At 72.4% G+C, this 57,671-nt stretch carries 45 protein-coding genes and 1 pseudogene (1 of these 46 running past the window's edge); 25 read left to right on the top strand and 21 right to left on the bottom strand.

Translation table 11 applies throughout. The annotated features are described in order from the left end of the window. On the top strand, positions 1-925 hold the 3' portion of the coding sequence (locus ACZ5K7_RS29195; protein WP_468917856.1) for an Rv3169 family protein. 176 nt of this gene lie to the left of the window's left edge; the window shows 925 of its 1,101 coding nt (coding positions 177-1,101); its start codon lies off the left edge, out of view; its stop codon occupies positions 923-925. A 14-nt stretch (positions 926-939) separates the two neighbouring features. Next, complete coding sequence (locus ACZ5K7_RS29190) at positions 940-2,043, top strand: phosphotransferase family protein (RefSeq protein WP_468917854.1); 1,104 nt, start codon at positions 940-942, stop codon at positions 2,041-2,043. 1 nt (position 2,044) lies between these two features. On the opposite strand, the gene ACZ5K7_RS29185 is transcribed toward ACZ5K7_RS29190, so the two are convergent. Continuing rightward, on the bottom strand, positions 2,045-2,503 hold the full coding sequence (locus ACZ5K7_RS29185; RefSeq protein WP_351706984.1) for a uroporphyrinogen-III synthase: 459 nt from the start codon (positions 2,501-2,503) through the stop codon (positions 2,045-2,047). Between the two features lie 267 nt (positions 2,504-2,770). On the opposite strand from ACZ5K7_RS29185, the gene ACZ5K7_RS29180 reads away from it, so the two are divergent. From ACZ5K7_RS29180 to fxsA, 4 genes are all read left to right on the top strand, one after another. After that, positions 2,771-3,211: an Lrp/AsnC family transcriptional regulator gene (locus ACZ5K7_RS29180; RefSeq protein WP_004002750.1), complete on the top strand. Its 441-nt coding sequence runs from the start codon at positions 2,771-2,773 to the stop codon at positions 3,209-3,211. A 229-nt stretch (positions 3,212-3,440) separates the two neighbouring features. Further along, a complete protein-coding gene (locus ACZ5K7_RS29175; protein ID WP_468917851.1) occupies positions 3,441-5,060 on the top strand; it encodes an amidohydrolase in 1,620 nt (539 codons plus the stop codon). Between the two features lie 588 nt (positions 5,061-5,648). Then, a complete protein-coding gene (locus ACZ5K7_RS29170) occupies positions 5,649-6,443 on the top strand; it encodes a polyprenol monophosphomannose synthase (RefSeq protein ID WP_450972886.1) in 795 nt (264 codons plus the stop codon). A gap of 114 nt (positions 6,444-6,557) precedes the next feature. Then, positions 6,558-7,124: an FxsA family membrane protein gene (gene fxsA / locus ACZ5K7_RS29165; RefSeq protein WP_468917848.1), complete on the top strand. Its 567-nt coding sequence runs from the start codon at positions 6,558-6,560 to the stop codon at positions 7,122-7,124. Between the two features lie 106 nt (positions 7,125-7,230). On the opposite strand, the gene ACZ5K7_RS29160 is transcribed toward fxsA, so the two are convergent. The 4 genes from ACZ5K7_RS29160 to yczE all read right to left on the bottom strand — a co-directional run bounded on the left by ACZ5K7_RS29160 (position 7,231) and on the right by yczE (position 10,726). Next, positions 7,231-7,605, bottom strand: a complete 375-nt coding sequence (locus tag ACZ5K7_RS29160; protein ID WP_010046329.1) for an RNA polymerase-binding protein RbpA — start codon at positions 7,603-7,605, stop codon at positions 7,231-7,233. 280 nt (positions 7,606-7,885) lie between these two features. Continuing rightward, positions 7,886-9,232: an MFS transporter gene (locus ACZ5K7_RS29155; protein WP_351706972.1), complete on the bottom strand. Its 1,347-nt coding sequence runs from the start codon at positions 9,230-9,232 to the stop codon at positions 7,886-7,888. A 40-nt stretch (positions 9,233-9,272) separates the two neighbouring features. After that, positions 9,273-10,040: a glycerophosphodiester phosphodiesterase gene (locus ACZ5K7_RS29150; protein ID WP_468917845.1), complete on the bottom strand. Its 768-nt coding sequence runs from the start codon at positions 10,038-10,040 to the stop codon at positions 9,273-9,275. Then, positions 10,037-10,726 (bottom strand): membrane protein YczE, encoded by a 690-nt coding sequence (yczE, locus tag ACZ5K7_RS29145; protein WP_468917842.1) that lies wholly within the window; start codon positions 10,724-10,726, stop codon positions 10,037-10,039. The genes ACZ5K7_RS29150 and yczE overlap by 4 nt, the downstream gene beginning before the upstream one ends. Before the next feature lie 64 nt (positions 10,727-10,790). Here yczE and ACZ5K7_RS29140 point away from each other — a divergent pair, with 64 nt between their 5' ends. Beyond that, complete coding sequence (locus ACZ5K7_RS29140) at positions 10,791-12,290, top strand: SCO1417 family PLP biosynthesis transcription factor (protein ID WP_468917840.1); 1,500 nt, start codon at positions 10,791-10,793, stop codon at positions 12,288-12,290. A gap of 157 nt (positions 12,291-12,447) precedes the next feature. On the opposite strand, the gene ACZ5K7_RS29135 is transcribed toward ACZ5K7_RS29140, so the two are convergent. Both ACZ5K7_RS29135 and ACZ5K7_RS29130 read right to left on the bottom strand, forming a co-directional pair. Continuing rightward, positions 12,448-14,004 (bottom strand): ATP-binding cassette domain-containing protein, encoded by a 1,557-nt coding sequence (locus ACZ5K7_RS29135; RefSeq protein WP_351706960.1) that lies wholly within the window; start codon positions 14,002-14,004, stop codon positions 12,448-12,450. Between the two features lie 37 nt (positions 14,005-14,041). Further along, positions 14,042-14,236: a hypothetical protein gene (locus tag ACZ5K7_RS29130; protein WP_351706957.1), complete on the bottom strand. Its 195-nt coding sequence runs from the start codon at positions 14,234-14,236 to the stop codon at positions 14,042-14,044. Between the two features lie 342 nt (positions 14,237-14,578). On the opposite strand from ACZ5K7_RS29130, the gene ACZ5K7_RS29125 reads away from it, so the two are divergent. The 5 genes from ACZ5K7_RS29125 to ACZ5K7_RS29105 all read left to right on the top strand — a co-directional run bounded on the left by ACZ5K7_RS29125 (position 14,579) and on the right by ACZ5K7_RS29105 (position 20,100). Continuing rightward, the gene (locus ACZ5K7_RS29125) at positions 14,579-14,971 is read left to right on the top strand and encodes an ankyrin repeat domain-containing protein (protein ID WP_351706954.1); all 393 of its coding nucleotides are present in this window, start codon (positions 14,579-14,581) and stop codon (positions 14,969-14,971) included. 301 nt (positions 14,972-15,272) lie between these two features. Continuing rightward, positions 15,273-16,691, top strand: a complete 1,419-nt coding sequence (locus tag ACZ5K7_RS29120; RefSeq protein ID WP_351706951.1) for a HEAT repeat domain-containing protein — start codon at positions 15,273-15,275, stop codon at positions 16,689-16,691. 228 nt (positions 16,692-16,919) lie between these two features. Beyond that, positions 16,920-18,050, top strand: coding sequence for a glycosyltransferase family 4 protein (locus ACZ5K7_RS29115; protein WP_468917835.1), 1,131 nt, complete (start codon positions 16,920-16,922; stop codon positions 18,048-18,050). Next, positions 18,047-19,252, top strand: coding sequence for a glycosyltransferase (locus tag ACZ5K7_RS29110; protein ID WP_468917832.1), 1,206 nt, complete (start codon positions 18,047-18,049; stop codon positions 19,250-19,252). Before ACZ5K7_RS29115 ends, ACZ5K7_RS29110 begins: the two co-directional genes overlap by 4 nt. After that, entirely contained in the window at positions 19,249-20,100 is an 852-nt protein-coding gene (locus ACZ5K7_RS29105) for an SGNH/GDSL hydrolase family protein (RefSeq protein WP_468917829.1), read from the top strand. Before ACZ5K7_RS29110 ends, ACZ5K7_RS29105 begins: the two co-directional genes overlap by 4 nt. Positions 20,101-20,249: 149 nt before the next feature. Here ACZ5K7_RS29105 and ACZ5K7_RS29100 read toward each other — a convergent pair whose 3' ends face one another. The 5 genes from ACZ5K7_RS29100 to ACZ5K7_RS29080 form a co-directional block, all read right to left on the bottom strand. Beyond that, positions 20,250-21,119: a 5-oxoprolinase subunit C family protein gene (locus ACZ5K7_RS29100; protein WP_351706940.1), complete on the bottom strand. Its 870-nt coding sequence runs from the start codon at positions 21,117-21,119 to the stop codon at positions 20,250-20,252. Beyond that, entirely contained in the window at positions 21,116-21,733 is a 618-nt protein-coding gene (locus tag ACZ5K7_RS29095) for a 5-oxoprolinase subunit B family protein (protein ID WP_468918073.1), read from the bottom strand. The genes ACZ5K7_RS29100 and ACZ5K7_RS29095 overlap by 4 nt, the downstream gene beginning before the upstream one ends. A 134-nt stretch (positions 21,734-21,867) precedes the next feature. Further along, entirely contained in the window at positions 21,868-22,626 is a 759-nt protein-coding gene (locus tag ACZ5K7_RS29090; protein ID WP_468917827.1) for a LamB/YcsF family protein, read from the bottom strand. An 18-nt stretch (positions 22,627-22,644) separates the two neighbouring features. Then, positions 22,645-23,466 carry a putative hydro-lyase gene (locus tag ACZ5K7_RS29085; protein ID WP_468917824.1) on the bottom strand — a complete coding sequence of 274 codons (822 nt, stop codon included), beginning with the start codon at positions 23,464-23,466 and terminating at the stop codon, positions 22,645-22,647. Next, a complete protein-coding gene (locus ACZ5K7_RS29080) occupies positions 23,463-24,782 on the bottom strand; it encodes an MFS transporter (protein WP_468917822.1) in 1,320 nt (439 codons plus the stop codon). Before ACZ5K7_RS29080 ends, ACZ5K7_RS29085 begins: the two co-directional genes overlap by 4 nt. A 158-nt stretch (positions 24,783-24,940) precedes the next feature. Here ACZ5K7_RS29080 and ACZ5K7_RS29075 point away from each other — a divergent pair, with 158 nt between their 5' ends. The 4 genes from ACZ5K7_RS29075 (at position 24,941) to ACZ5K7_RS29060 (ending at position 32,985) form a co-directional block, all read left to right on the top strand. Continuing rightward, a complete protein-coding gene (locus ACZ5K7_RS29075) occupies positions 24,941-25,636 on the top strand; it encodes a GntR family transcriptional regulator (protein ID WP_351706929.1) in 696 nt (231 codons plus the stop codon). Positions 25,637-25,813: 177 nt separating this feature from the next. Further along, a complete protein-coding gene (locus ACZ5K7_RS29070; protein WP_351706926.1) occupies positions 25,814-27,343 on the top strand; it encodes a hypothetical protein in 1,530 nt (509 codons plus the stop codon). A gap of 133 nt (positions 27,344-27,476) precedes the next feature. Next, positions 27,477-28,343 (top strand): hypothetical protein, encoded by an 867-nt coding sequence (locus ACZ5K7_RS29065; protein WP_351706923.1) that lies wholly within the window; start codon positions 27,477-27,479, stop codon positions 28,341-28,343. A 46-nt stretch (positions 28,344-28,389) separates the two neighbouring features. Continuing rightward, positions 28,390-32,985: a coiled-coil domain-containing protein gene (locus ACZ5K7_RS29060; protein ID WP_468917817.1), complete on the top strand. Its 4,596-nt coding sequence runs from the start codon at positions 28,390-28,392 to the stop codon at positions 32,983-32,985. Between the two features lie 55 nt (positions 32,986-33,040). Here ACZ5K7_RS29060 and ACZ5K7_RS29055 read toward each other — a convergent pair whose 3' ends face one another. After that, complete coding sequence (locus tag ACZ5K7_RS29055) at positions 33,041-33,589, bottom strand: hypothetical protein (protein WP_468917815.1); 549 nt, start codon at positions 33,587-33,589, stop codon at positions 33,041-33,043. 436 nt (positions 33,590-34,025) lie between these two features. On the opposite strand from ACZ5K7_RS29055, the gene ACZ5K7_RS29050 reads away from it, so the two are divergent. The 5 genes and pseudogenes from ACZ5K7_RS29050 (at position 34,026) to ACZ5K7_RS29030 (ending at position 41,988) form a co-directional block, all read left to right on the top strand. After that, positions 34,026-36,860 (top strand): sensor histidine kinase, encoded by a 2,835-nt coding sequence (locus tag ACZ5K7_RS29050; RefSeq protein WP_468917812.1) that lies wholly within the window; start codon positions 34,026-34,028, stop codon positions 36,858-36,860. Further along, a complete protein-coding gene (locus ACZ5K7_RS29045; RefSeq protein ID WP_351706911.1) occupies positions 36,857-37,291 on the top strand; it encodes a roadblock/LC7 domain-containing protein in 435 nt (144 codons plus the stop codon). Before ACZ5K7_RS29050 ends, ACZ5K7_RS29045 begins: the two co-directional genes overlap by 4 nt. 9 nt (positions 37,292-37,300) lie before the next feature. After that, entirely contained in the window at positions 37,301-37,696 is a 396-nt protein-coding gene (locus ACZ5K7_RS29040) for a DUF742 domain-containing protein (protein WP_351706908.1), read from the top strand. Positions 37,697-37,720: 24 nt separating this feature from the next. After that, a pseudogene (locus ACZ5K7_RS29035) lies at positions 37,721-41,402 on the top strand (hydantoinase B/oxoprolinase family protein). After that, the gene (locus ACZ5K7_RS29030; RefSeq protein WP_468917809.1) at positions 41,383-41,988 is read left to right on the top strand and encodes a GTP-binding protein; all 606 of its coding nucleotides are present in this window, start codon (positions 41,383-41,385) and stop codon (positions 41,986-41,988) included. The pseudogene ACZ5K7_RS29035 and the gene ACZ5K7_RS29030 overlap by 20 nt, the downstream one beginning before the upstream one ends. A 62-nt stretch (positions 41,989-42,050) precedes the next feature. Here ACZ5K7_RS29030 and glpK read toward each other — a convergent pair whose 3' ends face one another. The 5 genes from glpK to ACZ5K7_RS29005 all read right to left on the bottom strand — a co-directional run bounded on the left by glpK (position 42,051) and on the right by ACZ5K7_RS29005 (position 48,057). Beyond that, positions 42,051-43,568 (bottom strand): glycerol kinase GlpK, encoded by a 1,518-nt coding sequence (glpK, locus tag ACZ5K7_RS29025; RefSeq protein WP_468917806.1) that lies wholly within the window; start codon positions 43,566-43,568, stop codon positions 42,051-42,053. A 54-nt stretch (positions 43,569-43,622) separates the two neighbouring features. After that, positions 43,623-44,360: an MIP/aquaporin family protein gene (locus ACZ5K7_RS29020; RefSeq protein WP_468917803.1), complete on the bottom strand. Its 738-nt coding sequence runs from the start codon at positions 44,358-44,360 to the stop codon at positions 43,623-43,625. Between the two features lie 307 nt (positions 44,361-44,667). After that, a complete protein-coding gene (locus ACZ5K7_RS29015) occupies positions 44,668-46,311 on the bottom strand; it encodes an EAL domain-containing protein (protein ID WP_468917801.1) in 1,644 nt (547 codons plus the stop codon). A 112-nt stretch (positions 46,312-46,423) separates the two neighbouring features. Continuing rightward, on the bottom strand, positions 46,424-47,614 hold the full coding sequence (locus ACZ5K7_RS29010; RefSeq protein ID WP_468917798.1) for a lipid-transfer protein: 1,191 nt from the start codon (positions 47,612-47,614) through the stop codon (positions 46,424-46,426). Further along, a complete protein-coding gene (locus ACZ5K7_RS29005; protein ID WP_351706890.1) occupies positions 47,611-48,057 on the bottom strand; it encodes a Zn-ribbon domain-containing OB-fold protein in 447 nt (148 codons plus the stop codon). The genes ACZ5K7_RS29010 and ACZ5K7_RS29005 overlap by 4 nt, the downstream gene beginning before the upstream one ends. 186 nt (positions 48,058-48,243) lie before the next feature. On the opposite strand from ACZ5K7_RS29005, the gene ACZ5K7_RS29000 reads away from it, so the two are divergent. Next, positions 48,244-48,777 carry an NUDIX domain-containing protein gene (locus tag ACZ5K7_RS29000; protein ID WP_351706887.1) on the top strand — a complete coding sequence of 178 codons (534 nt, stop codon included), beginning with the start codon at positions 48,244-48,246 and terminating at the stop codon, positions 48,775-48,777. A 10-nt stretch (positions 48,778-48,787) separates the two neighbouring features. Here the strand turns inward: ACZ5K7_RS29000 and ACZ5K7_RS28995 are convergent, their stop codons facing one another. Beyond that, entirely contained in the window at positions 48,788-51,148 is a 2,361-nt protein-coding gene (locus ACZ5K7_RS28995; protein ID WP_468917794.1) for a glycoside hydrolase family 31 protein, read from the bottom strand. A gap of 213 nt (positions 51,149-51,361) precedes the next feature. Between ACZ5K7_RS28995 and ACZ5K7_RS28990 the strand changes: the two genes are divergently transcribed. From ACZ5K7_RS28990 to ACZ5K7_RS28980, 3 genes are all read left to right on the top strand, one after another. Continuing rightward, positions 51,362-53,329, top strand: coding sequence for an acetoacetate--CoA ligase (locus ACZ5K7_RS28990; RefSeq protein WP_468917791.1), 1,968 nt, complete (start codon positions 51,362-51,364; stop codon positions 53,327-53,329). A 237-nt stretch (positions 53,330-53,566) separates the two neighbouring features. Next, positions 53,567-54,055: a hypothetical protein gene (locus tag ACZ5K7_RS28985; protein ID WP_468917789.1), complete on the top strand. Its 489-nt coding sequence runs from the start codon at positions 53,567-53,569 to the stop codon at positions 54,053-54,055. A 22-nt stretch (positions 54,056-54,077) separates the two neighbouring features. Next, the gene (locus ACZ5K7_RS28980; RefSeq protein WP_468917786.1) at positions 54,078-54,971 is read left to right on the top strand and encodes a hypothetical protein; all 894 of its coding nucleotides are present in this window, start codon (positions 54,078-54,080) and stop codon (positions 54,969-54,971) included. A gap of 71 nt (positions 54,972-55,042) precedes the next feature. Here the strand turns inward: ACZ5K7_RS28980 and ptsP are convergent, their stop codons facing one another. Together ptsP and ACZ5K7_RS28970 are read right to left on the bottom strand one after the other, a co-directional pair. Continuing rightward, on the bottom strand, positions 55,043-56,713 hold the full coding sequence (ptsP, locus tag ACZ5K7_RS28975) for a phosphoenolpyruvate--protein phosphotransferase (protein ID WP_468917783.1): 1,671 nt from the start codon (positions 56,711-56,713) through the stop codon (positions 55,043-55,045). Positions 56,714-56,808: 95 nt separating this feature from the next. Then, a complete protein-coding gene (locus tag ACZ5K7_RS28970) occupies positions 56,809-57,258 on the bottom strand; it encodes a PTS sugar transporter subunit IIA (RefSeq protein ID WP_393841806.1) in 450 nt (149 codons plus the stop codon). Positions 57,259-57,671 lie beyond the last annotated feature (413 nt).

Raw genomic sequence — 57,671 nt, 5'->3', positions numbered from 1 at the left:
AGTGATCGACGCCTACGCCACCCTGCGCGCCGGCGACACCCTGCACGCGGTCCGCGCCTCGGACGCCCTCGGCGACGACCGGATGCGGCTCGCGGTCGGCCCGCTGCGCATCGAGGTCGAGGAGCCGCTCCGGCGCTTCCGCCTGACCTGCGACGACGACGCCCTCTCCTGCGACCTCACCTGGACCGCCGGCTTCCCGGCCCTGTGGGAGCCGCACCACCTGCAACGCCGGGGCGACCGGCTGACCTTGGAGGGCCGCAGGTTCGTGCAGGCCGGGGGAGTGTCCGGGGTGATCCGGGCCGGCGGCGAGGAGTTCCGCGTCGACCCCGCCGGCTGGACCGGCACCCGGGACCGCAGCTGGGGCGTCCGCCCGATACCGGGGGAGGAGGGCGGGCGGCTCGCCGAGGAGAACCCGACCGAGGGCTTCCACTGGATCTGGTGCCCGGCCCGCTTCGAGGACCGCTTCCTGATGGTCGTCACCCAGGAGGACGCCGACGGCTACCGCACCCTGAACGACGCCACCCTGGTCCGCCCCGGCCGGCGCGACCGCCAACTCGGCTGGCCCCGGGCCGAGATCGGCTACCGCTCAGGCACCCGCCACCCCGAGCGCGCCGTCGTCCACCTCGGCGATGCGCGGGGGCCCCAGGAACTGGAGGTGGAGATCCTCGCCTCCTCACCGCTGGCGATCGGCGCCGGCTACCCGCCGGCGGACGACTGGCAGCACGGCACCTGGCAGGGCCACGCCTGGACGGACCGCCGTACCTACGACATGACCGTGCCCCATCCCCGCGCGGCCTACGGCGTCACCGACCACTCCGCCCGCTTCCGGCTGGACGGCCGGGTCGGCCACGGCATCTTCGAGCACGGCTCGTTCGGCAGACACGATCCGAGCGGCTTCACCGGCTTCGACTCGGTGGCGCCCTGAGGGAGGAGCCCGGGATGACGACGACACCGCGCCCACGCACCACCACCCGCGACCCGGAGGACCTCACCCGCCGGCTGACCGCCTGGCTGGACGCCCGGCTCCCCGGCGCCAAGGCCGTCGGCGTCACGGTCCCCGCCTCCAACGGCATGTCCAGCGAGACCCTGCTGTTCGAGGTCGAGCACCCCCACCCGCCGCTGCGCGCCTGCGCGTTGAGACTGGCGGCGGACCCCTCGGCGTACACCGTCTTCCCGTCGTACGACCTCACCCGCCAGTACCGCACCATGCGGCTGGTCGCCGAACACACGGATGTGCCGGTACCCCGCGTCCTGTGGCTGGAGGAGGATCCCGGACCGCTCGGCGCGCCCTTCTTCGTCATGGAACGGGCCGAGGGCCGCGTCCCACCCGACGTCATGCCCTATACGTACGAGGGGAATTGGCTGCACTCGGCGAGCGATGGCGAACGCGAACGACTCGAAGCGGCGTCCGTCGGCCTGTTGGCCCGGCTGCACGACCAGATCCCGCTCGCCGAGACGGAGTTCCTCACCCTCCCGGGGGAGGGTGACACCCTGCGCCGGCATGTCGAGTCCCAACGCGCCTACTACGAATGGGTGGTGGACGGACTCGCCCGCTCACCCCTGATCGAGGCCGCGTTCGACCGACTCGCGGAGCTGTGGCCGGGCGAGCCCGGCACGCCGGTCCTCAACTGGGGCGACGCGCGCATCGGGAACGTCGTCTACGACGGCTTCGACCCCGTCGCCGTCCTCGACTGGGAGATGGCGGCACCGGCCCCGCGCGAGGTGGACCTCGGCTGGACCGTCTATCTGCACCGCTTCTTCCAGGACCTCACGGCCGCCTCCGGACAGCCGGGACTGCCCGGGTTCCTGCGCCGCGACCGGGTCGAGGCCCGCTACGCCCGGCTGACCGGCCACACCCCGCGGGACATGGACTTCTACACCCTGTACGCCGCCCTGCGGCACGCGATCGTCATGCTGCGCATCGCCTATCGGCAGGTGTACTTCGGTGAGGTCGCCGTCCCGGCGGATCCGGACACACTGATCCTGCACCACGGCAGTCTGCGCGCCATGGTGCAGGGCAGCTACTGGGATGCGGTGCGGTGACTCAGGCGGCCTGACGGCCGACGTCACTGCCGCCGAGGCGCATCGCCGGTACGCGCATCGGGCGCGAGCCCGGGCCGCCGACGTGCGAGAAGGGCTGCGTCCGCCAGTCCAGACCCTGCGGGAGGGTGAGCAGGAGGGCGGTGTCCTGCTCCTGCGGCTCGACCGACTCGTCCGCGGACGGGGCCTCGGCCGCCGCCCGGCCCGTGCCGGCACAGACCGTCAGGCCGAACGGGTTCCACGGCGAGGCGCACAGCGCGTGCTCCGGCAGGAACTCCTCGTCCGCCAGCAGGGCGATGGGCTGCGCGCAGTCCGGGCAGATCACCCGGTACATCTCGAAGGTGTCGTACGCGTCCAGTTCCTCGGCCTCGTAGAGGTCGGGTTCGACGCCCTCCGGCTCGGGCTCGACGACCAACTGCGGGCGCTTGGGCGTGGTACGACCAGGGCGCTTAAGACTCTGCATGGGTAACTCCCCCTCGGGCTGGGCCGTGACGGCGCTGCGGCCTCGACCACAGCAAGCACTTCCCGTCCGGTCTCGGCGGTAATCACGAGAGCATCACGGAGCCTGTCCGGGGGCTGTGGCGTTCGTCACATGCCGCCCGCAGGTGCCCGGTGCGGTGGATTTGTCCCTCAGTAGGCTCACAACCTGCTCCCCGTGACATCACGAACCGGCCATGACCTGCGTCGCCGAGGTATCCCGGGAGATCAGCCGCACTGTAGCTTTTGCGCCATGGAGGAGCTGGACCGTCAAATCGTGCAGCTGCTCGTCAAGGACGGGCGGATGAGCTACACCGACCTGGGCAAGGCCACGGGCCTTTCCACGTCGGCCGTGCACCAGCGGGTGCGCCGGCTGGAACAGCGGGGCGTCATCCGCGGCTATGCCGCGGTCGTCGACCCGGAGGCCGTCGGGCTGCCCATGACGGCGTTCATCTCGGTCAAACCGTTCGACCCCAGCGCCCCCGACGACATCGCCGACCGCCTGGCCGGCGTCCCCGAGATCGAGGCGTGCCACAGTGTGGCGGGCGACGAGAACTACATCCTCAAGGTGCGGGTGGCGACCCCGCACGAACTGGAGGAACTGCTGGCCCGGCTGCGCAGCCTGGCGGGGGTCTCGACGCGGACGACGGTGGTGCTGTCCACGCCGTACGAGGCGCGGCCGCCGCGGATCTGAGCGCCGAGGCGGGGCCGCCGTGGGCCTGAGCGCCGAGGCGGGGCCGCCGTGGGCCTGAGCGCCGAGGCGGGGCCGCCGTGGGCCTGGCCCTCGTTCGCGGACCGCGGGTGGTTCGTGGCTGGTCGCGCCCACGCGGCGGAGCCGCATGTCGAATACAGCCTCGCGCCCCTCGGGGGTTGGCGTCGCCCCCTGTCGAGAGTGGTCGGAGTGACGCGGGAGACTGTTCCCCATGAGTGAGCGCACCGCCGACCAGCCCAAGACCGTCCTCCTCCGCCGAGGCGAGGTGCACAGTCCCGCCGATCCGTTCGCGACCGCGATGGTCGTGGAGCACGGGCAGGTCGCCTGGGTCGGGTCGGAAGGCGCCGCCGACGCCTTCGCGGACGGGGTCGACGAGGTCGTCGACCTGGACGGCGCCCTGGTGACCCCCGCCTTCACCGACGCCCACGTCCACACCACCTCGACGGGTCTCGCCCTGACCGGCCTCGACCTGTCCGGGGCCGGTTCCCTGGACGCGGCCCTCGCGCGGGTACGGGACTTCGCCGCCGCCCGGCCGGAGGACCGGGTGCTGCTCGGGCACGGCTGGGACGCCTCCCGCTGGTCCGACGGCCGCCCGCCGACCCGCGCCGAACTGGACGCGGCCACCGGCGGACGCCCGCTCTACCTCTCCCGTATCGACGTCCACTCGGCGGTCGTCAGCACGGCCCTGCTGGACCTGGTCCCCGGCGCGGTCTCCCGGGAGGACGCCCCGCTCACCAGCGACGCCCACCACGCCGTACGCGCCGCCGCGTTCGCGGCCGTGACGCCCGCACAGCGCGCCGAGGCCCAGCGCACCGCTCTCGCGCACGCGGCCTCCCTCGGCATCGGCACCGTCCATGAGTGCGGCGGGCCGAAGATCTCCTCCGAGGACGACTTCGCCGGCCTGCTGCGGCTCGCCGCGGAGGTGCGCGGACCCCGGGTCGTGGGTTACTGGGCGGAGGCGGCCGACGAAGGCGTCGACAAGGCGCGGGAGCTGGGCGCGCTCGGCGCCGCCGGTGACCTCTTCGTGGACGGCGCGCTCGGCTCGCACACCGCCTGCCTGCACGAGCCCTACGCCGACGCCGGCCACACCACCGGCTCCGCCTACCTGGACGCGGCCGCCGTCGCCGCCCATGTCACGTCCTGCACCGAGGCGGGCCTCCAGGCGGGCTTCCACGCCATCGGCGACGCCGCAGTGAGCGCCGTCGTCGAGGGCGTGCGCGCCGCCGCCGAGAAGGTCGGCCCGGCCCGCGTCCGCGCCGCCCGGCACCGCGTCGAGCACGCCGAGATGCTCACCCCGGAGCACATCGCCGCCTTCGCCGAGTTCGGTCTGATCGCCTCCGTGCAGCCCGCCTTCGACGCGCTGTGGGGCGGTACGGACGGCATGTACGCCCAGCGGCTCGGCGCCGAGCGGGCCCGCACCCTCAACCCCTACGCGGCCCTCCTCAAGGCCGGGGTCCCGCTCGCCTTCGGCTCGGACAGCCCGGTCACCCCGCTCGACCCCTGGGGGACCGTCCGTGCCGCCGCCTTCCATCACACGCCCGAACACCGGGTCTCCGTGCGCGCCGCCTTCACCGCGCACACGCGGGGTGGCTGGCGGGCCGTCGGCCGCGACGACGCGGGCGTCCTGGTGCCGGGCGCGCCCGCCGACTACGCGGTCTGGCGCACCGAGGAACTGGTGGTGCAGGCCCCGGACGACCGGGTCGCCCGCTGGTCCACCGACCCGCGTTCCGGCACTCCCGGCCTGCCCGATCTGACCCCCGGCCGTGAGCTGCCGGTCTGTCTGCGCACCGTGGTGGGTGGCCGGACGGTGTTCGTACGACCGGGCGAGTGACCGGGCCGCATTCGTACGGCCGGGCGAGTGATCTCCCGGGGTGGCGCGGCCGTGATCGACGGCCGCCGCCCCGTCGCGCGACCTGCGCATCCTCCGCGCTGACCAGCGGTTTGTGGCCGTTTTCGCAGGTCAAACGGCTGTTGACAGCCTGCGGCAGCGGGCCGGTAGGTTCGGCCGAGTCCACCACCGGACGCCCGACCGGGGAGCAGTTCGCGCACTCGTCGCAGCGCCGCTGGGTCAGGGACGGGGCCCCGCACCGGGGTACCGTCACTGGGAGCCAGGCTCAGCGCCCGCGCCGACGAGGGAACGTTCCGGCCGGTCGGGAGGTGTGACCCGGGTGGGGCCCGGACGCTCAGTAGACAACGGCTTTCGGTCGACCCGCAGCCAGCGGGTCCCAGGTCGGCCCGAAGGGCGCCGGGCCCCCATCCGTAGTCGAACGGGCGGGCGGAGTCACGGATGAATGCCATCCGAAACGGGCATTCTTACCCCGTTCTTTCGGAATCGACACCACCACACGAACGAGCTGTCACGTCAGTGCAGGCCGTGGCCACTATGGTGGTCCTCTGCGTACGACATGAAGGGGCAGCAGTGAACGACGGCGACGGGACCCGCGCGGCACAGGCCCAGGAGAGGCGGTTCGGTCCGCTCGGCACGGCCTTGGTGATCATTCCCACCTACAACGAGGCGGAGAACATCAAGTCCATCGTCGGCCGGGTGCGCCAAGCCGTCCCCGAGGCCCACGTTCTGGTGGCGGACGACAACAGCCCCGACGGCACCGGCAAGCTCGCCGACGAACTGGCCGCCGAGGACGACCACGTCCAGGTGCTGCACCGCAAGGGCAAGGAGGGCCTGGGCGCCGCCTACCTCGCGGGCTTCCGCTGGGGCATGGACAACGGCTACGGCGTGCTCATCGAGATGGACGCCGACGGCTCCCACCAGCCGGAGGAGCTGCCCCGCCTGCTGACCGCGCTGAAGGGCGCCGACCTGGTGCTCGGCTCCCGCTGGGTGCCCGGCGGCCGGGTGGTGAACTGGCCCAAGTCCCGCGAGTTCATCTCCCGGGGCGGTTCTCTCTACTCCCGCCTCGTGCTCGACCTCCCGCTGCGGGACATCACCGGGGGCTACCGCGCCTTCCGCCGCGAGACCCTGGAGGGCCTGGGGCTCGACGAGGTCGCGTCGCAGGGCTACTGCTTCCAGGTCGACCTGGCCCGCCGGGCGATCAAAGCCGGCTTCCATGTCGTCGAGGTGCCCATCACCTTCGTCGAGCGGGAGCTGGGCGACTCCAAGATGAGCCGCGACATCATGGTGGAGGCCCTGTGGCGGGTCACGTCGTGGGGTGTCACCGAGCGGATGGGCAAGATCACCGGCAAGGGCAAGCCGTCCTAGCCGTCCTGGCCGGGACAGCGGGCATCGCTGTCACAGCGGGGGCCCGGAAACCTCACAGTTCCGGTTGATCGTCCCCTTATCCCGCACTGAGCCGGGCCCAGGCACACTGGGAGCATGACGACTGGCGCGCAGACCCCTCCGCAGACCACCAGGCCCCGGCGCTCCCGGGTCGGCAGATATCTGCCGCTGGGCATCGCCGCCTGGCTGGTGCTGGAGATCTGGCTGCTGACGGTGGTCGCGGGCGCGACGAACGGCATGACCGTGCTCCTGCTCCTGGTGGCGGGCTTCGTCGCCGGGGCCGTGGTCATCAAGCGAGCCGGGCGCCGTGCCTTCCAGAGCCTCAACGAGGCGATCCAGCGCGGCGGCTCACCGGAGCGCGGCGGTGGCAACGGCCTGATGATGCTGGGCGGCTTGCTCCTCATGATCCCTGGCCTGGTCTCCGACGCCCTCGGTCTGCTGCTCCTGCTGCCGCCGGTCCAGAAGGCGGTCTCCCGCCTCACCGAACGCACCCTCGACCGCAAACTCCGCGAGGCCGCGCCCGGCACCCTGGGCAACGCCTTCCAGCAGGCCCGCATCCACCGCCCGGACGGGAGGGTGGTCCAGGGCGAGGTGATCATCCGGAACGACGGACCGGAGCCGGGCGACCAGCCGACGGGGCAGCGGCCGCCGCTGACGCGCTGACGGCACTCCGGGAGGGCCGGTCGCCTCACGCAGAACCGAGGGCGCCGTACGTTCACTGAACGTACGGCGCCCTCGGTTGGTTATGTCGGCTTCCCGTTATACGGAACTATGCGGACTTACGGCTGTCCCTGGGATGAATCGCGATGTTCATCGCGCCGGAACGCAGAACCGCCAGACGCTCCTCGAGGACCTCTTCGAGTTCCTCACGGGTGCGTCGCTCCATCAGCATGTCCCAGTGGGTACGCGCGGGCTTGGCCTTCTTCTCTTCAGGGCCGTCGCCGTCCACGAGGAGTGCCTGGGCCCCGCAGACCTTGCACTCCCACTCCGGCGGGATCTCCGCCTCGACCGAGAAGGGCATCTCGAACCGGTGCCCCTTCTCGCATGCGTACTCCACGGCCTGGCGCGGGGCCAGGTCGATACCGCGGTCCGTCTCGTAGCTGGTCACTACGAGGCGCGTACCGCGAAGAGCTCGCTCACTCATGAATCGTGCCTCCCGGGCTTGTCGCCCACAGGACAGGTGTCGCTGTCGTCGTCATCCGGTCAACGTCCGGTCGGCGGTAAAGATTCCCGTTCCGGGTTATGTGTCGCCGTCGTAGCCGCCCCTTGTTGTACCCACCAGCGCCCGGTTTGTCACATCTGCTAACAGATGTCACCCACCGTTTCTGTATCTTTGACGCGCAGTAACGGTACGCCTGGCAGGCCAAACGCGTACACTACCGCCCTTCCGCGTTGAACGCTAAATCTTCCCGCTGGATCTTCTGCTAGATCTTCTGCGGAACCGGGTTGCCGGCCTCACCGATCGCCCGCCGTACCGGGACCCGCGCCAGCAGCGCGAACCCGATGACGAAGAACGCCACCAGCGAGATGATCGCTGACCGGTAGCTTCCGGTCAGCTGGAAGGTGATCCCGAACAACAGAGGTCCCAGCCAGCTCATCCCCCGATCGCTCATCTCGTACGCCGCGAAGTACTCGGCTTCTTTGCCGGGCGGTACGAGATGCGAGAACAGGGAGCGCGACAGCGCCTGGCTGCCGCCCAGGACGAGACCGATGCCGGCCGCGAGGACGAAGAACCACACCGGCGCCCCGGCCGGCAGGAAGTACCCCGCCGCCAGCGTCACCGTCCACGCCACCAGCGACCCGAGGATCGTGCGCTTGGCCCCGTACGTCCGCGCCAGCCGTCCCATCGTCAGGGCGCCCGCCACCGCCAGCACCTGGACCAGCAGGACGGCCCCGATGAGCGTCGACTGGCCGAGGCCCAGCTCCTCGGAGCCGTAGACGGACGCCTGCGAGATCACGGTCTGGATGCCGTCGTTGTAGACGAGGTACGCCAGCAGGAAGGACAGCGTCAGCGGATGGCGCCGCATGTCCCGGACGGTCGCCGTGAGTTGACGCAGCCCCGGCGCCGTCGCCTCGGCGGCCCTGCCGCCCCGGTCGCGCAGCCGTCGTAGCGGTACGAGGGTGAAGGCCCCCCACCACAGACCAGCCGCGGCCAGGCAGATGCGGACCGCCTCCGTCTCGGAGAGGCCGAAGGAGTCGTGCGCGGAGTACAGGACCAGGTCGGCTATCAGCACCAGCGAACCGGCCGCGTAGCCGAACGCCCAGCCCCGGGAGGAGATCGTGTCGCGTTCCTCGGGCGGGGCGATCTGGGGGAGATAGGAGTTGTAGAGCATCAGGGCGACGGACTGGGCCGCGTTCGCCACGATCAGCAGCAGCCCGCCGAGCAGATAGCGGTCGCCGTCGAGGAAGAACATGCCCGTGGTCGCCACGGCCCCGGTGTACGCGGCCACGCCGAGCAGCTGCTTCTTGCGGCCCGTGCGGTCGGCCACGCTGCCCACCAGGGGCATCAGCACGACCGCCAGGATCACCGACAGGGAGACCGAGTAGGCGAAGAAGGAGCCCGAGCGGACCGGGATGCCGAGCGGGTGCACATAGCCGTCCGCGTCGGCCGCGTGGTCGGCGACCGACGTGAGGTACGGGCCGAGGAACACGGTGAGCACGCTCGTCGAGTAGACCGAGCACGCCCAGTCGTAGAAGTACCAGCCGCGCTGTTCACGCCGCAGCTCGGTGACCTCGTCCGAGGCCCCCGTCCGCACGGTTTCGGTGCCCACCCGTGCCCTCGCCTTTCCCGCAGCAGTGCCGTCGCGCGTCTCAGACCCAGACGCCGCGGTCCTGCATGACCTCACGCAACGTGTCGATGTGATCGGTCATGATGCCATCGACTCCCAGGTCCAGGAGCCGGTGCATCCGTTCGGATTCGTTGATGGTCCACACGTGGACGTGCAGCCCGCGCGCGTGGGCGGCGCGGACGAAGCGCCGGTCGACGACCGGGACACCCGACTGCGACTCGGGTACCTGCGCGGCGATCGCCGACCGGCGCACCGAGGCGGGCAGTCCCCAGGAGCGCAGCCGCAGTCCGACCACACCGCGGGTGCCGAACGAGGTGGCCAGCCGCGGCCCCGCGATGCGCTGCGCTCGCAGCACCCGCGCCTCCGAGAACGAGCCGACGCACACCCGGTCGTAGGAGTCCGTCCGGTCGATCAGGTCCAGCAGCGGCCGCAGCGCCGGTTCCGCCTTCGCGTCCACGTTCCAGCGGACGTCCGGGAACTCTTCGAGCAGCTCCTCGAAGAGGGGGAGCGGCTCGCGGCCCGCCACGCGCGCGTGCCGTACGTCCTCCCACGGCAGGTCGCCGATCCGGCCCGCCCCGTCGGTGACCCGGTCCAGGGTGTCGTCGTGGAAGGCGACGAGTCGGCCGTCCGCGGTGGCGTGCACATCGGTCTCGATGTAGCGGTAGCCGAGCTCGACCGCGCGCCGGAACTGCGCCACGGTGTTCTCCAGGCCGTCCGCGGCCCCGCCGCGGTGGGCGAAGGCGATGGGGCCGGGGTGGTCCAGGTACGGGTGGCGTATCAGCGTGCTCACGGGCGAAGTATGGCTCGCTCCGATGACCCCTTGGCAAAGACCGTGCTGCCTTGGGATGCCACCGGCACGGCGAACACCTTGAGGAACAACTGGGCGAGGGGCCCGATGGAGACGGCGTAGAGCACGGTCCCGACGCCGACGGTCCCGCCGAGCGCGAAACCCGTGACGACCACCGCGACCTCGATCGCCGTCCGGATCAGCCGGATCGACCGGCCGGTACGCCGGTGCAGCCCCGTCATCAGACCGTCCCGGGGACCCGGCCCGAAGCTCGCCGCGATGTACAGCCCGGTCGCCGCCCCGTTGAGTACGATCCCCGCCGCCATCAGCGGGATCCGCACGGCGAACGCGTGTGCGCCGGGGACGAGAGCGAGCGTGGCGTTCATGGCGAGGCCGATGACGAACACGTTGGAGACCGTGCCGAGGCCCGGGCGCTGGCGCAGCGGGATCCACAGGAGCAGCACGGCCGCGCCCACGATGATCGACACCGTGCCGATGCTCAGTCCGACATGTCCGGCGAGACCCTGGTGGAGCACGCCCCAGGGCTCCAGGCCGAGGCCCGCCTCGACGAGAAGCCCGGAACTCACGCCGTACAACGTGAGCCCCGCGTAGAGCTGGACCAGCCGTCGCCCGAGTCGGCCTCGCGTGGACAAGAAGTACCCCCTGCTGGTGGTGGTGGACTGCTTCATGTCACTCTGTGGCTTGGGAGGAAAAGCCATCCATGGCCAATTCGGGGAAGGTGGACTGATTCTCATGGCGCAGTGGACCTCGGCGGTGGGTGCCGCACAGCTCGGCCGGCTGCTCAACTCGCAGCAGGACCGTCCGGCCGGCCCCGGCACCCGGCGTCCGCCCGCCTATCGTGCGCTCGCCGACGGGATCCGGCTGCTGGTCCTCGAAGGGCGCGTCCCGGTCGCCGCCCGGCTGCCCGCCGAACGCGAACTCGCCCTCGCCCTGTCCGTCAGCCGTACGACCGTGGCGGCGGCGTACGAGGCACTGCGCGCGGAGGGATTCCTGGAGTCCCGGCGGGGGGCCGGCAGCTGGACCGCCGTCCCGGCGGGCAACCCGCTGCCCGCCCGCGGCCTCGAACCGCTGCCGCCGGAGGCCCTCGGCTCGCTGATCGACCTGGGCTGCGCCGCCCTGCCCGCGCCCGAACCGTGGCTGACCCGCGCGGTCCAGGGCGCCCTGGAGGAACTCCCGCCCTACGCCCACACGCACGGCGACTACCCGGCCGGGCTCCCGGTCCTCCGCGCGATGATCGCGGAGCGCTACACCGCGCGCGGGATCCCCACCATGCCCGAGCAGATCATGGTCACCACCGGTGCGATGGGTGCGATCGACGCGATCTGTCATCTCTTCGGCGGGCGGGGCGAGCGCATCGCCGTCGAGTCGCCCTCCTACGCCAACATCCTCCAGCTGATGCGGGAGGCGGGTGCCCGGCTGGTCCCCGTCGCGATGGCGGAGGGCCTCACGGGCTGGGACATGGACCGCTGGCGCCAGGTCCTGCGGGAGGCGGCGCCGCGGATCGCGTACGTCGTCGCCGACTTCCACAACCCCACCGGGGCGCTCGCCGACGAGGACCAGCGCCGCCGGCTGGTCGACGCGGCCCGCTCGGCGGGCACGGTGCTGGTCGCCGACGAGACGATGAGCGAGCTGTGGCTGGACGAGGGGGTGGAGATGCCCCGGCCGGTCTGCGGCTTCGACCCGGCGGGCTCGACCGTCGTCACGGTCGGCTCCGCCAGCAAGGCGTTCTGGGCGGGCATGCGCATCGGCTGGGTGCGGGCGGCCCCCGACGTCATCCGCAGCCTGGTCGCCGCGCGGGCCTACGCCGACCTGGGGACGCCGGTGCTGGAGCAGCTGGCGGTGAACTGGCTGTTCGGCACGGGGGGCTGGGAGCAGGCGGTCGAGCTGCGCCGCGCTCAGGCCCGCCAGAACCGGGACGACCTGCTGACCGCGGTACGGCGGGAGCTGCCGAGCTGGGAGTTCGAGGTGCCGCGGGGCGGGCTGACGTTGTGGGTCCGGGCGGGCGGGCTGTCCGGCTCGCGGCTGGCGGAGGCGGGGGAGCGGGTGGGGGTGCGCGTCCCTTCGGGGCCGCGCTTCGGGGTCGACGGTGCCTTCGAGGGGTACGTGCGGCTGCCGTTCACGGTGGGGGGACCGGTGGCCGACGAGGCGGCGGCTCGACTGGCCGCGGCGGCGCGGCTGGTGGAGGCGGGCGCGTCCGGCGGGGGCGAGGCGCCGAGGACGTTCGTGGCGTAGGGGCAGGCGTAGGCGGTTGTTCGGCTGCGGGTGGGTGGGGGCTGGTCGCGCCGCCCACGCGGTGGTAGCCGTAAATTCAATGCGGTGGTAGCCGCAAATTCAATACAGCCCCGCGCCCCTTACGGGGCACCCTGCAAGCGCCGGCCCACCCCTCACCTCAGCCCTCGGCGACCGCCGCCTCCATGGGCACCGGCTGCTCCGTCGGCTCGGTCCGCGGCGGCAGCAGCTCCAGTACCGCCTGCCGGTCCGCGTCGCTCGTCGCGTCGTCGTACGGGTCCGGCGTGGCCGGCACCTGGAGCCGCAACACCGGGCCGTGGCCCAGCCGGGCATAGCCCCGGCCCGGCGGCATGTGGGCCAGCGGCGTCGTGTGCGGCGGTGCCCCCAGGGCCGCCTCCAGCTCGTCCGGCAGCGCCGGCCCGAGCACGACACGCGCGCGCGTGTGCTGTCGTAGCGCCTCGCTCACCGCGTCCGTGCTGTCGAGGTGCTCGGCGACCACCACGGTGACGTTCGCCGCGCGGCCGTGCCGCAGAGGGGTCTGGAGGAGGGTCCCCGGGTCCTGGTGGCCGTTCGCCGAGGCCAGGTGGACGAAGGAGCCGGGACGGTCCAGCAGGATCCACAGCGGGCGCCGGCAGTCGTCCGGCGGCGGATGGCCGGCCTGCCGCGCGTGGTTGAGGGCGATGAGCCGCCGTTCCGTCTCGTGCGCGGCCCATTCGAGGCTGGCCAGCGCCCCCGCGAGACCGCACTCCACGGCGAGTACCCCGTCCCGGCCGGAGAGGCACGCGTACTCGCCGGTGCCGCCGCCCTCGAGGATGAGCACGTCGCCGTACTGGAGGGCCTGCAGCGCGACGGAGCGCAGCAGGGTCGAGGTGCCGCTGCCGGGGCGGCCCATGACCAGCAGATGGGGTTCGGTGGAGCGGGCGCCGGTGCGCCAGACGACCGGCGGGACGTCCCGCTGCTCCTCGCCGTACGCGAGCGGGAGCGTGCGCTGGACCTCGGTGGGGTCGGTGAAGCCCAGGACCGTCTCGCCCGGCGCGGTGACGAAGCGCTGGGCGGCGATGTCGGTGGGCAGCGGGGCGAGAACCGTCACCGTGAGCCGGTTGCCCTCCTCGTCCCAGGCGAAGTGGTACTCGCGGCCGCGCCCGGACTTCGCGGTGAGCAGGTACTCGATCCGGGCGCGGGCCTCGGGCTCGCCGTCCGGGAAGTACGCGGGGTAGCGGATCATGAGCTGGCTGACGCGGCCGGCGTCGTCGAACTCGTGGGTGAGGAAGGCCTTCTCCCACTCCCCGCCGTGCGCGTACAGCGGCGCCGGGTCCTCGGCGGCCGAGAAGTACGGCACCAGGGCCTCGTACAGGGACTGGAGCCGCTGGGTCTGCGACTCGTCGGGGCCCTCCGGCGGGGGCGGGTTGGGGTCGCGGCCGTGCCAGGCGCTCGCCGCCATCAGGGTGATGACGGCGAGCAGGGGTCCGTACGGCACCAGGGCCACGACCAGGACGACCGAGGCCACCAGGAACAGCAGCGGCCCACGCTTGTCCTTCGGTGTCTCCGCCCACCTGTGCCGCCCGGCCGAGGCCAGCCGACTCAGCCCGCGGGTCACGGTGATGAGCGGGTGGAGGACGTCGGTGGCGTTGTCGGCAGCCGTCCGGGCCAGCTCCCGGCTTCGGGCGAGCTGCGCGGTGCCGTTGCTCAGAATGCGGGGGAGAGGGCGCCGGGCCACTGCGGTCTCCTGATGGTGCGTAGGGACGGGAGGGGCGTCAGAACTTGATGCCGCCGAGCAGGCTCGCGAGGCTCTCGCCGCCGGCCTTGATGCTCGGTGCGATGGCCGTGCTGGCGAGGTAGAAGCCGAAGAGTGCCGAGCACGTGGCGTGCGACGGCTTCAGTCCGTCCTTGCGGAAGAAGAGGAAGACGATGATGCCGAGCACGATGACGCCTGAGATGGAGAGGATCATTTGAGATCTCCTGGTGTCGAAGGGGGACAGTCACCATGAGTTCTTCCAGCATCACAGCAGGTATCTATACGATTAAAGGTGCAAATGAGTGAATTTCGGCGGATTTCACTCGGTCGGCGGATCGTTCCCGACCGTTGCCGACCAGCTCGGGCGGTGTCCGGTGGGGTCTCGGTGACCGCTCGGAGGAGCTGTGGAGATCTTTACCTCGGACAGTTCCGGTCATGTGCCCCCTGAAGCCAGTACGCTGGCGATTCACTCGTACGGCCGCGTGGCCCGCCCGTTGCCGTACGCTCCCTCCGTCCACGGAAGTCCCCGCAGTACACAGGAGAGGCGGTCCGTTCGATGAGCGAAGCCCCCGACCCCGAGGTCGTGGAGCTGGCGACCAAGATCTTCGATCTGGCCCGGCAGGGGCGGACCGAGGCACTCGTGGCGTACCTCGACGCGGGCGTTCCGGCCAACCTCACCAACGACCGCGGTGACTCCCTCGTGATGCTCGCCGCCTACCACGGGCACGCCGACGCGGTACGCGAGCTGCTCGGCCGGGGTGCCGAGGCGGACCGGGTCAACGACAGAGGCCAGAGCCCACTCGCCGGAGCGGTCTTCAAGGGCGAGACAGAGGTCGTCAAGGCGCTCGTGGAGGCCGGCGCGGACCCCGCGGCGGGCACTCCGTCGGCCGTCGACACCGCGCGGATGTTCGGCAAGACAGAACTTCTCGAATTGTTCGGCATCCACTGAACCATCCCTTCCTACCAGCGAAAACACACAAAACGGGGGAGGCGGTACAGGGCCGCCGAAATTTCGGTCGCGGCAGGTCGAAGTGCCGAGTCATCATGACGTCGTGATTCACGGACGCGATGGCCGGGCAGGTGTTGCCGCACCGCGCGGGCCGTGATGCGGCCCGCATGGGCCACTGACGAGAGGCAGAGAGAAATGGTCTACAGCAAGCAAGAAACGGCGGGCGCTCCGACGTTGTGTCACGCGGCCAGGTAGTGCGTGTTCTCCGGTTGCGTCGACGCTTGATGTGAGGCTGTTTCCCATGTTCGATCCGGTCATAGCGCCCAGCGGTACGCTGCTCGGCCTGCTCCAGCGGGGCCGTGGCGACGGCACGCTGCACGCGCTCACCGCCCCGCGCGCCGAAGCGCTCGCGGCGCTGAACCACTGCGTGCTCCGCGACCCCCGCCACGACTGGCAGGTGGAGAACCGCTCCCTCTACTACGCCCGCCTCTACCTCGACCTGAACGGCGAGCTGGACGCCATCGAGGCGCATCTCTTCGACCCCGACGACGTCCTCGACTCCGAGGAGTCACGCACCGGCCTCGCGCTGGCCGTGCTCGGTCACCTCGCCTCCTACGGCAGGCGGGACGCGCTCGCACTGCTGCGCAGGTACGCCGCCACCGGCACCAACTGGGCCTGGGCCCTGGACGAGCTGGCGCTGCGCGACGACGACGCGGGCCTGTGCGCCCTCGCCGCCCCGGTGCTGGCGCGCTTCACCACGGACGCCGAGGGCGAGGCCGAGCTGGCCGCCGCCGTACGGGACGCCTTCGAGCCACGCCCCTGGCGGCTGTGGGCCGAGGATCCCCGCGAATCGATCGCCACGCGCGTGCGTGCCGCACAGGAAACCGGCTGTTTCGACCGCTGGCAGCGCCAGATGCGACCTACCGGGCCCCGTCCGGGGTGGAGCGTGCGCGCGGTCTTCGAGTGGGCCCAGCAGGGCGTCGAGCGGGGCACGGCCCTCCATGTGCCCGCCGCCCGCTGTCTGGTCGCCGTGGCCGGGCCCGAGGACCGGCCGGAGATCCTCCAGGCGGCCAAGGACGGTACCGACGGGGCCCGCTGCACCGCGTTGCGCTACCTCGCCGACAGCAACGACTCCGACGCGCTGAGCCTGATCGAGGCCGCGGTGATCGACGGCACCGCCGTCGTCGTGGAGGCCGCAGTCGACGCCTTCGAACGCATGCGCAGTATCGCCGCCGTCGACCGCGCCCGCGGCTGGGCCCGCCGGCCCGACGCCCTCGGCGGCGCCGCCGGACGGATGCTCGCCTGCCGGGGAGGCGCCCAGGACAGCGAACTGGTCCTCGCCGCCCTGCGGGAAGCCGTACGCGGCGAAGGCCCCGACGCACCGACCCTGTGGACCCTCGTCGACGGCACCGGACGCCTCGGCATCGCCTGCGCCGCGCCCGTCCTGCGGCACGTCTACCGTGAGACCGCCTCGTCCCATCTCCGCGGCCGCGCTGCCCGCGCCCTGGCCGCCACCGATCCCTCCTTCGCCACCGGCTTCGCCGTCGAATGCCTGTGGGACTGCGAGGAGACCACCCGCGAGATCGCCGCCCGGCACGCCGAGACCGGTGACGCCCGGGTCGTCGAGCAACTCCGCCGGCTCGCCGCCGACCCCGCCGAGGAGGACGAGGTCCAGACGGCCGTCCGCAGCCGTATCGGACCGGACACCCCCGCCGTGTGAGACATCGCCACGGGGGACCACGGCGTCAACTCGGGAACCACGGGGGATCCCGCATACGTTCCATTCGCGGAAGACTGCCCGCTGAGTGAACAACCGGTGACCGGCAGGCCAGCCGGGCGTGGACGCCGGCTGGCCCGCTCGGGTGTGCAGGGCAACGCTCATGGGACGTTTAACCATCGGAAAGATCCACTTTGACGCGGCCACGTCCAGCGCGGCGACAACACCGGTATGCGTGTCGTCATCGTGACCGAATCCTTTCCCCCCGATGTGAACGGCGTGGCCCACTGCGCGCTCCAGACCGCCCGACACCTCGTCGATCGCGGTCACACTCCCCTCGTCGTCGCTCCCGCTCCCGCCCCCGGAAACAGGCTCGCCGCGGCCGCCGCGCCGTGCCCTGTCGTCCACGTCCCCTCCCTTCCGCTCCCGGGCTATCCCCAGGTCCGCGTGGCTCTCCCCAGCCGCAAGCTCGCCGCCGCACTGATCGAGCACCGCACGGACGTCGTCCACCTGGCCAGCCCCTTCATCCTCGGCGTCCGCGGCATGGCCGCCGCCGCCCGGCTCGGTATCCCCGCCGTCGCCGTGTACCAGACCGACCTGGCCGGATATGCCCGGACCTACGTGGGCGCCGGCGAGGCGGCCGCCTGGCGGCGGATACGGTCCGTCCATGGCGCCGCCGACCGCACCCTCGCTCCGTCCACCGCGTCGATCAGCGACCTGGAGTCGCACGGGGTCCCCCGGATCCAGCTGTGGCAGCGCGGCGTGGACACCGTCCGCTTCCGCCCCGAGTTCCGCGACGAGGCGCTGCGCCGCGAGATCGCCCCGAACGGCGAGGTCATCGTCGGCTACGTCGGCCGTCTCGCCCCCGAGAAGCAGGTCGAACTCCTCGCCGGGGTCTGCGGCCTGGAAGGCGTCAAGGTCGTGATCGTGGGCGACGGGCCGAGCCAGGCCCACCTCACCGAGGCGCTGCCCGGCGCGGTCTTCCTCGGCCGTCGCACCGGCACCGACCTCGCCCGGATCTTCGCCTCGTTCGACGTCTTCGCGCACACCGGACCCTTCGAGACGTTCTGCCAGACCGTCCAGGAGGCCATGGCCAGCGGTGTCCCGGTCGTCGCGCCCGCCGCCGGCGGCCCGATCGACCTGGTCGACCACGGCCGCACCGGGTTCCTGGTCCCGCCGCGCGACGCGGGCGCCGTCCGCGAGGCCGTGGCCTCCCTGGTGGCCGACCCCGTGATGCGGGCCGGCTTCGGCGCCGCCGCCCGCGCGACCGTCGAGGGCCGCACCTGGGCCGCGGTCGGCGACCAGCTGATCCAGCACTACGAGGACGTGCTCGCGGCACGCCGGCCGGTGGTGGCGGCATGAGCGTCTCGTCGTCAGCGCCCCTGCGCATCGTCCGGCTCGCCAACTTCGTCGCGCCCTCCTCCGGCGGCCTGCGCACCGCCCTGCGCGAACTCGGGAAGGGCTTCGTGGCCGCCGGTCACGAATCGGTCCTGATCGTGCCCGGCGAGCGCTACTCGGACCGGGTCGAGGAGCAGGGCCGGGTCATCACCCTGCCCGGCCCGGTGCTGCCCGGCACCGGCGGCTACCGCGTCCTCGTCGACAAGACACGCGTGCAGACCCTCCTGGAGCACCTCGCCCCCGACCGCCTGGAGGTGTCCGACCGCACCACCCTGCGCTGGACCGGCCGCTGGGCCCGGCGCGCCCGGATACCCGCCGTCATGGTCTCCCACGAGACCGCCGACGGTGTCCTGCGTACCTGGGGCCTGTCCGAGAACATGTCCCGGCGCACCGCCGACGCCCTCAACATCCGTACGGCGCACACCTACGCGCGCGTGGTGTGCACCACCGAGTTCGCCGAGCGCGAGTTCATCCGCATCGGCGCGCGCAACGTCGTACGCGCCCCCCTGGGCGTCGACCTGACGGGCCGCCACCCCTCGCTGCGCGACCTCGACCTGCGGGCCCGGTACGCGCGCGAGGACGAGACACTGCTCGTCATGTGCTCGCGGCTGTCCGTGGAGAAGCGGCCCGGCACCGCCCTCGACGCCGTGGAGGCGCTGGTCCGGCGCGGCCGGCGGGTGATCCTGGTCGTCGCCGGCGACGGGCCGTTGCGGGCGCGTCTGGAACAGCGCGCGCGGGAGCGCAGGCTGCCGGTGACCTTCCTGGGGCACGTCTCCGACCGGGACACCCTGGGCGCGCTGCAGGCGTCCGCCGACGTGGCCATGGCACCCGGCCCCGCCGAGACCTTCGGACTCGCCGCCCTGGAGGCCATGGCCTGCGGGACGCCCGTGGTCGCCAGCGCCTCCTCCGCGCTGCCCGAGGTGATCGGCTCCGCGGGGGCCACCGCGGCCGACCGTGGCGAGGCCTTCGCCGACGCCGTGGAGATGCTCCTGGAGCGGCCCGGTCCCGAGCGCAGGGAAGCGGCACGCGCGCGTGCGGAGTGCTTCGGCTGGGGAACGGCCGTGGAGGCCTTCCTCGCCGCGCACGACGCGCCGGTGCTGTGCCGTCGCGACGAGAACGGAACGACGGAACCGATCCGTCGTGTCGTGCCGGAGGGCGTGGCATGAGAGCGGTCCGGTTCGTGGCGCTGGGGGACTCGCTGACCGAGGGCGTGGGCGACCCCGCCGGCGACGGGTGGCGCGGCTGGGCCGCGCTGCTGTCCGGCGGACTCTCCGCGAAGGACGTGGACTTCACCAACCTCGCGGTCAGCGGGGCGCAGACCCGGGACGTGCTGGAACGCCAGACCCCGGTCGCACTGGATCTGCGCCCCGACATCGTCGCCGTCGTCATCGGCGTCAACGACACCCTGCGCTGCACGTTCGACATCCACGCGGTGGCCGAACGGCTCGACAAGGTCTACGCGTCCTTGACCGCGCAGGGCGCGACCCTGCTCACGGCGTGCCTGCCCGACCCCGGCTCGATGTGGGGGCTCCCGGGCGCGCTGTCCCGCCCGCTGGCCCGCCGGGGGCGTGCGGTCAACATGGTGGTGCACGCCCTGTCCGAGCGGTACGGGGCCGTCCATCTGCACGCGGCGGAGGGCGCCTGGCTCACCGACCGCGAGATGTGGAGCGCGGACCGGCTGCACCCGGGCGAGCGTGGGCACCGGCAGCTCGCCGTCCGCTTCCACGCCCTGCTCGCCCCGCTGGGTATGGCGACGGGTACGGCGCCGTCCCCCGAGCCCGAGTTCCCGCCGCCGACCAAGAAGGCGAGCCTGTTCTGGCTGGCCACCGCCGGCACCGCGTGGGTGATCCGGCGCTGCCGCGACCTGTTGCCGCAGCTGATGCGGCTGGCCCTCGACGAGATGCGGCACCGCCGGAAGGGCACCAGCGCCCGCCTGGACCTGAGTGCGTCCGCCGCCGTGTCCGCCGCGCTGGCCGCCCTCCGGCCGCCGGAGCGGCCCGCCGATGCCGCGTGAGGACGATGACGTCACGCGCGAAACGAGGGCGTCGGACGCGGCGCGCGGGCGACGGTGCAGGTCGCGGGGCGCGGGCGACGGCACCGGAGGTGGCGCGTGGATGGCGCCGGAGGTGGCACGGCGGTGCCGGATGAGGCCGGCACGGCGGTTCAGCGACGGCGTACGGCCACGAAGCGGACCGGGATGCCCGGGACCGCCTGGGCCGCCGCCGGGAGGTCGGCGGCGCGGACCACCGCGATCACCGGATAGCCGCCGGTGGTCGGATGGTCGGCCAGGAACACCACCGGACACCCGTCCGGCGGCACCTGGACGGCGCCGAGGACCATGCCCTCGCTGGGGAGTTCACCGGGACGGGCCCGCTCCAGGGCGGGCCCTTCCGTGCGCAGCCCGATGCGGTTGCTCGCCGACGACACGCGGTACGCGCGCGAGGTGAACGCCCGGACGGCCGCGGGCGTGAACCAGCCGGCGCGCGGACCGAGCGTCACCCGCAGCACGAGCTCCGTGGGCGGGGACGGCTGCGGCACGACGTCCACGCGCGCGTGCGGGCCCACCGGAGTGCCCAGCGGCAGCACCGTGCCGTCCGTCAGCGGGGCCGGCCCGAGCCCGGAGAGCAGATCCGTGGCCCGGCTGCCCAGCACCGGCTCGACGGCGATCCCGCCGGAGACGGCCACATAACTCCGTACGCCGGACCGGGCCGCTCCCACTTCGAGCAGCTCCCCGGCCGGAACCACCACGGGCGCGCCCCACGCGGCCGGGCGCCCGCCCACCGCGACCGGCCCCGGCGCACCCCCGACCGCGACCACCACCGTCGAACGCGGCCGCACGGCACACCCGTTGAGGGTCGTCTCCAGGACGGCCGCGTCGGGGGAGTTGCCGACCAGCCGGTTGACGAGCGCCGCGGCGGGCGCGTCCAGCGCCCCCGAGCGGGGTACCCCGAGATGCGCGAACCCCGGACGTCCGCGGTCCTGCACGGTGGTCAGCGCCCCGGCCCGTACGACGACGAGCGCACGGTCGGTCATGCGCCCCCCACCGGCACGAACCGCACGCGCGCACCCGGCGTCAGCAGCGCGGCCGGCACCCGCGCGTGGTCCCACAGCACCGCCTCCGTCGTCCCGATCAACTGCCAGCCGCCCGGCGATGAGCGCGGGTACACGCCCGTGTACGGCCCGGCCAGTGCCACCGCGCCCGCGGGCACCGCTGTGCGCGGAGTGGCGCGGCGCGGCACGTCGTAGCGGGCGGGGAGTCCGGTGAGGTAGCCGAAGCCGGGCGCGAAACCGCAGAAGGCGACCGTGAACTCGATGTCCGCGTGGATGCGGGCCACCTCCCGCTCGGGCACCCGCCAGTGGGCGGCGACCTCGGCCAGGTCCGGGCCGTCGTAACGCACGGGCAGCTCGATCGCCGCACGCACGCGTGGAGGCGTGGGCGGGATCTCCGCCGCGGCCAGTTCGGCGGCCCAGCGGGTCGGGTCGTCGAGGCCGTCGAGCAGGACCGTGCGGGCGGCCGGCACGATCTCGCGGACCCTCAGCGAGCCCTCCGCGCGCCGCCGCGACAACTCGGCGTGCAGGGCCTGCGCCTCCGCACCGGAGCCGACCTCGACCAGGAGGGCGTCGTCACCGACGAGGTGGGTTGTCATGGGCGTGGCGGCCTCGGTCTTCGGACTCGTGTTCATGCTGCGGCCTGTGTCCGTGCTGGTACTCATGCTCGTGTTCATGCGCGTGCTCATGTCTGTGCTCAAGTCTGGGCTCATGTCTGTGCTCAGGTCTGGGCTCATACGAAGGCCGCTACGGTCACGCCCGCCTCCGTGAGCCGCGTGCGCACCCTGCGTGCCAGCTCCACGGCGCCCGGGGTGTCGCCATGCAGGCAGAGTGAGCGGGCGCGCACGGCGATGCGCGCGCCGGAGTGTGCGGTGACCGCGCCGGAGCGCGCCAGCTCCACCGCGTGCGCCACGACCGCCTCCGGGTCGCTCACCACCGCACCTTCGCGCCCGCGCGGGACGAGCGTGCCTTCGTCGGTGTACGCGCGGTCCGCGAACGCCTCCGGGACGGCCGACAGCCCCGCCTTCCGGGCCAGCTCCAGCAGCCGTGAACCGGGCAGCCCGAGGACGGGCAGCGAGGCGCCCGCGAGGAGCACGCCGTCGACCACCGCGGCGGCCTGCTCCTCGTCGTGCACGACCCGGTTGTAGAGCGCGCCGTGCGGCTTCACGTACGCCACGCGCGCGCCGGCCGCGCGAGCGAAGACCTCGAGGGCACCGATCTGGTAGGCCACCTCGGCCGCCAGTTCGGCGGACGGCACGTCCATCGCGCGCCGCCCGAACCCCGCCAGATCCCGGTAGGACACCTGGGCGCCGATCGTCACCCCGCGCCCGGCCGCCAGCTCGCACACCCGCCGCATGGTGACGGCGTCCCCCGCGTGGAAGCCGCAGGCCACGTTGGCGCTGGTGACGACGGACAGCAACTGCTCGTCGTCGGTGAGCCGCCAGCGGCCGAAGCCCTCGCCGAGGTCGGCGTTCAGGTCGATCGAGGTCATGGATCGGTGTCTCTCGTGTCAGGCGACGCGGTACTGCTCGTCGCGGGCGTCGGTGATGAACATCTGGCCCGGTGCGTGCGTGATCGCGAACGGCGGCCGGGAGGCCGTCACCACCGCCTGCGGGGTCACCCCGCAGGCCCAGAACACCGGGATGTCGTCGGGGCCGGCGTCCACCGGGTCGCCGAAGTCGGGTCGGCCGAGATCGTCGATGCCGAGCGCCGAGGGATCGCCGCAGTGCACGGGGCCGCCGTGCACCGCAGGGAGCCGACTGCTCTCCTGGATCGCGGCCGACAGACGCTCCGGCGGGACCGGGCGCATCGAGACCACCAGCGGCCCGCTCAGCCGCCCCGCCGGACGGCACGGGCGGCTGGTCACGTACATCGGCACGTTCCGGCCCTGCTCGACATGGCGGATCGGTACACCCGCCTCGGCCAGCGCCCACTCGAACGTGAAGCTGCACCCGAGCAGGAACGACACCAGATCGTCCCGCCAGTGGGCTCTCACGTCCGTCGGCTCGTCCGCCAACTCGCCGTCCCGCCAGACCCGGTAGCGCGGCAGGTCGGTGCGCAGGTCCGCGCCGTCCGCGAGCACGGTGGCCGTGGCGCCGGCGTCGGTGACGTCGAGCACCGGGCAGGGCTTGGGGTTGCGCTGGCAGAACAGCAGCATCTCGTAGGCCCAGTCGGCGGGCACCGAGACCAGGTTGGCCTGGGTGTGGCCGGCCGCGACCCCGGCCGTGGCACCCGTGAGGCCCTCCCGGAAGCGGGCCCGGGCGGTTTTCGGGCTCCACGCGTGCGCGTGCTCGTCGGCCAGGGCGACAGGACGGTCTTCGGTACGGTTCACGCCAGTTCCTTCCCACGCGTCTCCGGCAGACCGAACAGGGCCAGGGCGGCGAGCCCGTACCCGGCCGCGCCGAAGACCAGCGCGCCGCCCACACCCCAGCTGTCGGCCAGGAAGCCCACCAGGGTCGGGAAGACCGCGCCCACCGCGCGGCCCGCGTTGTACGTGAAGCCCTGCCCGGTTCCTCGCACCGCCGTCGGGTACAGCTCGCTCAGGTAGGAACCGAAGCCGCTGAAGATCGCCGACATACAGAAACCGAGCGGGAAACCGAGCACCAGGAGCGTGGTGTTGGCGCTGTCCGGGATGTTCGCGTACGCCAGCACACAGACCGCCGACAGCAGCGCGAACAGCCAGATGTTGCGGCGCCGGCCCAGCCGGTCGGTCAGGTAACCACCGGTCAGGTACCCCAGGAAGGCCCCCGAGATCAGGAAGGTCAGATAGCCGCCGGTGCCGACGACCGACAGCCCGCGCTCGGACTTCAGATACGTGGGGATCCAGGTGGCCAGCGTGTAGTAGCCGCCCTGGACGCCCGTGGACAGCAGGCCCGCGAAGACCGTGGTGCGCAGCAGACCCGGCGCTTCGGCCGTGCCCGGACGGAAGATCGCGGCGAACGAGCCGCGCCGCGGGCTCTGTTCACGTACCGCGACCGCCTGCGGAGCGTCGTGCACCCGGCGGCGCAGCCACACCACGAGCAGCGCGGGCAGGGCGCCGGTCCAGAACATGACCCGCCAGGCCAGGTCGTCGCCGGCGAACGAGAAGACCATCGTGTAGACGATCACGGCGAGTGCCCAGCCGACGGCCCAGGAGCTCTGGATCGCGCCGAGCGTGCGGCCGCGGTGCCGGGCGCTCGCGTACTCGGCGACCAGGATCGCGCCGACCGCCCACTCGCCGCCGAAGCCGAGGCCCTGGAGGGCGCGGAACACCAGCAGCGTCTCGTAGTTGGGCGCGAAGCCGCAGGCCACGGTGAAGACGGCGTAGGTGATGACCGTGATCATCAGGGCGCGGACCCGGCCGACCCGGTCCGCGACCACGCCCGCGGCGGCGCCGCCGACCGCGGAGACCACCAGGGTGACGGTGGTGAACAGGCCGGTCTGGCCGCTGTCCAGGCCGAAGTACGCCGCGAGCGCGACCATGCTCAGCGGCAGGGTGAAGTAGTCGTACGAATCCAGTGCATATCCGCCGAAAGCACCGGCGAACGCGTGCCGGCCGCGCGGACCGAGGGCGCGCAGCCAGCCGAACGCGCCGTCCTCGGCGGCGCGTTCACCCTTGCCCGGGTGCGCGTCGGAGGTCAGGGCCTGCGGTGGAGGAGTCGTGCTCATGGGCACCTCGCAGAAGCATGAAGAGGGGACGGAGGGTGCGGGGACTGGGCGGTGCGGTGCCGTGCCAAGGTGAGCGTGCTGAGCACCGTAGAGGATCGTTCAACGATCCTTCAATACCCACGTTGTTTCGTTCCTGTGTCTGCGGTTGAATTCCGGGCATGGCAGAGCAGCTGACGGGACTGGCCGACGACCGTTCCCTCCTCGGGCGCACCAGCACCGCCGAACGGGTCTCCGACATCCTCAGGAGCCGGATCGCCGACGGATATTTCCCGCCAGGCACCCGCCTGTCGGAGGACGGCATCGGCGGTGCGCTGGGCGTCTCCCGCAACACCCTGCGTGAGGCGTTCCGGCTGCTCACCCACGAACGCCTGCTGGTCCACGAACTCAACCGGGGCGTCTTCGTCCGGGTCCTGACCGTCGAGGACGTCGAGGACATCTACCGCACCCGGGCCCTGGTCGAGTGCGCCGTCGTACGCGGCCTCGGCGAGCCCCCGTACGCCCTGGACGGACTCTCGGCGGCGGTCACGGAAGGCCGGCAGGCGGCGGCCGGAGATGACTGGAAAGCAGTGGGTACGGCCAATATCCACTTCCACCGGGAGCTGGTCGCCCTGGCCGGCAGCGAACGCACCGACGAACTGATGCGCAGCGTCTTCGCCGAACTCCGCCTCGCGTTCCACGTCGTCGACGACCCGCACGCCCTGCACGAGCCGTACCTGGCCCGGAACCAGGAGCTCCTGCAGTCGCTGCGGGGCGGCGACAGGCGCGGGGCGGAACGGCTGCTTGAGACCTACCTCACGGACTCCCTGGAACGAGTGGTGGAGGTATACCGACGCCGAGTGGACAGCGCCCCGTAAGGCTCATCGCCCCGTAAGGGGCGCGGGGCTGTATTGGACGTACGGCTACCGCCGCGTGGGCGCGACCAGCCCCCACCGGCCCGCACTTTGCGAACCGTCCTGCAGTCCCCGGCGCTACCGGCGGAGCCACCCGCGTCGTTTGGGTCGTTGTCAGACCAAGGACCTAGTCTGTGCACCGTGACTTCGCCTGCGACGACGGACAGCGTTCCGCCCCAGTTCAGCGCGGGGCCGCGCCCCGCACCGGGGCCGGCCGCCGACGAGGGGCTGGCGCGGCGGCTGCGCGCGCTCGCCTGCACCGCGCCGCTGCACGACCTGGACACGCGCAAGGCGAACCTCGCGGGCGAGTACTCGGTGTACGGCATGGCGGAGGTGGCGCTCTCCGCCATCGACCTGGTCACCCTGAACATGGACTTCGACACCGGCGCCGACCACGAGCAGATCGTCGCCCGGCTGATCCCGCGCATCTCCGCCCAGACCCCGCACCGCCCCGTCGCCGAGCACGAGCGGGTGGCCCGCTGGGTCCTGGAGAACCTGATCAACGTCGGCAGCGTCGACCGCGGCTTCCGTGCGGTGTACGGAACCTTCGCGCCCGACGGGTCGTATGTCCGCCGGGACTACGACTTCAAGCTGATCGAGGAGGTGCCGGGCCCCGGCGGCACGGTGTATCTCCGGACGACCGACGAGGCGGTCAACGTCCTGGTCGGCGCCCTCGACACGGACGTCACCAGCGCCCAGATCGCGGCCGAGGTCAAGCTGGAGGTGCTGATCAACCGCGGCCGCCTCGCCGACGCCCAGCTCGCCGCCGAGCAGGCCCGCTACCGGACCGTGCAGTACTCGGAGACCCTGCGCCGCGCCCTGGACGCCACCCGGCGCAACGTCCGCGCGGTGGACTGGCTCAACGCCGTCCCCGACATGATCGCCGAGGCCCTGGAGCACGTCGCCGACCGCTACCGGCACGAGAACGCGATCCTCACCAACATCCGCAAGGCCCGCGACGAGACCGAGGACCCGGAGAACAAGCGGCGCGCCGCCGAACTCGTCGACATCGTCAAGGACTGCATCCGGCGCCACACGCAGTTGCAGTCGCGTCTGCTGGAGGCCGGGCCGCTGTTCCGCGCGGAGCAGGACCGGCAGGCGTTCGCGACGCCGATGACGACGTCCGGAACCGACCTGTACGGGCACCTGCTCGCGCCGCTGCTGCCGTTGCCGCTGGAGCAGGCGAGCCGGGTCACCGGGGCGTTCTTCGCGCGCGGGACCGGACTGCGGACGCCGGTGTCGGTGCGGGTGGGCGACCTCGTCGACATACTGCTGACGCCGCCCGTGGAGCGGGAGCACCTGGGTGCGGAGATGCCGGAGCCGGACCTCATCGCCACGCCGGACGACAGCCGGTTCAGCGAGGAGCAGCTGGCCGACGCCATGCGCTTGCTGGACCTGCCGGCCGACGCGCCTCGCCGGTTGTCCGGGCTGCTGGCGGAGGCGCGGCGCGTAGGGGGCGAGGACCTGGCCTACCTCGTCGCTCTGCTGGCGGTGCACGCCGCCAGCCCGGCCGTGGGCACGGCCTACCGGCAGGGTGAGGAGAAGCTGCTGTTCGCGGTGGACGACGGCACGGAGCTGGACGACCCCGGCTTCGGCGGCGCCGATCTGATCGTCGGGACCGCGCTGCTGGACGCGGTGGGGATGGCCGCGGATCGGACCGAGGCCGCGTGATGTCGTGTGCCGGGTGCAGGCTGTCCGTGGCTGGTCGCGCCCACGCGGCGGTAGCCGCACATTCACCACAGCCCCGCGCCTCTTTCGGGGCGCTTGCCCGCCCCTTTGTTGCGAAGATCGAGGAGTTGTCGTCGTGAGCGAGTACGTCGAGGCCGAGGTGTCTGCTGGTGGGTCGGCGCACGCTGCCGTCACCCCGGCCGATGCCGCCGATGCCGCGCGGCTCGTCGCCTTCGGGCTGCAGCCCAAACTGCAGCCCGCGCGGGATCAGGAGTACACCGAGCTGCTGCGGCGCTACCGGGAGGACCCGCCGTTCGCGCGGCTCGCGGATGCCGTGGCCGCCGGGCTCGGGCTGGTGGTGCTGGAGGTGTCGCCCCGCGCCGGGATGGCCGTGACCGCCGCCGAGGACTCGGTGTTCGCCGTGCGCATGGGCGACTACGCGCGTCGTACCTCCGCGGACGGCAGCGACCGGTTCCTGCACGGGCTCGCGCATCTCGCCGTCGCCGCGCTGGCGTTCCCGCGCCCCGAGGACCTGGCCGACGACGGCTACATCGGGCGGATCACGGTCAACGGCGTCGACGCCTTCGTCCGGCAGGCCTGCCGCCGCCTGGAGGAGCGGGCCGACGAGCTGGGGGAGAACACCGACCCGGCCACCGACGCGCCAGGCCTGGAGGCCGCCTGGCGGATCTGGGCCAGACGCAGCGCGACCGGCGCCACCAAGGACGCCCGCCGGCTGGCCGGATCCACCACGGGCATCATCGGTAAGGCGGTCGTCTTCCTCACCGACTCGGGGTTCCTCCAGCGCACCGGCGACGACCAGGGCGGCACCTACCGCACGACGGCCCGCTACCAGCTCCAGGTACGGGACATGGCCGGCAGCGCCGCCATGGCCGAACTGCTGGAACTCGGCGTCGTCCCGGTCACCGACGGCACGGCCAGCCTGCTGCCCGCCGACGACAGCGACGACCTGGTCGCCGACGCCGGGCTGCCGTTCCACTCCTGACCGTCCAGAACCCCCGCACCTTTCCCCAGACTTACGAGAGTCCGCCATGTACGAGCTGTCCCGGGTCCGCCTCTACTCCATCGGGCCCGCCGGTGCGCGCTACGCCGACACCGTGCTGGACCTGCGGGGCGTCGGCCGGCCCGTGCCCGACCCGGCCCCCACCCAGGCGGAGTTCTTCGAGGAGGAGCCGGTCGGTCCGCCGCGCCGCCCCGCGCCCGCCGGCGTGCTCTTCCTGGAGAACGGCGGCGGCAAGTCGGTGCTGCTCAAGCTGATCTTCTCGGTGATGCTGCCGGGCCACCGCAACACCCTCGGCGGCGCCAGCTCGGGCGTGCTGCGCAAGTTCCTGCTCGCCGACGACTGCGGGCATGTCGCCCTGGAGTGGCAGCACACGCTCACCGGTGAGTGCGTGGTCGTGGGCAAGGTGAGCGAATGGCGGGGACGGCAGGTCTCCAACGACCCGCGGAAGTTCGCCGAGGCCTGGTACTCGTTCCGCCCCGGGCCCGGACTCGCCCTGGACAATCTGCCGGTCGCCGAGTCGACCGCCGTACGGCCGCCCGTGGAGGGCGCCTCCGGGGCGCAGGGACGGCGGCGCACCATGAAGGGCTTCCGGGACGCCCTCACCGAGGCGGGCAAGGCGTACCCGCATCTGGAGGTGCACTGGGAGGAGATCCACGACCGCTGGATCGAGCACCTCGGCGACCTCGGCCTGGACCCCGAACTCTTCCGCTACCAGCGGGAGATGAACGCCGATGAGGGCGAGGCCGCCGGCCTCTTCGCGGTCAAGAAGGACTCCGACTTCACCGACCTGCTGCTGCGGGCCGTGACCGACACCCGGGACACCGACGGGCTCGCCGACCTGGTCGGCGGCTTCGGCAACAAGCTGGGGCGGCGCGCCGAGCTGATCGCCGAACGGGACTTCACCGCAGGGTCGGTGGATCTGCTGGGGCGGATCGTCGAGGCGGCCGAGGCGCGGGCACGCGCGCGTGACATCCACGCCGGCGCCGAGCGCCGTACCCGCACGCTCGCGCGCCGGTTGTCCGCGCGGGGCGCGCAGGAGCGGGTGCGCGCCGCCGACCTCGCCCAGCGCGTCACGGCCGCCGCGCACGCCGTCACGCACTCCGAGGGCGCCCGCGAGCGCAGTTCCCTGATCGCCGCCGAACTCGCCTACCGGCACGCCTCGCTGGCACTGGCCGCCGGTGAGAAGTCCGCCGCCGGGCAGAAGCGCGAGCTGGCCGACGCCCGCACCCTGCACTCGGCCTGGCAGGCCGCCGAAGCCGTGCTGCGCCACCGCGCCGCCGCCGACCGCGTCGCACGCGTGGCCGCCGCCATCAAGGATGCCGAGCGGGACGCGGCCCCCGCGCTCGCCGCCCGCGCCAAGGCCGCCGTCGAACTCGTACGGGCCCTGCACGCGGCCGCCGGGAGCGCGGAGCACCTCGCCAACGAGGAGGAGGAGCGCTCCGCCGCCCTCCAGGAGGTCAGCGACTCCGCACACCGGGACTCGACCTCCGCCGCCACCGAGGCGCAGCGCGCCCGCAGCGAGGCCGGGCATCTGCGCCAGCGCCTCGGCGAGGTCGAGCAGGAGACCGCCGAGGCCGTCCGCGCCGGCTGGCTCGACGACAGCGCCCCGGACGCCGACCCGGCCCGCGCCGCCCTCGCGGCCAGCGACGCCGAGAAGACCGCCGTGGCCGCCTGGGACACCGCGCGCGAGGCCTCCCGCAAGGCATCCGAGCAGGCGCGCGAGGCGGCCTCCGCCGAATCCCGCGCCGAACTCACCGCCGCCCGCGCGGCAGACGCGGCGACCGCCGCCGAGCGGACCTACGACGCCGAGAAGCGTCTGGCACAGGCCCTGGCGGCGGAGGAACGGCTCACCGAGCTGCTGGGTCTCACCGGTTCGCGTACGACCATCCCCCGCCCCCGGGGCGAGAGCGCGGAGGACTCCCTCAGCGCCGAGGAACTCGACCGGTTCGCCGACGAGTTGCGCGAACTGCTCGACGACGCCGTCGGCTCCGCCGAACGGCACCTGTTCGAACTGCGCACCGCGGCCGCCGACGACTCCCGGATCCTCGGCGCCCTCGGCGACGGCGGGCTGCTGCCGCCCGGCCCCGACGTGCTGGCCACCGTCGAGTACCTCGGCGAGCACGGCATCCCGGCGCTGCCCGGCTGGCGCTATCTCGCCCAGGCCGTCGACCCGACGGACCACGCGCGGGTGCTCGCCGCCCGCCCCGAACTAGTCGACGGCGTCATCATCACCGATCCGGACACCCACGCGCGGGCCCGTGAGGCGCTCGGCGAGGCCGCCCTGCTACCGCGCTCCGCTGTCGCCGTCGGCACGGCCGCGGCCCTGCTCGCGCCGACCCCGGCCGCCGACGCCACCCCGGGCGACGTGTTCCTCGTACCGCCGAACCCGGCCATGCACGACGAGCACGCCGCCGACGAGGAGCGGCAGGCGCTGCGCGCCCGGGCCACCGAGCGGGACGAGGAGATCCGTACTCTCGCCACCCGGCTCGGCAAGGACCGCGAGCTCGCCGCGCGGCTCGCCTCCTGGCGCACCGGCTGCCCGGCCGGACGGCTCGGGGAGCTGGCGCAGACCGCGCGGGAGGCACGGGCGTTCGCCGAGGAGTGCGAGGCCGAACTGGCCGAGGCACGCACGGTGCGGGCCGAGACCGAGGAGGCGGCCGCCGAGACCGCCCAGGCGCGCGACGAACGGCAGGAGGCCGCACAGAAGGCCCGGCGCGCCGCCGACGCCCTCGCCGGCCTCGCGTTCCGGCTGCGCGAGCGGGCCGGCTGGCAGGTCAAGCTGCGCGAACTCGCCGACGAGGCCACCGAGTCGGAGGCCCGCGCCCAGTCCTGCCTGGAGCGCGCCCGCGTCGCCGACGAGGACCGGCGCGGTGCCCAGCGCGCCGCCGACGACGCCCGCCGCACCGCCCGCGCGCTGCGCGCCGAGCGCGCCGAGATCGCCGGCGCCCCCGACGACCTGCCGGAAGCCGACGAGGACGCCCCCAAGTCCTCGCTGCCCGCCCTGCGCGAGGCCTACCGGGCCGCCTCACAGGTGTACGAGAAGGTCGGCGTCGGCGCCGATCTCCGCGCCGAGCAGGCCCGTTCGGAGAGCGACGAGAGCGCCGCGCTCGCGGAGCTGGAACGGCTGACCAACAAGGTCCGCACCCGCGCGGAGCAACTGCTGCAGTCGCCCGACGGCTCCGACGGGCCCTCCCGGCAGGCCGCCGCCGCCCGCGCGGAGGAGCTGGTGCAGCTCCTGGAGACCCGGATGTCCACCGCGAGCGAGCAACTCGGCCGGCTGCGCGGCGAGGCCGAGCGGCACGCCCCCGAGGACGGCGACGCACACACCGAGCTGCCCGAGGAGCTCCAGCCGCGCGACGCCGACCACGCGCAGGCCCTGCTGCGCACCGCGACCGCCGAACTCGCCGCCCGCACCGAGGCCCTGACCCAGGCCCGCGAGGCGCACGCCGAACTGCTGGACGCCCACCGCGCGGCCGAGGACGCGGCCGGCGGGTTCGACGAGATCGCCGCGATGCTCCGCGACCTGCTGCGCGAACACGCCACCGAGGAGGAGCAGGAGGAGCCCGAGCCCTACCCCGGCACCCTGGAGGAGGCCCGGCACTCCGCCGCCGAGGCCCGCCGGTCGCTGCGCGGCTGCGCCGGTGATCTCTCCGCCGCCGAGTCCGCCGTACGCGAGGCGAGCGACGTGCTCGTGCGGCACGCCAACTCCACACGGTACGAAGCCGTCCGGACGCCCGCACGGCAGCAGATCCGTGAACTGCCCGCCTCCGCGCTGCCCGAGCACGCCCAGAAGTGGGCGGACGCCTTCGCGCCCCGACTGCGGGTGCTGACGGACGAGTTGGCCCAGCTGGAACGCAACCGCGATTCGATCGTGGACCGGCTGCGCGGGCTCGTCGAGTCGGCCCTCGCGACCCTGCGGTCCGCCCAGCGGCTGTCCCGGCTGCCCGAGGGCCTCGGCGAGTGGTCCGGGCAGGAGTTCCTCCGCATCCGCTTCGAGGAGCCCGACCAGGCCACGCTCACCGAACGGCTCGGCGAGGTCGTCGACGAGGCGACCCGGGCCGCCGTGAAGAAGAACTCCGACCTGCGACGGGACGGAATGTCCCTGCTGCTGAGGGGAGTGGGGGCGGCCCTGCAGCCGAAGGGGGTCGCCGTGGAGATCCTCAAGCCGGACGCCGTGCTGCGCGCGGAGCGGGTGCCGGTGGGACAGATGGGGGACGTGTTCTCCGGTGGGCAGCTGCTCACCGCGGCCATCGCCCTGTACTGCACCATGGCCGCGCTCAGGTCCAACGACCGCGGGCGCGACAAGCACCGGCACGCGGGGACGCTGTTCCTCGACAACCCCATCGGACGGGCCAACGCGACCTATCTGCTGGAGCTCCAGCGGGCCGTGTCGGACGCGTTGGGCGTGCAGCTGCTGTACACGACCGGGCTGTTCGACACCACCGCGCTGGCCGAGTTCCCGCTGGTCATCCGATTGCGCAACGACGCCGACCTCAGGGCCGGGCTGAAGTACATCAGCGTGGAGGAGCACCTGCGGCCCGGTCTGCCGCAGCAGCCGCAGGCGGAGGAGGCCGGGCACAGCGAGATCACGGCGACCCGCATGTACAAGAGGCCGTCGGCCTGAAGCCCTGTGGAGGCTGCAGGCCTGTCCCCCTCGTTCTGCGAGGGCGGTGCGGGCCTCAGGGGTGGGACAGTCGCCCGGTGCTGCCGCCCCGCCGCCGTATCCGCTCCTGTTCGCGCTCGGTGGCCCGCTGCTGCCGCCGGGCCGCGCGCCGCTCGCGGCGGAGCGAGCGTGCCGTGCTGCTCGGCTCCGAGACCACGCCGTTGCGCTGGTTCCACACCTGACGGGTCACCAGGACGTCGACCGCGCCCCAGGTGGCCACCACCGTGCTCGCCACGCTGCTGATCACCATCGGGAACGCCAGCCAGGACTCCGCCATCGTGCAGAAGAACGCCACCATGGCCTGGATCAGCGTGACGGCGATGATGATGAGCGCCCGCACCGCCGACGTACGCACCGGATCCGGCATCCGGTACCGCTTGGCCGGCTCCTCCACCCACAACGGCCGGTACTGCGCCTGCTGTTGCGTGCGCGCCCGCGCACCGGAGAGCCCCTCCTCGCCGCCGCGCGGCGAAAGGCCGCCGTCCGGCGCCTCTGGCCCCGGACGCACCGTCGAGCGTGTCGCCGTGCCGTGCTCGGGCGCCAATTGCCGCTGAGCCGTCCCCATCAAGGTGTCACTCCCCACCGCCGACAGACCCCCTCGCACCGGTGTCCGACGACCCCGGCTCCCCAGTGGCTGCCCGGCTTGCGCTGTTTTACGCTGCCCGGATGCGAGATACGGCTCCTGTGGCCGATTTAGCACCCCTCGCCCATCAACAAGGACGAACGAACTCGCCCGATGATTCCCCACCAGTGAAAATTTCCGGCCAACTGATCCTTCGTGTCGTTCCCGCCCTCACACACGCGAAGTCGGCGCGATCGCGGTGGCAATCTCCCGCAATGCCAGGACATCTCTCCCTGTCCGTTCCCCATGACCCGGCCCCGGGGCGGAAGTTCATCGTCCGGACGCGTCTTCGAGTTATCCATGTGGCGGTAGTAGGCTCGCGCCGTTTGTTGACGTACATGTGTACCCCCGGCCGGCGGGGGTCGAGCTGGGGGAGGCCATGCGCTTTCGCGGGAAGTCGATCCGCCGGAAGATCGTGGCGCTGCTTCTCGTGCCGCTGGTGTCCCTGACGGCCGTCTGGGGCTTCGCGGCCGTGCTCACGGGGCGCGAGGTCACCCAGCTGTTCCAGGTGTCGCACATCGTCGAGGACATCGGCTACCCCACGGAGGACACCGCCCGTGTCCTCCAGCAGGAACGCCGGCAGACCCTCGTCTATCTCGCCGACCCGCGCGCCGCCGACGCACTCGCCGCCCTGCACCGCACCCGCGCCGCCACCGACAGCGCCGTCGCGGAGCTGCGGAAGAACGCCGGGAGGCAGGACACCCGCGACGGCATGAGCGCCGACGACGCCGAACGCCTCACCGCCGTGCTCGACGCCTTCGAGGGCATCGACGCCCTGCGCCACAGCGTCGAGGAGGGCACCGTCAGCCGCGCCCAGGCCCTCGACCTCTACAACCGCGTCGTCGACCCCTGCTACACGCTGCTCGCCTCCCTCGGCGGGATCGACGACGTCGAGATGGACAAGCAGGCCCGCGCCCTCATCAACATCACCCGCGCCCGCGAACTCCTCTCCCGTGAGGACGCCCTGCTCGGCTCCGCCCTCGTGGTCGGGAAGATCTCCCGCGACGAGAGGCGGGAGATCTCCGACCTCGTCGCCCAGCGCACCCTCCTGTACGACATCAGCCTGCCGCTGCTGCCGTCGTCTGAACGCGACCGCTTCGACCGCTTCTGGAAGAACGCCACGACCGCCCCGCTGCGGTCCGCGGAGCAGTCCGTGATCGCCACCGGATCCGGTGTGCCGAACGACGTCAGCGCCAAGGGCTGGGACACCGCCGCCGCCAACGTGCTCGCCGAACTGCGCACCCTCGACGACCAGGTCGGTGACCGCTACCAGGACCGCATCCGGCCCGTCGTCGTCTCCGTGATCGTCCAGGCGGCCGTCGTCGGTGTCCTGGGCATGGTCGCCGTGATGTTCTCGCTGGTCGTGTCGGTCCGGGTCGGCCGGAGCCTCATCCGCGACCTGCGGCTGCTGCGTCAGGAGGCGCACGAGTCCTCCGGGGTCCGGCTGCCGAGCGTGATGCGCCGGCTGTCCGCGGGCGAACAGGTCGACGTGGAGACCGAGGTCCCGCGCCTGGAGTACGACAGGAACGAGATCGGCGAGGTCGGCCAGGCCCTCAACACCCTGCAGCGCGCCGCCGTGGAGGCCGCCGTCAAGCAGGCCGAACTGCGCTCGGGTGTCTCCGAGGTCTTCGTCAACCTGGCCCGCCGCAGCCAGGTCCTGCTGCACAAGCAGCTCACCCTGCTCGACACCATGGAGCGCAGGACCGAGGACACCGACGAACTCGCCGACCTCTTCCGCCTCGACCACCTCACCACCCGCATGCGCCGGCACGCCGAGGGTCTGGTGATCCTCTCCGGCGCCGCCCCCTCGCGGCAGTGGCGCCGCCCCGTCCAGCTGATGGACGTGGTGCGTGCCGCCGTGGCCGAGGTCGAGGACTACGAGCGCATCGAGGTCCGCCGGCTGCCCCGCGTCGCCGTCACCGGCCCCGCCGTCGCCGACCTCACCCACCTCGTGGCCGAACTCCTGGAGAACTCCACGGTGTTCTCGCCGCCGCACACCGCCGTCCAGGTCCTCGGCGAGCGGGTCGCCAACGGCTTCACCCTGGAGATCCACGACCGGGGCCTCGGCATGGCGGCCGAGGCACTCCTCGACGCCAACCTGCGGCTCGCCGAGACCCCCGAGTTCGAGCTCTCCGACACCGACCGGCTCGGCCTGTTCGTGGTCAGCCGCCTCGCCCAGCGCCAGAACGTCCGCGTCTCCCTCCAGCCGTCCCCCTACGGAGGCACCACCGCCGTCGTCTTCATCCCCGACGTACTGCTGACCGACGACTTCCCCGACACCAACGGGATCGGCTTCCGTCTCGACCGCGCGCGGCCCGCCTCGGATACCGGACCCGAGGAGAGCCTCGCCACCACCCTGAGTCAGGGGTCGGCGCAGCGCCCCGGGCTGCCTACCGGACTCCTGGGCGGACCGGTCGAGCTGGAAGCACCCGTCGACCTGGACGCGCTGGACGACTTCCCGGGCGCCCTGACCGAAGAGGACAGCGAGCGCGGCGGTCTGTTCCGCCCCCGCCGCTCCCTCGCCCGCGCCGACGACGACACCGCGCCTGTCGTGAGTGAGCTGCATCAGCCCGCCCCCGACACCGCGGACGGCTTCCGCGACGAGCGTCCCGGTGGCCCCGTGCCGCTGCCCCGACGGAGTACGCCCAAGCTGGTCAGCTCGCACGGCAAGCCCGTCACCGAGCAGCGCTCCCGCCGCGCCGGACCGGACGACCGGGACCCGGCGGACGCGGGCCGGCCCGAGCCGGGCGGACTGGCCCCGCTGCCCTCCCGCCGCCGCACCGAGCCGTCCCCGCAGCGCACCGGCGGCCCGGCCGACCGCGTCGAGGAAGGCACGGCACCCCTGGCCGGCGGCCCGGACGACCCCTCCGGTCCCCCCGCCCTGCCCCGGCGCACCCGCCGCTCCGCGGTCACCTCCGGCAGCGGCACCGACGACTCCGTACCGCCCCTCGGCAGCACACTCCCGGAGGCCGCACCCGGCACCCGGCCGCTGCCCCGGCGGGTACGGCAGGCCAACCTGGCCCCACAGCTGCGACAGGACCCCGCCCGACCCGCCGGGCACGAGCCGGATCCCGCCGAGCGCGACGCCGACGAGGTCCGCAGCCGCATGGCCTCGCTCCAGCGCGGCTGGCAGCGCGGCCGGGCGGAGAACACCGCGGGCGACGGGTCCCGGAACGGCACAGCACAAGGAACGACTAAGGGGGACGGTCGATGACCGATCCGAAGGCGACCGGCCACACGGCGACGGACAAGCGTGAGCTGAACTGGCTCCTGGACGACCTGGTGGACCGGGTCGCCAGTATCCGCAAGGCCGTGGTGCTCTCCGGCGACGGCCTGGCCACCGGTGTCTCCAAGGACCTCACCAGAGAGGACGGCGAGCACCTGGCGGCCGTGGCCTCCGGCTTCCACAGCCTCGCCAAGGGCGTGGGCCGGCACTTCGAGGCGGGCAGCGTCCGGCAGACCGTCGTCGAGCTCGACGACGCCTTCCTGTTCGTCACCGCCGCCGGCGACGGCAGCTGCCTGGCCGTCCTCTCCGACGCCGACTCCGATGTCGGCCAGGTCGCGTACGAGATGACACTCCTGGTCAAGCGGGTCGGCGTACATCTGGGGTCCGCTCCGCGCACCGATCTGCCCTCGGGCGGGTAGTGGGATGACATGAGCGGAGACGGTCAGGGAAGAAGTCACTGGTTCGACGACGAGGCCGGACCGGTCGTCCGTCCGTACGCCATGACGCGGGGCCGCACCACCAGTGCGGCCCAGCACCGCCTCGATCTGATCGCGGTGGTCGTCACGGAGGCCCACGCGGACGACCCGGAGGACGACCGGACGCTGTCCCCGGAGCACGTGGACATCGTCGAGCTCTGCCGAGACACCCCGCAGTCGGTCGCCGAGCTGGCCTCCGGACTCGATCTGCCCGTCGGAGTGGTCCGGGTCCTCGTCGGCGACCTCGTCGACGGTGAACTCGTCCACGTCAACCGCCCGGTCCCACCGGCCGAGCTGGTGGACGAGAGTATTCTGCGCGACGTGATCAACGGCCTCCGGGCGCTGTGACCGGCGCGGATGCGGAGAAGTGACGTGACAGGCTGGCAGTTCTGGGTCGACCGCGGCGGTACGTTCACCGACGTCGTCGCGCGGCGCCCGGACGGCCGGCTGCTCACCCACAAACTGCTCTCCGACAACCCCGCGCGGTACGCCGACGCCGCGGTGACAGGCGTGCGGGAGCTGCTCGACGGCTCCGGCGACCAGGTCGACGCCGTCCGTATGGGCACCACGGTCGCCACCAACGCGCTGCTGGAACGCAAGGGCGAGCGCACCCTCCTCGTCATCACCCGCGGTTTCCGCGACGCCCTGCGTATCGCCTACCAGAACCGCCCCCGGATCTTCGCCCGCCGCATCGAGCTGCCCGAGCTGCTGTACGAACGGGTCGTCGAGGCCGACGAGCGCATCGCCGCCGACGGCACCGTCCTGCGCGCCCCCGACCTGGACGCCCTCGCGGGCCCGCTCCGGGAGGCGTACGACGACGGGATCCGGGCCGTCGCCGTCGTCTGTATGCACAGCCATCTCCACCCCGCCCACGAGCAGGCGATCGGTGAGCTGGCCGCCCGCACCGGCTTCCCGCAGATCTCGCTGTCCAGCGAGGTCAGCCCGCTGATGAAGCTCGTCCCGCGCGGCGACACCGCCGTCGTCGACGCCTACCTGTCGCCCGTACTGCGCCGCTACGTCCGCCATGTCGCCGACGAACTCGAAGGCGTACGGCTGATGTTCATGCAGTCCAACGGCGGGCTCGCCGAGGCCGGGCAGTTCCGCGGCAAGGACGCCATCCTCTCCGGACCGGCCGGAGGGATCGTCGGCATGGCCCGGATGTCGCAGCTCGCCGGCTTCGACCGGGTCATCGGCTTCGACATGGGCGGCACCTCCACCGACGTCTCCCACTTCGCCGGCGAGTACGAACGGGTCTTCACCACCCAGATCGCGGGCGTCCGGCTGCGCGCCCCGATGCTGGACATCCACACCGTCGCCGCGGGCGGCGGCTCGGTGCTGCACTTCGACGGCTCCCGCTACCGCGTCGGCCCCGACTCGGCCGGCGCCGACCCCGGCCCGGCCTGCTACCGGGGCGGCGGCCCGCTCACGGTGACCGACGCCAACGTCATGCTCGGCCGGATCCAGCCCGCCCACTTCCCCAACGTGTTCGGACCCGACGGCGACCAACCCCTCGACGCCGACCTCGTCCGCGACCGCTTCACCGGCCTCGCGCGGGAGATCCGCGAGCAGACCGGCGACGACCGCACCCCGGAACAGGTCGCCGAGGGCTACCTGAGCGTCGCCGTGGCCAACATCGCCAACGCCGTGAAGCGGATCTCCGTCCAGAAGGGCCACGACGTCACCCGCTACGCCCTCACCACCTTCGGCGGGGCCGGCGGCCAGCACGCGTGCATGGTCGCCGACTCGCTCGGTATCCGCACCGTCCTGGTGCCGCCCATGGCGGGCGTCCTGTCCGCGCTCGGCATCGGCCTCGCCGACACCACCGCCATGCGCGAACAGTCCGTCGAGGCCCCCCTGGAGCCCGCCACCATGCCCGGCGTCCGCAAGACCGCCGACGACCTGGAGGCCGCGGCCCGCGCCGAACTCCTCGCCGAGGACGTCCCGGAGGACCGCATCGAAGTCACCCGCCGCGCCCAGCTCCGCTACGACGGCACCGACACCACTCTCACCGTCGAGCTCACCGAGCCCGACACGATGAAACACGCCTTCGAAGAACGTCATCGCGCCACGTACTCCTTCACGCTCGACCGTCCGGTCGTCGTCGAAGCCCTCTCCGTGGAAGCCACCGGCATCACCCAACCCCCCGATCTATCCGCCCTCGCCCCGTACGAAGGCCGTCCCGCCGACCCGGAAGCCGTCCGCCTCCACACCGGCGGCGCCTGGCGCGACGCGCCCCTGCACCGCCGTGAGGACCTTCCCCCCGGCGGATCGGTCACCGGCCCGGCGATCATCACCGAGGCCGGCGCCACGACCGTCGTCGACGACGGCTGGCGGGCCGCGGCGACCGACGACGGGCATCTGGTCATGGAACGCGCGGCGATTACACAGAGTTCCGATGTCGGCACAGAAGCGGATCCGGTTCTGCTGGAGGTCTTCAACAACCTCTTCATGTCCATCGCCGAACAGATGGGCGCCCGACTGGAGTCGACGGCACAGTCCGTCAACATCAAGGAACGCCTGGACTTCTCCTGCGCCCTGTTCGACCCGGACGGGAACCTGGTGGCCAACGCCCCGCACATCCCCGTCCACCTGGGCTCCATGGGGACCAGCGTGAAAGAGGTCATCCGCCGCCGCGGCACCTCGATGCGCCCCGGCGACACCTACGCCGTGAACGACCCGTACCACGGCGGCACCCATCTGCCCGACGTCACCGTGATCACCCCGGTCTTCGGCACCGACGGCACCGACGGCACCGAGGGAACGGCGGACACGGAGGGTGACCCCGGCGCCGCCCCCGAGATCCTCTTCTACGTCGCGTCCCGCGGCCACCACGCCGAGATCGGCGGCATCGCCCCCGGCTCGATGCCCGCCGACAGCCGCACCATCGACGAAGAGGGCGTCCTCTTCGACAACTGGCTGCTCGCCGAGAACGGCCGGTTCCGCGAGACTGAGACCCGCCGGCTGCTCGCCGAGGCCCGCTACCCCTCCCGCAACATCCGCACCAACCTCGCCGACCTGCGCGCCCAGATCGCCGCCAACCGCAAGGGCGTCGACGAAGTCGGCCGCATGATCGATGAGTTCGGCCTCGACGTCGTCCAGGCCTACATGCGCCACGTCCAGGACAACGCGGAGGAAGCGGTCCGCCGCGTCATCGACGCCCTGGACGACGGCGCGTACGCCTACGAGACCGACTCCGGCGCCGTCATCCGCGTACGCGTGCGCGTGGACCGCGGCAACCGGCGCGCGACCGTCGACTTCACGGGCACCTCGGCGCAGCTGGACACCAACTTCAACGCCCCGTTCGCCGTCGTCAACGCGGCCGTGCTGTACGTCTTCCGTACCCTGGTCGCCGACGACATCCCGCTCAACGACGGCTGCCTGCGCCCCCTGGACATCGTCGTACCGCCCGGGTCGATGCTTGCCCCCGAGCCGCCGGCCGCCGTCGTCGCGGGCAACGTCGAGACCTCCCAGGCCATCACCGGAGCCCTCTACGCGGCGCTCGGCGTCCAGGCCGAGGGCTCCGGCACCATGAACAACGTCACCTTCGGCAACGAGCGCCACCAGTACTACGAGACCGTCGCCTCCGGATCCGGAGCGGGGGACGGGTTCCCCGGCACGAGCGTCGTACAGACCCATATGACCAACTCCCGGCTCACCGACCCGGAAGTCCTGGAGTGGCGGCTGCCGGTCCGCCTGGACGAGTTCGCCGTGCGGCGGGGCAGTGGCGGCGCGGGCCGCTGGCACGGCGGGGACGGCGCGGTGCGCCGCATCCGGTTCCTCGAGCCCATGACCGTCTCCACCTTGTCCCAGCACCGTCGCGTGCCGCCGTACGGCATGGCGGGCGGCGAACCCGGCGCGCTCGGCGCCAACCGGGTGGAGAGGGCCGACGGGACGGTCACCGGACTCGGCGGCAGCGACAGCGCGGACGTCGGCGCGGACGACGTACTGGTCATCGAAACCCCAGGTGGCGGCGGATACGGAAGCCCGTCACCCGACCCCATCAAGCGACCCTCATCAAGCAGGAGAAGAGATCGATGATCTTCGGGCGATCTGAGCGCGGCAAGCCCCCGGTCGAGCCCGTCACGCTCAAGATCCTCGTGGCCGGCGGCTTCGGCGTGGGCAAGACGACGCTCGTCGGCGCGGTGAGCGAGATCAGGCCTCTGCGCACCGAGGAGGTGCTCACCGAGGCCGGGCGACCGGTCGACGACACCAACGGCGTCGAGGGCAAGCACACCACCACCGTCGCCATGGACTTCGGCCGCATCACCCTGCGCGAGGACCTGGTGCTGTACCTGTTCGGCACGCCGGGGCAGGAGCGGTTCTGGTTCATGTGGGACGAACTGTCCGAGGGCGCGCTGGGCGCTGTCGTGCTCGCCGACACGCGCCGCCTGGAGGACTGTTTCGCGGCCATCGACTACTTCGAGCGGCGCTCCATACCGTTCCTGGTCGGCGTCAACTGCTTCGAGGGCGCCGACCGTTACCCGCCCGAGGACATCCGCAAGGCCCTCGACCTCGACGCGGACGTACCGGTCCTGCTGTGCGACGCCCGGGACCGCGAGTCGGTCAAGCAGGTGCTCATCGGCGTCGTCCGGCACGCGATGGCGTACGTGGCGGCCCAGCGGCAGACCGTCACCACCTGACGCGCCGGCACGGCCCGTACCCCCGCCGACCGGGGTACGGGCCGTGGTCCCGGGGCGGGCGGCTACTCGCCGTCCTCCAGCCAGCCGAAGCTCTTCTCCACGGCCTTGCGCCAGTTCGCGTACTCCCTGTCGCGCACCGACGCCTCCATGGCGGGCGTCCACTCCACGTCCTTCTGCCAGTGCGACTTGAGCTCGTCGAGGTCGCTCCATACGCCGGTCGCGAGACCGGCCGCGTAGGCGGCACCCAGGCAGGTCGTCTCGGAGACCCGGGGCCGGATCACCGGCACCCCGAGGACGTCGGCCTGGTGCTGCATCAGCAGGTTGTTCTTCGTCATGCCGCCGTCCACCTTCAGGGTCGTGATCTGCACCCCGGAGTCCTGGTACATGGCGTCCACGACCTCCCGCGTCTGCCAGCTGGTGGCCTCCAGGACCGCGCGGGCGAGGTGTGCCTTCGTGACGTACCGGGTGAGCCCGGTGACGACCCCGCGCGCGTCCGAGCGCCAATAGGGCGCGAACAGGCCGGAGAAGGCGGGCACGATGTAGGCGCCGCCGTTGTCGTCGACGCTCGCGGCCAGGGTCTCGATCTCGTCGGCGGTGCGGATGATGCCGAGCTGGTCCCGGAACCACTGGACGAGTGCGCCCGTGATGGCGATCGACCCCTCGAGGCAGTACACCGGCGCCTCGTCGCCGATCTTGTAGCCCATCGTCGTCAGCAGGCCGTTCTTGGACGGCACCGGCCGGTCGCCGGTGTTGAGCAGCAGGAAACTGCCCGTCCCGTAGGTGTTCTTCGCGGTGCCGACGTCGTAGCAGGCCTGCCCGAAGACCGCTGCCTGCTGGTCGCCCAGCGCGGACGCCACCGGGACCCCGGCGAGCTGGCCGACGGCGGTGCCGTACACCTCGGCGGAGGACCTGATCTCGGGCAGGATCGCCGCGGGTACGTTCATCGCGGACAGGATGGTGGCGTCCCACTGGAGGGTCTCCAGGTTCATCAGCATGGTCCGTCCGGCGTTGGTGACGTCGGTGACGTGCCGGCCGCCGTCGGTGCCGCCGGTGAGGTTCCAGATCAGCCAGGAGTCGATGGTCCCGAAGGCGATCTCACCGCGCTCGGCCCGGTCCCGGAGCCCGGGCACGTTGTCCAGCAGCCAGGCCGCCTTGGGCCCGGAGAAGTAGCTGGCCAGGGGCAGTCCGGTCTGGTCGCGGAACCGGTCCTGGCCGTCGCTGCCGCCGAGTTCGTTGCACAGGGCCGCGGTACGGGTGTCCTGCCAGACGATCGCGTTGTGCACGGGCTTGCCGGTGGCGCGGTCCCACAGGACCGTGGTCTCACGCTGGTTGGTGATGCCGAGCGCGCTCAGCTGGTCGGCGCGCAGCCCGGCGTTGGCGAGCGCCCCGGCGACCACGGCCTGCACCTTGGACCAGATCTCGGTGGCGTCGTGCTCCACCCAGCCGGGCTTGGGGAAGATCTGCCGGTGCTCGCGCTGGTCGACGGCGACGATCGCGCCGCCGTGGTCGAAGATGATGCAGCGGCTCGACGTGGTGCCCTGGTCGATTGCGGCGACGTACCTTTCGGCGGTGTCCGTCATGGCTACCCCTTGGTCGCTGGGTCGGAAGGCTGCGTGGGATCGGAAGGCCGCGTTTCAGAAGGCCGCGTTGTAGATGAGGCCCGCGAGCGCCCCGCCGACCAGGGGGCCGACCACCGGGATCCAGGCGTAACCCCAGTCGGAGGTGCCCTTGTTCGGGATCGGCAGGAAGGTGTGCACGATCCGGGGGCCGAGGTCACGCGTCGGGTTGATGGCGTAGCCGGTGGGTCCGCCCAGGGACAGCCCGATCCCGACGACGAGCAGCGAGACGATGAGCACGGTGGTGCCGGACTCGCCGAGCCCCTTGGTGAGCCCGAACGCGAGGATCGGCAGGACCAGCGCGATCGTCGCGATGATCTCGGTGATGAGGTTGGCGACCGGGTTCCGGATCTCCGGGATGGTGGAGAAGATGCCGAGCGTCGGTGTCGGCTCCTCCGCGGTGTCCTCGTCCAGCACGTTGGCCTGGAACTGGGCGAGGTAGACGAGGTACGTCAGGACGGCGCCGAGGATCGCGCCGACGAACTGGCCGAGCAGGTAGACCCAGACCTTGCCCCACTCGCCGGTGTCGACGGCGATGCCGATGGTGACGGCGGGGTTGAGCTGGCCGCCGGAGAGGGGAGCGGCGGTGTAGGCGCCGGCCAGGACGCCGAATCCCCAGCCGAACGCGATCACCACCCACCCCGCCGCTCTCGCCTTGGAGTGTCTGAGGGTGACGGCGGCGCAGACACCGGCACCGAAGAGGATCAGGATGGCCGTGCCGATGACTTCGCCGACGAATATGTCTCCGTTGCTCATGGCGGCTCCTAGGGCGCTGGCCGGAGGATCGACCCCGGCGCATTGAGCAGGAACGGTTCCCTTGGCGACGTCAGCCGAAGGCAGGGAAGGTCCCGCGCCCCGCCCGGCGTCAGTGACGAGCGTGCCGTAGCAGCCGAATCGCCCATGGTGGAGCGGGCCTCAGGACAGGAGTGGCCCATGGCGCAGTGCCTGATTACGCCGAGAATGTACGGCGATGTCGACCGACACCGGAAGTTTTCACCGGCACTCAGGGAGCGTCAAGGTCGCCGACGGCAACGATGACAGGCAACTCGCCGGGACACGGCTTTCACGGCTCCACCGACGCATAGCCGGCCTGGGCCGGATACGCGCCCGAGCCGCGCCGGATCTCGTACCCGGGCAGTCCCGCCCGCCCCAGCACCCAACTCGCCCCGTGCAGCGCCTTGGCCGCCTTCTTGAGCGGCGCCAGACACGCGGCCGCCTCCCGGTGGTCGGCCACACCGCCCGGGCCGCACACGACGGTGGCCAGGGACAGCGTGACGGGACGGCCGCCCGCGGACCAGGACGCGTCGAGCACACCGGTCACCAGCCGGCCCAGTCCCTCCTCGTCGGTGAGCACCAGGAAGTCGTCCCCGCCGATGTGCCCCACCCGCGCGTGCCCGGCCACGGCCTGCTGGAGCGCCTGTCCCACCGCACGGATCAGCTCGTCGCCCGCGGCGAACCCGGCGCCGTCGTTGACCTGCTTGAAGTGGTCGATGTCCAGCCAGCTCAGGGCGAAGACGCGGCCTTCCGCGAGCCACCGGTCCGTCTCGCCCGTGATCGCGTCCGAACCGGGCAGCCGGGTCAGCGGATTGAGTCCGGCCGCCTCCTCGACGCGGGTCTCGGCGAGGGCGCGTACCAGGTCGGCGAGGCGTACGACGCCCACGCAGCGTCCGAGCCGGTCGACGACCGCCACATCGTCCGAGGTACGGTCCCGGCCGCCGACGGCCACCACGTCCAGCACCTCCCAGGCGGTCGCGTCGACGCCGACCGTGCGCGGTGCGTCGCCCAGTTTGAAGGCCGGGCGGTCGGCGTACAGGGCGTGTCCGTAGCGGCCGGACATCGACAGCAGGAAGCGGGAGCGGTGCACCGAGCGGACCGGGGCGCCCGTCTGGTCCACCAGGAGGACACCGGAGACGTCCGGGGAGCCGGTCAGCAGGGCCCGCACCTGCAACGCGGACGCGGTGACCGGCAGCAGCGCGGCGGGCCGGATGAACTCGCGCACGGACGGCCCGGAACGCGGCGGGGGCGCGGCGGCGGCCGAGCGCGGCGGAACGTACACGTCCGCCACCGGGATCCGGGCCGGGGGAGCGAACAGCTCGCCCTGGGCCAGCTGGGCCCCGGCCGACAGCGCGGCCGCGTACTGGAGTTCGCTCTCCACGCCCTCGACGGCCAGCAGGGCGCCCAGCTCCTCGCACAGGGTCCGCATCGCCCGTACCGCGGCCGGCCGGCCGAGCAGCGAGGCGTCGAGCTTGATCAGGTCGGGGGAGAGGTCGGTGAGCAGCCGCAGGGGCACGTCTCCGTCGCCGATGCCGTCGGCGCTGATCCGGAAGCCCTGGCCGCGCAGCGTCGCCACGGCCTCCAGCAGGGCCCGGTGCGGCACGTGCGCGTACGGCGGCACGATGTCCAGGGTCACCTCCCAGGGCATCCGTCCGGCTTCGCGGATGGCCCCGGGCAGCGGGCCGAGGCCGCCCAGGTCGGCGAGTGTGGCCGCGAACACGTTGATGTGCAGCGGCAGCAGCGCCTCCGTGCGGGCCGCCGCGCGGAGGGCCAACACGGCCAGCCTGCCGTCGAGTTCGGGGTTGCGGCGGGCTTCGGCGAGGATGTCACCGGTCTCGGGGCGGGCAAGGATCTCCAGTGCGGCGATCCCGCCGGTCGTCAGATTGACCACGGGCTGGAAGGCGAAACGGAGAGCATCCGTCCAGGAGCGCACGGGAGCATGATGGCGCCAACGGCGTACACCCAGGGGCAGTTCATAAGACGTTCACGCACCATTTCGAGGTGATCACACACGGTGTGCGACCCCTGCTGTCACATCTGTCCCGTCAGCGCACCGCTATCACGGACGAGCCGTGTCCGAACAGCCCCTGATTGGCCGTGATCCCCACGCGCGCGTGCGCCACCTGGCGGTCGCCCGCAGCGCCCCTCAACTGCCAGGTCAGCTCACAGACCTGGGCGATCGCCTGGGCCGGCACCGCCTCCCCGAAGGAGGCGAGCCCGCCACTGGCGTTGACGGGTATCCGGCCGCCCAGGGCCGTCGCCCCCTCGCGCAGCAGCTTGGCCGCTTCGCCCTCGGCGCACAGGCCCAGATCCTCGTACCACTGCAATTCCAGCGCGGTGGAGAGGTCGTACACCTCTGCCAGGGAGAGCTCCTCGGGGCCGATGCCCGCCTCCTCGTAGGCGGCCCGCGCGATCGACGCACGGAAGGGCTCCACCGGGGGCTCGACCGCCGCCGCGGAGTCGGTGGCGATGTCCGGGAGGTCCAGCACCGTGTTCGGATAGCGCGGTGTGACCGTGGACACCGCGCGGATCCGCACCGGCCGGGCCGCACCGTGCCGGTGTGCGAACTCCAGGCTGGACAGCACCAGCGCGGCCCCGCCGTCGGAGGTCGCGCAGATGTCCAGCAGCCGCAGTGGATCGGCGACCACCTGGGAGGCGGCGACCTGCTCGGCGGTGACCCGCTCGCGGTACCGGGCGTACGGATTGAGCGCGCCCAGGGCCGCGTTCTTCACCTTGACCAGCGCGAAGTCCTCCGGGGTGTCCCCGAACACCGCCATCCGCCGGCGCGCGTACAGTCCGAAGTACGTGGGATTGGTCGCGCCCAGCAGCCGGAAGCGCAGCCAGTCGGGATCCTCGGGGCGGTCTCCTCCGGCGGGCCGGAAGAAGCCCTTGGGTGCCGCGTCGGCGCCCACCACGAGCACCACGTCCGCGAGCCCCGCCAGGATCTGCGCCCGCGCCGCGGCGATCGCCTGCGCCCCGGACGCGCATGCCGCGTACACGCTCGCGACGCGCGCTCCCTGCCAGCCCAGCGCCTTGGCGAAGGTCGCGCCCGCGACATAGCCGGGATACCCGCCACGCACCGTGTCCGCGCCCACGACGGAGCCGATGTCCCGCCACCGCAGTCCCGCGTCCGCGAGGGCCGCGCGGGCCGCCGCCGTCCCGTACTCGACGAAGCTGCGCCCCCACTTGCCCCACGGGTGCATGCCCACGCCGAGGACCGCCACGTCCGCCGTCATGCCGTCACCCCCGTCGGCCGCCAGTGCCAGGTCGTCCAGGCCGTCTCCGCGTCCTCGCCCAGCGCTCCGGGGACGACCTCGACCTCCATGCCCACCGCCAGATCGGCGACGGTGATCCCGGGAACCGCCTGCCCCAGCACCACGATCCGCTCGGACTCCAGCTCCACAGCGATCAACGCGTACGGCTCCCACGGAAGTTCCGGATCGCTCACATAGGGTGACGGCGGCCGGTACCGGCTGTCGGTGTACGACCAGATCCGCCCGCGCCGGGAGAGCGCGACCTCCTCCAGGGCGCCGCCGGCACACCCGGGGTTGCGGCAGTGGACGTCCTCGCGCGGGAAGAAGACCGAGGCGCAGGCCGCGCAACGGGTGCCCAGGAGCCGGAACCCGTCCCCCTCGCCCGTGAACCAGCCCTCTACCGCAGGCGTGCGTGTACGCGACAAAGCTCCTCCAGGGCACGAGATCTGACGGAACGTCAGAAGTGTGCCACGGGTCGCCGCGATTGGGCAGGCCGCGCCCTCGGGTCGCATCCCGCTGTCCGGTCCTGGTCGTCGTGATCGGTTCACTTCCGGAACGAGGCGTTCCCATGACCGTAAGACGTCGCTCCCGTGATCGGATAAAGTCCGCGCGTGTCCGAAAATCAGCACCCAATTGCCAACTCCGCTCCGGGCTCGCACTGTTCGAGCTGCGGAGCGCCCTACGGAGCGGGAGTCTCCGGCTGGCCGCGCACCTGCCCGGCCTGCGGCCACGTCGCCTACCGCAACCCCCTGCCGGTGGCGATCGCCCTCCAGCCCGTGTACGACACGAAGGGCACCGCCCTGGTCGTCATCACCCGGACCGTCGCTCCCGCGCGCGGAGGCACGGCGTTGCCCGGCGGCTACGTCGACGACCGCGAGGACTGGCGGCACGCCGTCGTGCGCGAACTCAAGGAGGAGACCGGCATCGACGCGGCCGCGCGGGACGTACGGCTCGCCGACGCCATGAGCTCACCCGACGGGCACCTGCTGCTGTTCGGACTCCTCCCGGAACGCCCGGCCGAAGGACTCCCGCTGTCCCGTACGACGGACGAGACGGAGGGCTGGCACCTGCTGCGCAGGCCCGAGGAGCTCGCCTTCCCGCTGCACAGCGTGGCCGTACGCGCGTGGTTCGAGGGCCGCTACTGAGCCCTTCGGCTCACCCCAGCCCCCGGATGCGCACCGGATGCGGCGGTTCGCCCACGCCGTTGTCCCCCTCCCGTCTCACCACCACCCGCCGGCCCTCCCAGCGGGCGACGTAACGCTCGATCTCCGGCTCGTCCCAGCCGTCGCCCGCGTCCGGCACGAACAGCCCGCCCCCGGTCCGTCCCCGGGCGGGCGCCCACACCTCCAGCCGCACACCGCCGTCCTCGTCCCGCACGGGAAGGACGGCACCCGCGCGCGCGAGCACCGGAATCCGCGACAGCGGAGCGTCCACGAGCACCTGCCCCGGCCCCTCGTACGCCTGCTCCGTCAGCGTGTCGTACCAGCGTCCCCGGGGCAGCTGCACCGCCCGCCGGTCGGCGCCCGGATCCAGCACCGGAGCCACCAGCAGACCGTCGCCCAGCAGGAACGCGTCCTCGCAGTCGCGCAGCGCCCGGTCCTCCGGCGTACCCCACCACAGGGGCCGCACATAGGGCGCGCCGGTCCGCCGGGCCAGATGCGCCAGCGTCATGAAGTACGGCAGCAGGCGCCGCCGTTCCAGAAGCGCCACGCGCGCGTGCTCCAGCACCTCGGCCCCGAACTCCCACGGCTCCCTGCGCCCCGCCCGCATGCTCGCGTGCGTGCGGAACAGCGGCAGATAGGCGCCCAGCTGGAACCAGCGCAGAAACAGCTCGGGCGACGGGCTCCCCTCGAAACCGCCCACGTCCGGCCCGGAGTACGGCACCCCGCACAGCCCGAGCCCCAGCACCAGCGACAGGGACGCGCGTAGCCCCGGCCAGCCGGTCGCGACGTCACCGGACCAGGCGCCCCCGTAACGCTGCAGGCCGGCCCAGCCGGAGCGGGAGAACAGGAACGGCCGCTCCTTGGGCGCCAGTTCGCGCAGCCCCTCGTACGCCGCCCGCGCCATGCAGAGCGCGTAGACGTTGTGCGCCTCCCGGTGGTCACCGCCGCGCCCCTCCAGGGCGTGCTGTGACGCGCGTGGCAGTGTGGACTCGCCGAAGGCGGTGAAGGACGTCGGCTCGTTCATGTCGTGCCAGAACCCGGCGAAGCCCAGCGCGAGCCGCTCCTCGTACAGCCCGCCCCACCACTTGCGCACGCGCGCGTGCGTGAAGTCGGGATAGACCGCCTCGCCGGGCCACACCACGCCCTCCACCAACCGCCCCGACGGATCCCGCACGAAGGCGTCGACCCCCGTCCCGCTGTCGTAGACCGCGTTGCCCGGCTCGGCCTTCACCGCCGGGTCCACGATCGACACCAGCCGGATCCCGTCCCGCCGCAGCTCCTCGGCCAGCGTCGGCAGCTTCGGGAAGCGCTCGTGGTCGACAGTGAACACCTGATGGGCGTCGTAGTGGTCGATGTCCAGATGGACGGCGTCCAGCGGCAGACCGCGCTCCTGGTAACCGGCGACGATCCGCCGGACCTCCTGCTCGCTGCCGAAACCCCAGCGCGCGTGGTGATGACCCAGCGCCCACGCCGGCGGCAGCGCGGGCGCGCCCGTGAGCGAGGCCCAGGCGTGCAGCACGCGCGCGGGCGTGCCCACCATCACCCAGCAACGCAGCGGGCCGCCGTCCATCCGCAGCTCGCACCGCCCGGTCCGGTCATGGCCGGAACCGGCGCCCTCCTCGCCCTCCCGCAGGGTCACCGTGCCGTCCCACGAGGTGTCGTGGAACACCAGATGCGCGGCCGCGTCCGCCACCACCAGCTGCACCGGCATGGTGATGTACAGCGGATCGTCATCGGGCCCGAAGGCATGGCCGGGGTCGGTGTTCCACAGCCGGTACGTGCCGTCGCGCAGCCGCGGCCCCGAGGCCCGCCCGCCGAGACCGAAGAACCGCGCGTCCGCGGCGACCTCCGACCGCTGCACCCAGCGCGCCAGGCCCCCGCCCACAGGCTCCCACCAGCGGGGCGGCAGATCCCGCCGCACCATCACACCACCGGGCGTGCACACCTCCACCGCGCCGTGCCGCGAGACGCTGACCGTCACCCGCTCCGCCACGACCCGCCAGCCGCCGTCCGTGTCCGGTTCGAGCACCGCCCGCGGATCCGGCTCCGGACAGCGGCCCGCAAGCGCGTACGACGGCTCGGGACCGGCCCCGTCCCAGCCCCAGAAGACCGCCCCGTTCACCGCGACCATGATCCGCAGCTCCGACCGGCCGAAGCGGATCACGCCGCCACCCGGCCCCGGCACCGCCTCCTGCACCGCACCCGGCACCCGGGCACGCTCGGCCCCCCGCGCGGGCAGCCCGGCGGCGTCGATCCGCCTCCTGCGCCACGCCGCCCGTACGGTACGCAACCCCTGAGCCGCATTCCACGAACCGACCACTCTCACCGAACGCACCAGGTCACGACCGTCCATGCTGCTCACCCTGCCACTCAGCGCCCCACACCCGCGTGCCGTTCAACTGCCGTTCACCCGTGCCGGGACCACATCTTCACGACACGGACTATGTGGAGCGCACCCTGGTGTAGAAGTCGATCACATGGCATCGTCCCTGTCAGCCGCGTACGCGCACACCCCAGCCCGTGCGCGTCCGACGCACACCAGCGCAGAAGCCCGGGAGCCGCCCCCATGTCGACCGCGAACCCCCAGCCGCTCTGGCAACCCGATCCGCAACGGATCGACCAGGCGCACATCACCAGGTTCCAGTCCTGGGCGGCGGAACACCACGGAGCCCCCGCCGAGGGCGGGTACCCGGCACTGCACCGCTGGTCCGTGGACCATCTGGACACGTTCTGGAAGGCCGTCACGGAGTGGTTCGACGTCCGGTTCTCGACGCCCTACGCGCGCGTGCTCGGCGACCGCGCGATGCCCGGCGCCCAGTGGTTCCCCGGCGCGACGCTGAACTACGCCGAGCACGCCCTGCGCGCCGCCGCCACCCGCGCGGACGAACCCGCGCTCCTGCATGTCGACGAGACCCACGAACCGCTCCCGGTCACCTGGTCCGAGCTGCGCCGCCAGGTGGGCTCCCTGGCCGCCGGACTCCGCGCCCTCGGCGTCCGGCCGGGAGACCGTGTCAGCGGCTACCTCCCGAACATCCCGCAGGCCGTGGTCGCCCTCCTCGCCACCGCCGCCGTGGGCGCCGTGTGGACCTCCTGCGCCCCCGACTTCGGCGCCCGCAGCGTCCTGGACCGCTTCCAGCAGGTCGAACCCGTCGTCCTGTTCACCGTCGACGGCTACCGCTACGGCGGCAAGGAACACGACCGCCGCGAGATCGTCGCCGAACTCCGCCGCGAACTGCCCACCCTGCGCGCCGTCGTCCACATCCCGCTGCTCGGCACCACCGCCCCCGAAGGCGCCCTGGAGTGGTCGGCCCTGACCTCCGCCGACACCGAGCCCGAATTCGAACAGGTCCCGTTCGACCACCCCTTGTGGGTCCTGTACTCCTCCGGCACCACCGGCCTGCCCAAGGCCATCGTCCAGTCCCAGGGCGGCATCCTGGTCGAACACCTCAAACAGCTCGGCCTGCACTGCGACCTGGGCCCCGAGGACCGTTTCTTCTGGTACACCTCGACCGGCTGGATGATGTGGAACTTCCTCGTCTCCGGCCTCCTCACGGGCACCACGATCGTCCTGTACGACGGCAGCCCCGGCTACCCCGACACCGGCGCCCAGTGGCGGGTCGCCGAACGCACCGGAGCCACCCTCTACGGCACCTCCGCCGCCTATGTGATGGCCTGCCGCAAGGCCGGCGTGCACCCCTCCCGCGACTTCGACCTGTCCAAGGTGCGATGCGTCGCCACCACCGGCTCACCCCTGCCCCCGGACGGCTTCCGCTGGCTGCACGACGAGGTCCGCGACGACCTGTGGATCGCCTCCGTCAGCGGCGGCACCGACGTGTGCTCCTGCTTCGCGGGCGCCGTACCCACCCTCCCGGTCTACACCGGCGAACTCCAGGCACCCGGCCTCGGGACCGATCTCCAGGCCTGGGACCCGAACGGCAACCCCGTCATCGACGAGGTCGGTGAACTGGTCGTCACCAACCCCATGCCCTCGATGCCGATCCGCTTCTGGAACGACCCCGACGGCAGCCGCTACCACGACAGCTACTTCGACACGTATCCCGGCGTCTGGCGGCACGGCGACTGGATCACGGTCACCTCCCGCGGCTCGGTGATCATCCACGGCCGCTCCGACTCCACGCTCAACCGCCAGGGCGTAAGAATGGGGTCGGCCGACATCTACGAGGTCGTCGAGCGTCTTCCCGAGATCAGGGAATCCCTCGTCATCGGCATCGAACAGCCCGACGGCGGCTACTGGATGCCCCTGTTCGTCCACCTGGCCCCGGGCGCCGTCCTCGACGATGCCCTGCTGAACCGCGTCAAGCAGGCCATCCGCGAACAGCTCTCGCCGCGCCATGTCCCCGACGAGATCATCGAGGTACCCGGCGTCCCGCACACCCTCACCGGCAAGCGGATCGAGGTCCCGGTCAAGCGCCTTCTCCAGGGCGCGCCCCTGGAGAAGGCCGTCAACCCCGGCTCCATCGACAACCTCGACCTGCTGAGCTTCTACGAGGACCTGGCCCGCAAACGCGCCTGACCGTCCCGACAGGGGCGCTCATCCGCCATAGGTGGCCTCGGACTCGCCCAGCACGACGGCGAAGTCCGAGGCCAGCCGCACCGCAATCTGTGGGTGCCCGTGCGGGACGAGTCGGTCATCAGCCCGAGCACCGTCTCCTGCAGCAGGTGGCTGACCCATCCCGACGTCAGAAGCAGCAGCCCGTCGTGCCGGGCGAGCGACACCGGATCGCAGGCGGCGGCCGCCCACCTCAGGTGGGTGCCCAGGAACTTGCTCAACAACGTCAAGGTCGTGGCGCTCCAAGTACCCCTGGCCCGCCTCGGCACCAGCAGCGAAGCCGCCCGCCGGCTCCCCGTCCCGCTCTCCGCCGCCTTCGCTCTCGGCGGCATCACGATGTCCCTCTCCGCCACCGGCGGCACTCTCCCGGCGCCCCTCCTGCTCACCGCCGCGGCCGCCGCCTTCACCGCCGCCGAGATGCTCCACGCCACCATCTCCTGGGAACTCTCCGTCGCCCTGGCCCCCCGACCCCGCTCTGGTGCCTACCTCGGAGTCCACGGACTCGCCCAGTCCGCCCAGCGCAGCATCGGCCCACTCGCCGTCACCGCCGCCATCGCCACCGGACCTCGCGGATGGACCGCATTCGGTGCTGCCATCGCCCTGACCTGCGGAATTCAACACCGTCTGGTCCGTGGCAGGCTTCCGCAACCCTCATTGTCAGTGGCGCTGGTTACTGTAAGTGAGCATTGATCGACCGCTCACAGGGGGAACCATGACGCACACCGACCACCGGGCCATGCGACGCGTCCTGCGCCGCGAAATCGCCGGCACCATCGGCCTGCTGACCGACGAACACGACTTCCGCGCCATGCGGCGCTACCGCACCTTCACCTTCGACGACCACCCCACCTACCTGGGACAGATCGAAGCCCTCCTCAGGACCCGCGCCGCAGAGGGCACCCACACCACACTCGCCCTCTTCGACCCCGAGGAATACGCCGAGTTCTGCACCGTCACCGGACTCGCCCCGGACGACCCCGCGAGCCGCACCCGCTTCACCGCCGAACTCGCGGCCACCGGCGCCACCGTCCCCTACGACGGCCGACCCCTCGCCGACCTCGTCCCCGTCCTCGTCGACGAAGCGGTACGCCAGGCCACCTGGGAGTACGCCAGTACCCTCCTGGCCCGCCTCGGCCCCTGCCCCACCTGCGGCGAGGACATCGGGCGCGCCGCCTTCACCCGCGCCTCCCACCTCCTCAGCCGCATCCTCGACGCCGCCCCACCAGGCGACCGGCACCTCGTGTGCAGCGTCTCCGGACCACCCGAAACGCTCGTCACCGTCCTGCACGCCGACCAGGACGCCGAGGGCACCACCCACCTCGACGAAGCCGAAGCCCTCGAATTCACCAGCGTCCTCGCCCTCGGCCTCGCCACCCGCAGCCCCGGCGGACTCGTCATGCGCACCAGCGCCCCCGGCACCGCCGACCGCGTCTACGGCTGGCGACTGCGCGGCGACCGCCTCGCACCCCTCACCGCGGCCGAGGTCTTCGACGCCTACTGCACCGACGTCGAATCCGGCGACCTCATCTCCCCGGAATCAGACGTCGACTACTGCACACCGCCCGACCTGGGCGACCAGGAGACGACACCGGGCCACCACCACTGAAACGCACCGGGGGGCGCCCCACCCGCAGGTGAAGCGCCCCCGGAAGGACAGCCGGTCAGGCCCGCGCCCGGCTATTCGCCCGACAGCACCGCCTGAGCCGCCGCGCGGGCCTCGTCCGCGCTGTCGGCGGCACGCGCGGCCAAGGCGGCCCGCTCGCACTGGGCCAGCGTGTACTTGGCCAGCGTCGCCCGGACATAGGGAATCGACGCCGCACCCATGGAGAGGGAGGTGACACCCAGACCCGTCAGCACACACGCCAACAGCGGATCGGACGCCGCCTCGCCGCAGACACCACAGCTCTTGCCCTCGGCCTTCGCCGCCTCCGCGGACAGCGCGACCAGGTCGAGCAGCGCGGGCTGCCACGGGTCCTGCAGCCGGGACACCGCACCGACCTGACGATCCGCGGCGAACGTGTACTGCGCCAGGTCGTTCGTGCCCAGCGACAGGAACTCGACCTCCTGGAGGATCGAACGCGCCCGCAGCGCGGCCGACGGAATCTCCACCATCGCGCCGAACTTGGCCCGCAGCCCCGCCGCACGGCAGGCGTCCGCGAACGCCTTGGCATCGGTACGGTCCGCCACCATGGGCGCCATGACCTCAAGGTAGACGGGCAGTCCCTCGGCCGCCTTCGCCAGCGCGGTCAGCTGCGTGCGCAGCACGTCGGGGTGGTCCAGCAGCGTCCGCAGACCGCGCACGCCCAGCGCCGGGTTGGGCTCATCCGCAGGAGTCAGGAAGTCCAGGGGCTTGTCCGCACCCGCGTCCAGCACCCGCACGACGACCCGGCCCTCAGGGAACGCTTCCAGTACCTGACGGTAGGCCTCGACCTGCTTCTCCTCGGACGGCGCGTTCTTGCTGTCGTCAAGGAACAGGAACTCGGTACGGAACAGACCCACGCCCTCGGCACCGGCCGCCACGGCCGCCGGTACATCCGCCGGTCCGCCCACGTTGGCCAGCAGCGGCACCTTGTGCCCGTCGGCGGTCACACCCGGACCGGTCGAGGCGGTCAGCGCGGCCTTGCGCTCGGCGGCCGCGGCCTCCAGCTCGGCCTTCTTCTCCGCACTCGGGTTCACGAAGATGTCGCCGGTGCTGCCGTCGACGGCGATCACCGTGCCCTCCACGAGCTCACCGGCACCCGGCAGCGCCACCACGGCCGGCACACCGAGCGCCCGCGCCAGGATCGCGCTGTGACTCGTCGGTCCGCCCTCCTCGGTCACGAAACCGAGCACCAGAGTGGGGTCCAGCAACGCGGTGTCCGCTGGCGCCAGATCCCGCGCGACCAGCACGTAGGGCTCGTCGCTGTCCGGGACACCCGGCATCGGAACCCCCAGCAGCCGGGCGACGATACGATTCCGCACATCGTCCAGGTCGGCCACGCGGCCGGCCAGGTACTCGCCGGCTCCGGCCAGCAGTTCGCGGTAGGCGGCGAACGCGTCGTACACGGCACGCTCGGCGGTGCTGCCGACGGCGATCCGCCGCTCCACGTCGGCCATCAGCTCCGGGTCCTGGGCCATCATGGCCTGCGCCTCGAGCACCGCCTGGGCCTCACCGCCCGCCAGGTTGCCACGCGCCATCAGGTCGGCGGCCACGGCCTCCACGGCCTGCCGGGCACGCCCCGGCTCCCGCTCCGCCTCTTCCGCCGGAATCTGCTTGGCAGGCGGCTCCAGCACCGCCGTTCCCATGTGCCGAACCTCGCCGATCGCCACACCGTGGCTCACGCCGACGCCTCGCAGCGTTGTCTCCATCTCACCCGTCTCCGATAGTGCGGCGGGTCCCGCCGCCGCGATGGTTGTCCTGGTCGCCGCCCTCCCTGTCACACGACGGGACGGCGGCGGGGTCGTCAGTTCCAGACGAAGAGGCTGTCGCCGGCCTTCACGTCACCGTCGTCACGGACGTCGGAAAGGGAGTCGGCCGTGGCCTCCAGAGCCACGACAGGGCACACCGGGGACTTGCCGGCGGCCTCGACCTCGGCCGGGTTCCAGCGGATGATGCCCTGGCCACGGGTCACGGTGTCGCCCTTGTTGACGAGGAGTTCGAAGCCCTCGCCATTGAGCTGCACCGTGTCGATGCCGAGGTGGGTGAGCACGCCGTGGCCGCTCTCGTCGACGACGACGAAGGCGTGCGGGTGAAGGGAGACGATGACGCCGTCCACGGGCGCCACGACTTCGGAAGGCTCACGCGCGGGGTCGATCGCTGTGCCCGGGCCGACCATGGCCCCGGAGAAGACCGGATCCGGCACAGCGGCCAGTCCGATGGCACGTCCTGCAAGAGGGGACGTCACGGTGGTCATGGGAAGCCTCCCAGAGATGGAGCTGCTTACGGGCCGTCACTGCTTGTTCCGGACGGCACTGAGCAGCAGCGTATGTCATATGAAGTGGCGGTTCCGCATGGAAGCTACCAGCTAGTGGTCTAGACCACCAGCCTAATCGATTTGCACGGGCTCCGAGGCTCCGTGTACAGTCGTACCCCTGCCTGAGACCGAGCGGCGCGATAAAGCGTCCTCGCTTGGCAGCACCCAAATTTGTCAGATCCTAACTCGGGATCATTTTTCCGCATGTCCGCGGGAAGGTGGTCAGAGGGCCGGAAAAACACTGATAGAGTTTGGAACACCGAAGGGAAGCCCGGAGGAAAGCCCGAGAGGGTGAGTACAAAGGAAGCGACCGTTCCTTGAGAACTCAACAGCGTGCCAAAAGTCAACGCCAG

The sequence above is a fragment of the Streptomyces sp. NPDC031497 genome, assembly GCF_055580905.1.
Note: the sequence above shows the minus strand (reverse complement) of the source record. Positions and strands in the feature narration are given on the sequence as shown.

Excerpts from the sequence above, each read along its gene's own strand:
- ACZ5K7_RS29055 (WP_468917815.1), bottom strand. The coding sequence starts at position 33,589 with ATGGGGACGGCTCAGCGGCAATTGGCGCCCGAGCACGGCACGGCGACA.
- ACZ5K7_RS29160 (WP_010046329.1), bottom strand. The coding sequence starts at position 7,605 with ATGAGTGAGCGAGCTCTTCGCGGTACGCGCCTCGTAGTGACCAGCTAC.
- ACZ5K7_RS29105 (WP_468917829.1), top strand. The coding sequence starts at position 19,249 with ATGAGAGCGGTCCGGTTCGTGGCGCTGGGGGACTCGCTGACCGAGGGC.
- ACZ5K7_RS29125 (WP_351706954.1), top strand. The coding sequence starts at position 14,579 with ATGAGCGAAGCCCCCGACCCCGAGGTCGTGGAGCTGGCGACCAAGATC.
- ACZ5K7_RS29010 (WP_468917798.1), bottom strand. The coding sequence starts at position 47,614 with ATGACGGCGGACGTGGCGGTCCTCGGCGTGGGCATGCACCCGTGGGGC.
- ptsP (WP_468917783.1), bottom strand. The coding sequence starts at position 56,713 with ATGGAGACAACGCTGCGAGGCGTCGGCGTGAGCCACGGTGTGGCGATC.
- ACZ5K7_RS29080 (WP_468917822.1), bottom strand. The coding sequence starts at position 24,782 with ATGAGCACGACTCCTCCACCGCAGGCCCTGACCTCCGACGCGCACCCG.
- ACZ5K7_RS29050 (WP_468917812.1), top strand. The coding sequence starts at position 34,026 with ATGCGCTTTCGCGGGAAGTCGATCCGCCGGAAGATCGTGGCGCTGCTT.
- ACZ5K7_RS29040 (WP_351706908.1), top strand. The coding sequence starts at position 37,301 with ATGAGCGGAGACGGTCAGGGAAGAAGTCACTGGTTCGACGACGAGGCC.
- ACZ5K7_RS29110 (WP_468917832.1), top strand. The coding sequence starts at position 18,047 with ATGAGCGTCTCGTCGTCAGCGCCCCTGCGCATCGTCCGGCTCGCCAAC.
- ACZ5K7_RS29130 (WP_351706957.1), bottom strand. The coding sequence starts at position 14,236 with ATGATCCTCTCCATCTCAGGCGTCATCGTGCTCGGCATCATCGTCTTC.
- ACZ5K7_RS29185 (WP_351706984.1), bottom strand. The coding sequence starts at position 2,503 with ATGCAGAGTCTTAAGCGCCCTGGTCGTACCACGCCCAAGCGCCCGCAG.
- ACZ5K7_RS29115 (WP_468917835.1), top strand. The coding sequence starts at position 16,920 with ATGCGTGTCGTCATCGTGACCGAATCCTTTCCCCCCGATGTGAACGGC.
- ACZ5K7_RS28970 (WP_393841806.1), bottom strand. The coding sequence starts at position 57,258 with ATGACCACCGTGACGTCCCCTCTTGCAGGACGTGCCATCGGACTGGCC.
- ACZ5K7_RS29095 (WP_468918073.1), bottom strand. The coding sequence starts at position 21,733 with ATGACAACCCACCTCGTCGGTGACGACGCCCTCCTGGTCGAGGTCGGC.
- ACZ5K7_RS29090 (WP_468917827.1), bottom strand. The coding sequence starts at position 22,626 with ATGACCTCGATCGACCTGAACGCCGACCTCGGCGAGGGCTTCGGCCGC.
- ACZ5K7_RS29100 (WP_351706940.1), bottom strand. The coding sequence starts at position 21,119 with ATGACCGACCGTGCGCTCGTCGTCGTACGGGCCGGGGCGCTGACCACC.
- ACZ5K7_RS28990 (WP_468917791.1), top strand. The coding sequence starts at position 51,362 with ATGTCGACCGCGAACCCCCAGCCGCTCTGGCAACCCGATCCGCAACGG.
- ACZ5K7_RS28995 (WP_468917794.1), bottom strand. The coding sequence starts at position 51,148 with ATGGACGGTCGTGACCTGGTGCGTTCGGTGAGAGTGGTCGGTTCGTGG.
- ACZ5K7_RS28980 (WP_468917786.1), top strand. The coding sequence starts at position 54,078 with ATGACGCACACCGACCACCGGGCCATGCGACGCGTCCTGCGCCGCGAA.
- ACZ5K7_RS29020 (WP_468917803.1), bottom strand. The coding sequence starts at position 44,360 with ATGAGCAACGGAGACATATTCGTCGGCGAAGTCATCGGCACGGCCATC.
- ACZ5K7_RS29140 (WP_468917840.1), top strand. The coding sequence starts at position 10,791 with ATGGCGCAGTGGACCTCGGCGGTGGGTGCCGCACAGCTCGGCCGGCTG.
- ACZ5K7_RS29190 (WP_468917854.1), top strand. The coding sequence starts at position 940 with ATGACGACGACACCGCGCCCACGCACCACCACCCGCGACCCGGAGGAC.
- ACZ5K7_RS29180 (WP_004002750.1), top strand. The coding sequence starts at position 2,771 with ATGGAGGAGCTGGACCGTCAAATCGTGCAGCTGCTCGTCAAGGACGGG.
- ACZ5K7_RS29075 (WP_351706929.1), top strand. The coding sequence starts at position 24,941 with ATGGCAGAGCAGCTGACGGGACTGGCCGACGACCGTTCCCTCCTCGGG.
- ACZ5K7_RS29030 (WP_468917809.1), top strand. The coding sequence starts at position 41,383 with ATGATCTTCGGGCGATCTGAGCGCGGCAAGCCCCCGGTCGAGCCCGTC.
- ACZ5K7_RS29045 (WP_351706911.1), top strand. The coding sequence starts at position 36,857 with ATGACCGATCCGAAGGCGACCGGCCACACGGCGACGGACAAGCGTGAG.
- ACZ5K7_RS29060 (WP_468917817.1), top strand. The coding sequence starts at position 28,390 with ATGTACGAGCTGTCCCGGGTCCGCCTCTACTCCATCGGGCCCGCCGGT.
- ACZ5K7_RS29175 (WP_468917851.1), top strand. The coding sequence starts at position 3,441 with ATGAGTGAGCGCACCGCCGACCAGCCCAAGACCGTCCTCCTCCGCCGA.
- fxsA (WP_468917848.1), top strand. The coding sequence starts at position 6,558 with ATGACGACTGGCGCGCAGACCCCTCCGCAGACCACCAGGCCCCGGCGC.
- glpK (WP_468917806.1), bottom strand. The coding sequence starts at position 43,568 with ATGACGGACACCGCCGAAAGGTACGTCGCCGCAATCGACCAGGGCACC.
- ACZ5K7_RS29120 (WP_351706951.1), top strand. The coding sequence starts at position 15,273 with ATGTTCGATCCGGTCATAGCGCCCAGCGGTACGCTGCTCGGCCTGCTC.
- yczE (WP_468917842.1), bottom strand. The coding sequence starts at position 10,726 with ATGAAGCAGTCCACCACCACCAGCAGGGGGTACTTCTTGTCCACGCGA.